Source organism: Agrobacterium sp. NPDC089420 (assembly GCF_044900305.1).
Lineage (GTDB): Bacteria > Pseudomonadota > Alphaproteobacteria > Rhizobiales > Rhizobiaceae > Agrobacterium.
In genome coordinates, this window is sequence record NZ_JBJDMY010000012.1 from 114,759 (window position 1) to 171,924 (window position 57,166).

Genomic DNA, 57,166 nt, shown 5'->3' on the forward strand with positions numbered 1-57,166 from the left:
CGCTCCACAAAACCCGGCGTGATGAAAATCGTATAGGGAACGCCATATTTGCGGAAGATGGGCGCGGCGTAGTCGGCATTGTTGCGATAGCCGTCATCAAGTGTGAAGGCACAAAAGGACCGTTTGTCGCGATCATCGGCTAGCAGCGCGGGGAGATCGTGCAGGTGAACGGGAACGAGGCCGGATTCGAGCGCTGCCTGTATGGCCTCCTCCAGAAATTGCGGCGTGACGGACAATTGCACATTGGGTGAAAAAACCGAGGCCGGCCGCCCCGGACGCACATGGTGAAGCGTGAAGATGACACCACGACCGGCAAGGGAGGGAAATGCCGAACGGAGTGCGGCGATAGAACTCACCTCCAGCCCTGCCCTTATGGCACCATATTTTATGAGACGTTTTAACGGCTGGAAAAACCCTTTTGCCGAATGCCGTGAGGTCAGACCGGGCAATACCCGCTTTTTCAGAACCCGCAGGACCGTCAGCGGCAGATCGATCAGGCCCGGCAGGGGATCGTTCGGCGCGAAAGCGGCCCAGGCGCGGATTTTGCCGAGGGAGGCAAGATAATCGCCGATGTTCGCCTGCCCCCTGCGGGCCAATGTAAAGGCGGCGACGGTATCGCGGACAAGGTAGGACCAGGAAGCGCCCTGCCGTGCACTGAAAGCCTGCCCGGCCGGCATGTCATTGGCAATCTGCCACAGCAACCCGCCGAGATCGATTTCGGCGGCCGCGCAAAGGCCGAACCACGACCATGGGCGCGGATTGACATCGAGGAGTTTCAGTGTCCCATCCCTGCCGTCGAGCTTGAACTCCACCTCGACCAGACCGCTGTGGCCGGCCGATTTCAATATTGTCCGGGCCGCATCGATCGCTTCCCGATTGTCGACAACTTCGACGCGCGTGCTGGTATAGCCGAAATCGACGGGATATTGCCGGGCGCGCCTCGCGGTGAATTCGGCAACCGGCTCGCCCTTCAGCCACAGGGCCGCATAGGAAAACTGACTTTCTCCGCCGCCTGGAATGCATTCCTGCACCACGACATTACCCGCGCCGATCTCTGCGCTCGCATCGGCAAAAGCGGCTTTAAGCGCCTGGCGGTCATCGGCACGGACGACCTTCGCCCGGGCGATCGCCGTATCGCCGCCACCCATATTTGGCTTCAGAACGACGGGAAACATCACATCCAGCGCGTCGATGTCGGCAGCCGACGCCAGCGCATAGGTTCTCGGAATGGCAACACCGAGCTCCGTCGCGCGTCTGTAAAGCAGTGGTTTTTCGCACAACCATTGCAGGGCCGACCAATCCGGCAGAATGATTTTGTAGAAGGCGGAAAGCTCTTCCCGATGCTGCGAGACGAACTGAACCTCGCCATCACCGGACGGCAGCAGCAGGCAGCCGTTCAGGCCCTGTTTTTCGGCCATTTGCCGCAGGAACGGCATCGCGCCGGCATCATGCGGCCCGGCCCAGCGGATCGTCTCGCGCACGAAACGCGACCAGCCGGGCAGAGGGGAATCATGGGTGAGATAATAGACAGGCACATTCAGAGCGCCAAGGCTGCGGGCAAGGGCAAGCGTGCCGTGAGCGCCGCCGACAATAACAACACCTGGAATGGTCAAAGTCTTATCCCCGTCCTATTCCATATCTTGATCGCAAAAATTGATAAATAAATTGGATATTTCTAAAGTATCGGGCGGGCGTATAGCGATTATGGGCCAGCCGAAGCGCCTGTGTTGCGTGAAGTTTCAACAAGCGCTTCGGAATTTGCGTTGGACGACAAGCCGGGATCGCCGGCTCATGCCTCCTTGCGGACGGCGCGCGGCTCGCCATTCTCATCCACGGCAACCATGATGAAAACGGCCTCCGTGACCTTTTCGCGCGAATCCTGATAGTGCCTGCGCGTCCAGGCCTCGATCTTGAGCGTGACGGAGGTGCGGCCGATCTTTTCGATCCGCGTATAGACACACAATGTATCGCCGATCTTGACCGGCTTCTTGAAGACGATCTCATGCACCGCCACGGTGACGGTGCGGCCGCCGGCCACGTCATTGGCGCGAACGAATGCGGCAAGGTCCATCTGCGACATGACCCAACCGCCGAAAATATCCCCGGCAGGGTTCGCATCGGCCGGCATTGCAAGCGTTCTGAGCGTGAGTTCCATGTCGGAAGGTGATTGCTGGTCCATGTCTCAAAATCCTTTCACAAACCTCCCGCCGCCGGGCTTAAACAACCGCGCTCTCTCCGCCAATAGCCGATTTGTCGCGGCAGCCCTTCCAAAACAGCAAGGAATCACAACGCCATCGTAAGCTTCGGTTAACCATGTTGGGGCACGATTCCAAAAAACGCGAGGGCGTGCAAATGGCCTATGACTGGAGTGGAAACAACGCGATACAACAGCGCTACGACCGCATCGTTCTGGCGGTCGCCAGCGTCGTCGCCATAAGCCTGGCGACCGGCACCCTGGCACTCCGCTCACAGATGGAGCCGGACGCCACCATAAGCCTTGCCAAACAGCAGCGGCTCGATTCGGACAAGTGGCACTTGCGGCTCTGATCCGCTTCGATACGGTCAGCCTCCCCTGAAGCCCCATGACCTATTGCGGGGCGGCATCCTGCCTGCCGATATCGTCCCTTTGCGCGGCGTGGTCGAGATGCGCCACAGCCGGACCGAGAACCGACAGGAAAGTTTCCGAGCGGCCGATATAGATGATAGCCGCACCATCGATGCCCTTCAAAACCTCCGCCAAAGTATCCTGCGTCTGTTTTTCCAGCCCTTCGAGCAAATCGTCGATAACAACGAATTTCGGCTTCAGCAGCAGGGCATTGGCGACCCGGATACTGGCCTGCTCGTCCGAATCCAGCTTTTTGTCCCATCGGATGTTCTCATCGAGACGCGAGGCCATCTCGCCGAGCCCGCATTGGGTGAGCGCCGAGAGATAATCCGCATCGGCAAAACGCTGGGGCGCACGCGGATAGGCCAAAATCTCACGCAGCGAACCCGCCGGCAGATAACCGTGCTGGGCAATGAACAGCGTGTCCGATTGTTCGGGCATCTCGATCCTGCCCTGCCCCCACGGCCACAGGCCCGCCATCGCCGCAAACAGCAGCCGCCGGTTCACTCCCTGCTCGCCATTGATCATCAGCCGTTCGCCAGGCCCGATTTCGACCTCGATTTCGCGCATCCGGAACCCGCGCTCCATATCCTGCCCGCCCGCATCACGGCAGATCGTGACCGATTGCAGGCGGATTTTTTCATTCTCCGGGCTACGGCGCAGGTCGATCGTCAAACCGTGCTGTTCGACACTGTCCATCTGGATAAGGGCGTTGCGGAACACCGAAACACGCTGCAACGTCGCCTTCCAGCTGGCGATAGGGCCGAAATTGTCGATATACCAGCGCAGGGCGGTATTGACCTGGTTGAAGGCGCCGACGGCCATCATCAAACCGCCGAAGGTGAGATTGCCGGAAAAATAGACCGGGGCGGCGATAAGGATCGGGGCCACCACCGCCAGCCAGCCATAACCTGCCGAAACCCATGTCAAATGGGTCAGCGCCATGGCGAGCCCGCGGATCACCCCCAGCACCGCATCGATATCGATGCCGATCCGCCGCCTTTCGTTCTTCTCGCCGCGCGCAAGCGCAATGGCAGCGAGATTTTCACTGGCGCGCATCAATGAAAACCGCAGTTCCGCCTCTTTGGAATAACGCTCGGCATTCAGTCCTACCAGCCGATAACCGACGAGGTTGCTGAGGAGAGAGGCCGAACCGGCATAAAAGATGGCAGCCCACACCATATATCCCGGGATCGCAAAGGTGCTGCCGTTGATGGTGATGGTAAAACCGGCAGACAGCGACCAGAGAACGCCGATGAAACTGACAAGCAATATCGTCGCATTGACCAGGCCGATGGAAAGCGCCGTGCTGCTTTCGGCAAGGTTGCGAACGTCGTCATGCAGGCGCTGGTCCGGATTGATCGCAATGCTGCCGAAGCTGGCAAGGCGGGCGGCGCGTCCCGGCTTCAGCCATTGATCCACCATATCCTTGGCCAGGCCTTCCCGCATGTTCAGCGCCGTCATCTGATTGAGCCAGGTCTGGATGACGTTAAGGAGAAGCAAGAGCCCCGCGATGATGGCGAAGACCTCAAGCTGGTGAATGAAGGCGGCAAGATCGCGACGTTCCAGCGCGTTGTAAAACGGCGCATTCCATTCATTGAGCCTGATCTGCCCGTAAGCGGTGAGCAATATCACCGTGAGCAGTGCTATCGACAGGAATATCAGCCGGTTGCGCACCGGCGACGTCCAGAAGGCACGCCCCATCATCCGCAGCTGCTCGGGAAAATCGAGGTCGAAACCCGAAAGGTTAGCCGCGCTCTTGCGCTGATCGTCGGTCACCGTTGTTGCCATTCATTCCATTCCGAAACGTCAGTCGGCAAGGAGAGCGGGTCGCGATCCCGCGCCTTTCGATGCCAAGCAATAACACGCCGTTTGACCTTGTCTACAATCCCGGCGAGATCTGAGCGGCGGCAGTTGAAAAGCCCCTTGCAATTCTTGGTGCGGGCAAAAGGCGCGGCCTTCACCAACAATGCGGTTGCCCCCGGAAATGATCCTTGCTTTCTTTTCCTGCATTGCACAAAATCCGAATAATTTCAGAGGGGCGGATATCCGCATAAGCCGGAAAAACCGGGCAAGGCAGATTAATGGCGATCAAAGCGAGCATCTATCATCTGACGCATTATAAATATGACAATCCGGTTCGCCTTGGACCACAGATCATCAGACTGAAGCCCGCCTCGCATTCCAGAACCCGCGTCATCAGCCACTCGCTCAAGGTTTCACCATCCAATCACTTCGTGAACCTGCAGCAGGATCCCTATGGAAACTACCTCGCCCGCTTCGTTTTCCCCGAACCGGTGACCGAGTTGAAGATCGAGGTCGATCTTGTCGCGGATATGACGGTTTACAATCCGTTCGATTTCTTCGTCGAGGAAGAGGCGACCAAGTGGCCTTTCGACTATCCGCGGGATCTGCGCGACGATCTGTCCATCTACATGCAGCCGGAACCCACCGGACCTCTGCTCGCCGCCTTCATGGCCACCGTCGACCGGACGCCTGGCCAACCGACGGTCGACATGGTCGTCGGCCTCAACGCGCGCCTGCAACAGGAAATCGGTTACGTCATCCGCATGGAACCCGGCGTCCAGGCTCCGGAAGAAACGCTGGCCTCCGGCAAGGGGTCGTGCCGCGACACGAGCTGGTTGCTCGTGCAGGTTCTGCGGCACCTCGGCCTTGCCGCCCGGTTCGTCTCCGGTTACCTCATCCAGTTGACACCCGATCTCAAGGCGCTGGACGGCCCTTCCGGCACCGAGGTGGATTTCACCGATCTGCACGCCTGGGCGGAAGTCTATATGCCGGGGGCCGGCTGGGTCGGTCTTGACCCCACTTCCGGACTGCTGACCGGCGAAAGCCACATTCCGCTTGCCGCGACACCGCATTACCGCAATGCCGCGCCGATTTCCGGCGGTTATTACGGCCAAGCCAATACGGAATTCGCCTTCGACATGCAGGTCCGGCGTGTCGCGGAAACCCCGCGCATCACCAAACCCTTTTCCGATGACAGCTGGGAAGACCTCAATGCGCTTGGCGAAGCGGTCGACGGGGTCCTGAAGGCCCATGACGTCCGGCTGACGATGGGCGGCGAGCCGACCTTCGTTTCCATCGATGATTTTGAATCCGACGAGTGGAATACCGGCGCTGTCGGACCGACGAAACGCGAAAAGGCGGATACGCTGATCCGCCGCCTGCGCGAACGTTTCGCCCCCGGCGGTTTTCTGCATTACGGGCAGGGCAAGTGGTATCCGGGCGAAAGCCTGCCGCGCTGGACCTTCTCGCTTTATTGGCGAAAGGACGGCCTGCCGATCTGGCAGAACCCGGCGCTGATCGCCGAGGAAGGCGCAAACACCAATGTCGTGGCCGAAGACGCGCAGAAGCTGCTCGGCGGTATCGCCGCCCAGCTCGGCATAGAACCGGAACTGGTGCTGCCGGCCTACGAGGACCCGGCCGAATGGATCATCAAGGAAGGCAGCCTGCCCGACAATGTCGACCCGTCCAATTCGAAACTCAAGGACCCGGAAGAGCGCAACCGCATTGCCCGCGTGTTCGAGCGCGGCCTGACAAGCCCGACCGGTTACATCCTGCCGGTGCAGGCCTGGAACGCCCGCGCGGCCGGCAGGCGCTGGATCAGCGAGAAATGGAAGACACGGCGCGGCAAAATATTCCTCGTCCCGGGGGACAGCCCGGTCGGTTATCGCTTGCCGCTCGGCACCCTGCCCTATGTGTCACCTTCCGCCTATCCCTATATTCACGAGGCGGATCCTTCCATTCCCCGCGGTCCGCTTCCCGAGGTCTCGACACCGCCGGGCCGCACCATGCCGGAAGCCTCGTTCCATGCCAGCGAGGGTTCCGGGCAGGAGCGCATCGAACAGACGCTTGGAGAAATCGGCGGCGCAGTGCGCACCGCGCTCTCCGTCGAGCCGCGCGACGGCCGGCTCTGCGTCTTCATGCCGCCGGTCGAACGCATTGAGGATTATCTCGAGCTGATTGCAGCGGCGGAGGCGGCTGCCGCCGATCTTGGACTGCCGGTTCATATCGAAGGATATGCCCCCCCGCATGACGAGCGCATCAACGTCATCCGCGTCGCGCCCGATCCCGGCGTCATCGAAGTCAACATCCACCCCGCCTCGAGCTGGAAGGATTGCGTCGACATTACCGCGGCGGTTTATGAGGAAGCGCGCCAGTCCCGTCTCGGTGCCGACAAATTCATGATCGACGGCCGTCATACCGGCACCGGCGGCGGCAATCATGTGGTGGTGGGTGGCGCCAACCCCAATGACAGCCCCTTCCTGCGGCGGCCCGATCTGCTCAAAAGCCTCGTTCTGCACTGGCAACGGCATCCCTCGCTGTCCTACCTGTTCTCCGGCCTGTTCATCGGCCCGACAAGCCAGGCGCCGCGTATCGACGAAGCGCGCCACGACAGCCTTTACGAACTGGAAATTGCCTTGGCACAGGTTCCCGCCCCCGGCGAGGGTGCTCCTCCGCTGCCGTGGCTGGTCGACCGATTGTTCCGCAACCTGCTGACCGATGTGACGGGCAACACCCACCGCGCCGAAATCTGTATCGACAAGCTGTTTTCCCCGGACGGGCCGACCGGCCGCCTCGGTCTCGTGGAATTCCGCGGTTTCGAAATGCCCCCCAACGCCCGCATGTCGCTCGCCCAGCAATTGCTGGTGCGTGCCCTCATCGCCCGTTTCTGGAAAAATCCGGCCGGCGGCAAATTCGTGCGCTGGGGCACGGCGCTCGCCGACCGTTTCATGCTGCCGCATTATATCTGGGCGGATTTCCTCGATGTGCTGGCCGATCTCAGGGAAAATGGCTTCGACCTGAAGCCCGAATGGTTCACCGCCCAGCAGGAATTCCGTTTCCCCTTCTTCGGCGAGGTGGAATATGAAGGCGCGAAGCTGGAGTTGCGTCAGGCGCTGGAGCCCTGGCACGTGATGGGCGAACAGGGCGCCATCGGCGGCACCGTTCGTTATGTCGATTCTTCCGTCGAGCGCCTGCAGGTGCGGCTGGAAACCTCCAATCCTACCCGCTATGCGGTGGCCTGCAATGGCCGCGCCGTTCCGCTGACGCCCACGGAAAACCGCAGCGTCGCGGTTGCTGGGGTGCGCTTCAAGGCCTGGCAGCCCGCCTCCGGCCTGCATCCCGTTCTGCCCGTCAATTCACCCTTGACCTTTGACATTTATGATACATGGTCGAGGCGATCGATCGGCGGATGCATCTACCATGTTGCTCATCCGGGCGGGCGCAATTACGAGACGTTTCCCGTCAACGGCAATGAGGCCGAGGCACGCCGCCTTGCCCGTTTCGAACCATGGGGGCATACGGCAGGGCAATATCCGCTTCGGGCGGAAACCCTGTCGCCAGAATTTCCGCTGACGCTCGATCTGCGTCGGCCTTACGGAGTGTAAATTGTCCAAAGCCCCGGCAACGGAACGCAAGACGGAAACGGGCGCGCAACCGCGCGGGCTTGAATATTCCCCCTTGCCGGGCGTGGCCGATGAAATGCTCGATACAAACGGCAAGGTCAGGCCGGTCTGGAAGACCCTGCTCGACGCCCTGTCGCGCATGTCCGAACGGGAACTGCACGAGCGTTTTGCCCGCACCGACCGCTATCTGCGCGATGCCGGCGTATTTTACCGCGACTACGGCAAGGGCAGCAGTGAACGAAACTGGCCGATCTCCCATATCCCGGTGCTGATCGACGACAGGGAATGGGCGGTTCTTTCGGAGGGGTTGAAACAGCGCGCCGATCTTCTGGAAGCCATGGTCGCCGATTTTTATGGCGAAAACCGGCTGGTGAAGGAAGGCCACGTACCACCGGCGCTGATTGCCTCCAATCCGGAATATCTGCGGCCGATGGTGGGTATAAAACCGGCAAGCGGCCACTATCTGCATTTCTGCTCGTTTGAAATCGGCCGCGGCCCCGACGGAAACTGGTGGGTGCTGGCGGACAGGACACAGGCGCCTTCCGGCGCCGGTTTTGCGCTGGAAAACCGGGTGGCGACGACCCGCGCGCTTTCCGACATCTATGCCGAAACCCATGTCCACCGCCTGGCTTCGTTTTTCGGCGCTTTCCGCGATACGCTGCAGGCGCAGAGAAAACATCCCGATGACCGGATCGCGGTGCTGACGCCGGGTCCCGCCAACGAAACCTATTTCGAACACGCCTATATCGCCCGCTATCTCGGCTTCATGCTGCTGGAGGGCGAGGACCTCACCGTCGTCAACGGCCGTGTCATGGTCAGGACGGTGGCCGGGCTGAAACCGATCGGCGTGCTCTGGCGGCGTCTCGACGCCTCCTATTCCGATCCGCTGGAACTCAACCAGCAATCCCATATCGGCACGCCGGGCATGGTGCAGGCGCTGCGCAATGAAGCGCTGACCATCGTCAACGCGCTTGGCAGCGGCATTCTCGAAACGCGGGCGCTGCTTGCCTTCATGCCCCGCATCTGCCGCCACCTTCTGGGCGAGGAACTGAAGCTGCCGTCCATCGCCACCTGGTGGTGCGGACAGGAGGCCGAACGCCGCCATGTTGCCGGCAATATCGAGGGCATGGTCATCGGCCCGGCCTATTCACGGCTCCCCTTCTTCGACGATAACGGCCAATCCGTCCTCGGCTCCTCCCTGCGTGAGACGGCGAAGGAATCGATCAGCGACTGGCTTGCCTCCGACGGCCACAAGCTGGTCGGTCAGGAAGTCGTAAAACTTTCAACCACCCCGGCCTATATCGACAACAAGCTTGTGCCGCGCCCGATGAGCCTTCGCGTTTTCGCCGCCCGCACCCAGGATGGCTGGCAGATCATGCCGGGCGGCTTCGCGCGGATCGGCAGCGGCGATGACGTATCCGCCATCGCCATGCAATCAGGCGGCAGTGCGGCGGACGTCTGGATCGTCAGCGACAGGCCGGTGGAGCGCACCACGCTTCTGCCGGCGGAAGAGAGCTTTACCCGCAACATGCCGGGCAGCCTGCCGAGCCGCGCAGCCGACAATCTCTTCTGGCTCGGGCGCTATATCGAACGTTCGGAAGGCGCCCTGCGCATCCTGCGCGCCTGGCACGGACGGTATGCCGAGTCAGCCGATCCGCGCCAGCCCCTGCTTGCCCATGTAACGCGCTACCTTGAGGCGCTGGATGTGGAGATGAACGATGCCGTACCGGAAAGCCTGCTCACCAACATCAACAGCGCGCTTTATTCCGCCAGCAATATCCGCGACCGCTTTTCACCCGATGGCTGGCTGGCGCTGAACGATCTTGCCAAGACCGCCCGCCGTTTCCACGCGAAAGTCGCTCCCGGCGACGACGCCACCCATGCCATGACGATCCTGCTGCGCAAGCTTGCCGGCTTTGCCGGTCTCGTGCACGAAAACATGTACCGCTTCACCGGCTGGCGGTTCCTGTCGATCGGCCGTTATCTCGAGCGCGGCCTGCATATGACGCGGCTTCTCGGTCACATGACCGGGCCGGATGCGCCGGATGGTTCCTATGACATGCTGCTTGAAATCGGCGACAGCGTCATGACCCATCGCCGCCGCTACAACGTCAACACAGCCGGTCTGACCGTGACCGATCTTCTGGCGCTCGACCCGCTCAATCCGCGCTCGATCCTGTTTCAGCTGAATGAAATCCGCACCGAGGTCGAACAGCTTCCCAATGCCTTCGTGAACGGCCAGATGTCGCCCTTTTTCCGCGAGACGATGCGCCTGCATTCCGGGCTTGCCGTCATGACACCCGAAAACATGAACGGTGCTATCTATCGCCAGCTCGAAACCGACATGGAACATCTCTCCGATGTTCTGGCCCGGACCTATCTCGGATAATCCTATGCTTTACGACCTTTCCCTGCATATGGGTTACACTTACGATACGCCGGCCCATGGCGCACGCCACATCATCCGCATCATGCCCCTGTCCATTCCGGGCCGGCAGCGGCTTGTCGCCGGTTCGATCGATGTGTCTCCCGCACCGGAAGAACGCGCCGTCTTCGACGATTTCTTCCATCAATCCGCCACCTCCGTGCATCTGCGCGCACCGCATGAGAAACTGGACATTCGCATGCAGGCGCGCGTGATGGTGGAAGCCCCGGCCCTGACGGCGGATTTTTCCCCCGAACTTTCCCGCCTGCCGCACGAGCTTGCCGATGTCTGGTCGCTCGATTACCAGTCGCCGCACCATTTCATCGGCACAAGCCCGAGGATCGGAATGGACGCGACGATATCCGCCTATGCCAGGGCGTTGCTGAAGCCGGGAATGACCATTCGCGAAATCGCGCTGGCGATGTGCAAACGCATCCACGCGGATTTTACCTATGACGGCGAGGCGACGACGGTGGATACGACACCATCGGAGGCCTTTAAGCTGAAGCGCGGCGTGTGCCAGGACTTTTCGCATATCATGATCATGGCGTTGCGCAGCCTCGGCATCCCCGCCGGTTATGTCAGCGGGTTCCTGCGCACCATTCCCCCGCCCGGCAAGGAACGGCTGGAGGGCGCCGATGCGATGCATGCCTGGGTCCGCATCTGGTGCGGCGAGGCTACCGGTTATCTGGAGCTCGATCCCACCAATGATATCGTCGCGGGAAGCGATCACATCGTCGTCGGTTACGGCCGCGATTATTCGGATGTCGCACCGGTGATCGGGGTCCTGAAGAGCTACGGCAACCAGCAGATAAAACAGGCCGTCGACGTCATACCCGCCCAATAGTGGCACAAGGTGTATTGTTTTCACTCTCCAGGTCATTAATTCTTGAAAATACTTGAAAAACTGCACCAATTTGGACGATTGATAAAATTATAATCTTGGTGTTAGCGGATTTTACATCCTTTGTGGGTTTCCTGTGATTAGTCGAATATTCTAATCGGTGAAGCCATCATGACCGCCTCCGCAGACCGCAAACTCACACGCCGTTTCCTTGCCGATGCGAGCGGCAATTTCGGCATCATGACGGCCATATTGCTGCCGATACTGCTGGGTGTCGCCGGGGCCGGCATGGAGCTGGCGAATGTGATGCAGGTCAAGGCCGATCTGCAGAACACGGCCGATTCCGCAGCCCTGGCCGCGGCCACCGAGGCGCGGCTGAAAAAAGGCGAATTGACCGACGCGCAAATCAAGGAAATCGCCAAGGCCTTCATTGCGGCGCAGATGGAAAAGAACCTGACCGCTGAAGAGAAAGAGCAACTGGAGAAGAATTCTCCGACCAATATCTCATCGACCGAGGATGCGCGGGGCAAGACCTACACGGTCGAGACCACGATCAATCATCAGCTGAAACTCAACCCCCTGATCGGCTTCTTTGGAGCCAAGACGCTCGACGTTTCAGCGACCGGCACCGCCAAAAGCACTGTCAACAAGGGCGCGCCGATCTCCATGTATCTGGTGCTCGACCGCTCGGGATCGATGTCTTTCAAGACGGATACGGTGGATACCAAAAAAACGTCGTGCCAGAATTACACCTCCGACAATTGGAGCAAATATCCCAACCTGGCCAAGACATCGCCCTGCTACGTCAACAAGGCGACCTCCCTGAAAACCGCGGTCAGTTTTCTTGTCGCGACGTTGAACAAGTCCGATCCGACCTATACCGCCAGTGGCGGTTCCCAACTCGTTAGAACAGGCGCGTCGGTCTACACACACGAGACCTATGCGGCCCAGGCCGTCAGCTGGGGTACAAGTGGCGTCGTCAGTTATGTCGACAAACAGATCCCGGAATTCCCCACCGGCGGCACGGATGCCCGCAGCAGCCTGAATGCAGCATATACCGCCCTTAAAAAAGCAAATACCGACGAAGCCAAAGCGCACAAGACGCAGGAAAACGAATCCTTCGAGCGCTACATCGTCCTCATGACGGACGGGGAAATGACGGGGAACAGTGCCTCGTGGAGTTCCAGCATCGACCAGGCAGTGCGCACAACCTGCGAGACCGCCAAAAAGGACGGGATCAAGATTTTCAGCGTCGCCTTCATGGCGCCGGACAAGGGCAAGTCGCTGCTCCAATATTGCGCATCGAGCCTGGACAATTATTACGCCCCCGAAAACATGGAGCAGATCGTCACCGCCTTCGGCGAAATCGCCCGCAAGGCGGCCGGCAGCATAGCCACGCTCACCAACTGACGAAAATCCGGCAGGCGCCAGCTGCAAAACCATCGCGCTTGCGGGGCAAATGCCCCGGGGCGATCTCCTCCCGTTGCGCATGGCTGACAAGACCTGCATGGCAGGTGACAGCGGCGGCAGCCCATGGCATAGGAGGGCCGCTCCCATTCACAGGCCCTGTCATGATCCGCATCGAAAATATCAGCAAGTCTAACAGCCACCGCATTCTCTATATCGAGGCTTCCGCCGCGCTCAATCGCGGTGAGAAGATCGGCCTTGTCGGCCCGAACGGCGCCGGAAAGACCACGCTGTTCCGGATGATAACCGGCGAGGACCAGCCCGATGAGGGCCAGGTGGTGGTCGAGAAAGGCATGACGGTCGGTTACTTCGATCAGGATGTCGGTGAAATGTCCGGACGCTCCGCCGTGGCCGAAGTCATGGAGGGCGCAGGCCCGGTCAGCGAAGTGGCGGCGGAACTCCGCGAACTCGAAGCCGCCATGTCCGATCCCGACCGGATGGACGAAATGGACGCCATCATCGAACGTTACGGCGAGGTGCAGGCGCGTTACGAGGAGCTGGATGGCTATGCGCTGGAAGGCCGCGCCCGTGAGGTGCTGGACGGGTTGAGTTTCAGCCAGGAGATGATGGACGGCGACGTTTCAAAACTGTCCGGCGGCTGGAAGATGCGCGTGGCGCTCGCCCGCATTCTTCTGATGCGCCCGGATGTGATGTTGCTTGACGAACCGTCGAACCATCTGGATCTTGAGAGCCTGATCTGGCTTGAGGATTTCCTCAAGAATTATGACGGCGCGCTGCTGATGACCTCGCATGACCGCGAATTCATGAACCGCATCGTCACCAAGATCATCGAAATCGATGCCGGCAATCTTACCACCTATTCCGGCGACTACGGCTTTTACGAACAGCAGCGCGCGCAGAACGAAAAGCAGCAGCAGGCGCAATTCGAACGCCAGCAGGCCATGCTCGCCAAGGAAATCAAGTTCATCGAACGCTTCAAGGCCCGCGCTTCGCACGCCTCGCAGGTGCAGAGTCGCGTGAAGAAACTCGAGAAGATCGACCGCGTCGAGCCGCCAAAACGGCGTCAGACGGTTGCTTTCGAATTTGCCCCCGCTCCCCGCTCGGGCGAGGATGTCGTCGCTCTAAAAAAGGTGAACAAAGCCTATGGCAGCCGCACGATCTATGGCGACCTCGATTTCATGGTGCGACGCAAGGAGCGCTGGTGCATCATGGGCGTCAACGGCGCCGGAAAATCGACACTGTTGAAACTTGTGACGGGCACGGCGGAGCCGGATTCCGGCAATGTCACCCTCGGCGCCAGTGTCAAGCTCGGTTATTTCGCCCAGCACGCCATGGATGTTCTGGATGGCGACAGCACTATTCTGGAATGGCTGGAGGAACGCTTTCCCAAGGCCGGACAGGCGCCGCTGCGTGCGCTTGCCGGCTGTTTCGGCTTTTCGGGCGACGATGTGGAAAAACGCTGCCGCGTTCTTTCCGGCGGTGAAAAGGCCCGTCTCGTCATGGCGGCCATGCTGTTCGATCCGCCGAATTTCCTGGTGCTCGACGAGCCGACCAACCATCTCGATCTCGACACCAAGGAAATGCTGATCAAGGCGCTGTCGGAGTATGAAGGCACGATGCTGTTCGTTTCCCACGACCGCCATTTCCTCGCCGCCCTTTCGAACCGGGTGCTGGAACTGACGCCGGATGGCATCCATCAATATGGCGGCGGATATACCGAATATGTCGAAAGCACCGGGCAGGAGGCGCCGGGCCTTCGCAGCTGAGACGCGCTGCCGGACAGATCGTCCCCTCAACGGCAGCTTTGCTTTCGAACACGGGAGAAGCAGATGCGGATCGTGGTCTACAGCGCCAAGCCCTATGACAGGCAGTTTCTTGACGGAGCGGCCAGGCCCGGCATGCGGATGCATTATTGCGAAGCGCGTCTGTCGCTTGAAACAGTTGCTTTGGCGAAGGGCGCAGATGTCGTCTGCGCTTTCGTCAACGACGACCTGTCACGGCCGGTGCTCGAAAAACTGGCGGAAACGGGAATACGGCTGGTCGCCCTGCGCTGCGCCGGCTTCAATCAGGTCGATCTCGCGAGTGCGGAAAAGCTGGGCCTGACCATCGCGCGCGTGCCAGCCTATTCCCCTTACGCGGTTGCCGAACATACCATGGCGCTCATCCTGTCGCTCAACCGCAAGATCCACCGCGCCTATAACCGCGTCCGCGAAGGCAATTTCGCCCTTGATGGCCTGCTTGGCTTCGATCTCCATGGCAAGACGGTCGGTATTGTCGGCACGGGCAAGATAGGGGCGATTTTTGCGCGTATCGCAACCGGTTTCGGCTGCCGCCTCATCGGCCATGATCTTCGTCCCAATCCCGATTGCGAGGCGCTCGGCATGGCCTATGTCACGCGGGAGGAACTGTTGCAGACATCGGACATTCTCGCACTGATGTGCCCGCTCACGCCAGAGACCAGGCATCTCATCCGCAATGAGACGTTGCCCCTTCTCAAGAGGGGCGTGATGCTCGTCAATACCAGCCGCGGCGCCATCATCGACACCCGGGCTGCCATCACCGGGCTTAAGGACGGCACGATCGGCTCTCTCGGCATCGACGTCTATGAGGAGGAGGCCGATCTGTTTTTTGAGGATCTTTCCAATGACGTATTGCGCGACGATGTCTTCGCGCGGCTGTTGACCTTCCCGAATGTTCTGGTGACCGGTCATCAGGGCTTCTTCACGCAGGAAGCCCTCAAGAACATTGCGGACACGACGATCGGCAATATCGAGCGGTTTTTCGATAGCGGCAAAGCCTTGCATGCGGTGTCCACGCAGCAGCTTGGCGGTCCCGCCTAGCGTCCGTCCGCCGTTTGGAAACATTTTCAACGGCGGATACCCCCCCTTTTGCATGAATATCTGGTAAAATTGGTATGATCATTGAGTTTTTATAAAATTCATCATACATATTTTGCAGGCTCCGCGCCTGGCCCGATTTTAATGCATGGTGATCCCCGTGGCTGAACAGCAAAAACAGCGCAGCAAATCTTCCGGTTCTCTGGTCAGCAAAGTCAGCCTGAGCCTTAGACATGCGATTGCCTCCGGGCAATATGGCCCTGGCGACCGCTTGCCCAGCGAGATCGAAATGACCGAAACCCACGGCGTCAGCCGCACGGTCGTGCGCGAGGCGGTCACGGCGCTACGCTGCGACGGGTTGGTGGAGGTTCGCCAGGGTGCGGGCATTTTCGTGCTGAAGCGTGAAAAGGAGGCGTCACCCACGCCCGGTATCGATCGCGCCCGGCTGTCGTCCGATCTGGAGGTTCTGGAAATCAGAACGCCGCTCGAAATCGAGGCCGCGGGGCTGGCCGCCCTTCGCCGGTCACCATCGCAGGAGGAAGCCATTTTCGACTGTCACGCCCGGCTTCTCAAATGTATCGACGAAAACCGCTCCATTCGCGAGGCCGATCTGGCGCTGCATCTGGCCATTGCGGCGGCCACCAACAATCCCCTCTTCACACAGTTCCTCGAGCTGCACGGCCAGGCCGTGATCCCGCAATCCCGCGTGGTATCCGAAAGCCGGGAAAACGACCAGACGGCCTATCGGCGGCTGATCCACAAGGAACACGAGGCGATCGTCATCGCCATATCGGACAGGAATGAACAGGACGCCAAACTGGCCATGCAGGCACATCTGCGCGGCAGCCAGAACCGCTATCGCGACATGATGCGTGACCTTCGCGGCATTTCGCACAGCTAGGGCATTTCCGATAAAGCTGCATCGCGGTTTGCGGCCAAGGGACCCGGCGGTCCGAAATCTACGATGCTTCGCGCAGATCCGCGCCCCAGACCTCGATTTGCGTCAATGCGGGAAAAGGCGAAGGATCATCCGCTTTTTTCAGGTCATGCAGGCGGATCCATTCCACCCGGCGCGGCGCGACCGGAAACGTCTGGGCGGCGCCGGTTTTCTGCAGTGTGAAACGCACGCTCTCGCCATCGGAAAACGTGACGCTCGCCTCTTCCCACCAGGCGTCGTGGGGAAAATCGGCCCTCAGATAAAATGTCAGCTGGTCAATCAGGACAGCGCGGCCGAAAACAAGCGTCAACGAGGCTTCGGGGTCGCGATTGATGCCCCAGCTGGTATAGGGCCAGAAGCCATGGCCGGCGCTGACCTTTTCGCCATCGATGACATTGCGGGCCGCAAATGCCGCCTCCCCGCGCGTTTCGGTACTGGCGTGGACATGCGGAAACAGCGAGGTGTTCTCGTGATCGTCGAACGGGTTCAGGGCCAGGTTCCGGCGAACGCCGATCTCGCCCACAAGCGCACAACGCGCCGCAATCCGATGAATGTTGCCGCTGAAAGCCTGCGGCGGATAGGATTTGCGCTTCGCTGCGAAAGGAACCGGCAGGACAAATTCGGCCGTCTGTAAAAAAACCAGCGTCGGCGGCATGCCGGCATCGAGGCCGAGCCAGATATGACCGGGCTGCGACGCTTCGACGACGAGCCTGTCGCCTTCGCAATATTCGGCACGGTAGACGAGGAATACCTCGTCCTCCGCCCCGGCCTCCGCCAGAATAGCACCGGCCGCATTGACGACCTTGAGTGTAAGCTTCATCGGCATTTCCTTAGCTGATCGTCAGGCACAGACGTTTGGCTTTGATGGGAATGAGAATGCGATAGATCATCGACGGCAAGGACTGGCGAAGCCTGATGTCGTCGATGGGAATGGTCTCGATGGCAGGCTCTCCTGCGCCTTCGCAGGCCACCTCTCCGAGGCCTGGAAAGATCAGGCTTCCCGGCGTGACGGCGGGCTTTTCGGCAACCATCAGCGACAGAACCGCGCTTCTCTCGCCCTGATAATCATCGGTGATCTCGACATGGCTGCCGCGCAGCAACCGGACGCGGCGGCGGTAATGTTCCACACCCGCTTCGGCTGGATAGGCCCCCGCTATGTCGAAAGCAATTTCCGCCTGTTTTTCCGAGAACGCCGCCGCAAAATCCCGTGCCGCAAACCCGGCCCCGGCGGCCTGCATCACGCCGCCGAAGGTCGGCAGATTGTGAAAGGCCGACTGCATCGTCCAGATGTCGTAGCGCTGCGGCGAAAAGGTTTTTGCCGTGTAGGTTTCCACCCCCACATCGATGATGAAGGGACGTCCATTCTTGTAGAGCGTGAAACTGCCGACATCATTGTGGTTGTGGCTCTCGCCATTATTGCCCGCCTTCACGGCAAGATCGAAAACCCCGTCGCGGGCAATCGCCAGCCCGATGCCGGCATAGACGATGTCCGTCCTGGCCGGCTCGGTCGGGACGACCGCAGACAGGTCCTGAACGGCGAGAACCGCCTGGAGGCGATACCAGAGGTTCCACTCCTTCCGCATCAACTTATCCGTTGAGCGGTTCCAGCAAGCCACGGCAAAAGCCTGAAGCGGCAGCGAAGAAACGGCTTTACCGAACAGATATTCCCGGACGCCGGATGTCTCGACCTTCGCCGGCGCATCGGCGAAGTTGAAAAAACTCTCTCCCGCCACATGCATGTTGAGGATGAATTCGGCCATGTTGCGCAGTTTCGGTGTCTGGAAAAGCGGCGCCATGGAGCCGGGAGCGACGGTATCGAGAATGCTCATCGCTCCGAACAGGCAAAGTGCCGCATGGCCGTAATAAAGGACGCCTTCTTCGCAGGCGCCGTCCTCCGCATAATCCTTCTGAAACGCGTCGAGACTTTTGAGCGCCCTTTCCACGACTGAGCGCCGCGTCGGCTGATCGGTGGGCAATAGCAGGGTGGAAAGGAGGACATTCTGGGTGATCCAGGCCGTCCAGTTGTTCATCTGCTCGTCACCATTCCCCATCCACCAGAAATGCCGCGCCAGATAGGGCCGCGTGATACGCCAATCGATCTCGGTCCGGACGCGGGAAACGACAGGCGCATTTGTCGCCTTCAGTTCCGGGCCAAGCAGATGCAGACCCAAAGCAAGACTGGCACCCGTTTCCGCGGCGAACAGGTCGATCACCGGGTCGTGCGGATCGGGAAGAGGATCGCGCGGGCCGCCGCGAATATGGGAATTATGGGCGGGCAATTGCCAGCCGCTCTCCTCACATATCAACCAGAGACCATCGATGATGGCATCGAGGAAGCGGCCACGCCCCTGCGCGCATTCACCAAGGATCAGCGCGTTGAGCTTCAGCCGGCGGGAAAAATAAAGACCTTCGAAACGGTCACGATTGCCGCTCCGGCCATATTCCCGGTAATCGCCCGCGAGAATGACCGACCAGGGTTCGCCAAGCGCCTGCTCCGCCGCCTCGACGAGACTGCCGCGAACCGCCGCCGGCGCTGAGGAGCGAATTTTTTCCGCCGTCAGTTCCGCCCCGAAATCGCCGAGCCGTTCAGGCAGGAGCCGCATCATTTCGACAAACACGCCCTCAAACCTCCCGCGCGTTCCGCAATCCGATACGGGCGTCCTATCATACGTATTTTTGAAAAACCAGAAAATTTGTCTGACTTTATGTAAAGTTGTTTGACCAATATCGATATTGTGTTATCCAGAGCGCGGGAGGCGGCGGGGCGAGGATCCAGGCCGCAATGGAAAATGCAGGCAGCCGACACCGATCAAGCGGTGAAACGGCAGCAATGGGAGATATGCTGTGGCAATCGCAACCGCGACCATGTCCGACAAGCAGGCGGCTCCGTATCGCAGAAAAAAGGTCCGCATCGTCTCCAAACGGCGGCGCAGGATCGAAAACGCACTCGTCGCCTATTCCTTCATTGCGCCCAATTTTTTGGGCTTTGCGATTTTCACGCTTGGACCGATCCTCTTTGCCTTCGCTTTGGCCTTCATGCATTGGGACGGCTCCAACGCGATGCGCTTTGCCGGTCTCGATAATTTCTGGCGGCTGTTCGAAGACAAGGCCTTCATCGCGGCCTTCTGGAACACGGTGATCTATACCGTCGCATCGGTTCCGGCCACGCTCGCCTGCGCGCTCGGGCTTGCGATCCTGCTCAACCAGAAAATCCGCGGCCGCAATTTCTTCCGCACGGCCATGTTCTTTCCCTATGTGGCATCGCTGGTGGCCGTGGCCGTCGTCTGGAACATGATTTTCAATCCGGAAATGGGTCCGGTCAACATGCTGCTCTATACGCTCGGCCTTGATCCCGCCGACATGCCGGGATGGGCGGCAGATCGGCACTGGGCCATGGTCACGGTCATCCTCTTCGGCGTGTGGAAGAGCATGGGATATTACATGGTCATCTATCTCGCCGGTTTGCAGGGGATCAATTCGGAGCTTTATGAAGCGGCGGGGCTGGATGGCGCCAATGCCTGGCAGAAATTCATCCACGTCACCCTGCCGCAGCTTGCGCCGACGACCTTCTTCGTCACCGTCATGCTGACGATCCAGTCCTTCAAGGTTTTCGATCAGGTCTACATGATCACGCAGGGCGGCCCGGGCACCTCGACGCTGGTTCTGGTCTACCACATCTACAATGAGGCCTTCATTTCCTGGGACCTCGGTTATTCCAGCATGATCGCGCTTGTCCTGTTCTTCCTGGTTCTGATGGTCACCATCGTCCAGTTCAAACGGCAGCGGGAGGATTGATCCATGCGCATCATGGGCCGGAAAATCCCCGCCGCCACGATCGGCATCTATCTGACGGTCATCGTCGTCACCATCGTCATGCTTCTGCCCTTCGCATGGATGCTGTCGGCGTCGCTGAAACTCAGCCGCGACGTTTTCGCCTTTCCGATCGAGTGGGTCCCCTCGCAGCCGCGCTGGGAGAACTACGTGGAAATCTGGACGAAAATCCCGCTGGCGCTGTTCATCTACAATACGTCGAAGCTGACGATCATCGTCACCCTGCTGCAATTGCTGACGTCGAGCTTTGCGGCCTATGCCTTCGCCAAGCTGCATTTTCCCTACAAGAACATGCTGTTCCTCGGCTATATCGCCACCATCGCCATGCCCTGGCAGGTCTATATGGTGCCGCAATTCCTGCTGATGCGCGAATTCGGGCTGAACAACACCCATCTCGCGCTGATTTTCCTGCAGGCCTTCACCGCCTTCGGCGTTTTCCTGATGCGGCAGTTCTACATGTCGATCCCGAACGAGCTTTGCGAGGCGGCGCGCATCGACGGCATGAACGAATACCAGATCTGGGCGAAGATCATGCTGCCGCTCTCCAAGCCGGCGCTCTCCACCCTGACGATCTTTACCTTCGTCACGACCTGGAACGACTTCATGGGTCCGATGATCTATCTCACCAAGACAGAACTGAAAACCATCCAGATCGGCCTTCGCATGTTCATTTCACAATATTCGGCGGAATACGGGCTGATCATGGCCGCTTCGGTGGTGGCGCTCATTCCGGTTCTCGTCGTTTTCCTGGCATTGCAGCGCTTCTTCGTCGAAGGCGTCGCCTCCACCGGCCTCAAGGGTTGATTTCATGCTCGATCTGATCACGTCCGTTCCAACCCCGATCACAGACGCCGAAATCGATGCGGCGCTGGCCGTGGCCGTCGCACAGGTCAGGCGCAACCTGCCGCAATTTACCTATGCGGCGCAGAACCATTCAAGCGTGAAGAATTTTTACCCCCCAGTCGCCAACGACCAATGGACCGCCGGTTTCTGGCCGGGCCAGATATGGCTTGCCTTCGAGCATACCGGCGACAGGACCTTTCAGCATGCGGCGCAAATCCAGGTACAGAGTTTCCTGCACCGTATCGAAAACCGCATCGAGACCGACCATCACGATATGGGCTTTCTCTATTCACCCTCCTGCATCGCTGCATGGAAACTGGTGGGGGATGAGGATGGCAGACGCGCGGCGCTGATGGCCGCAGACCAGCTGATGGAACGGTTCCAGCCGGTCGGGCAATTCATCCAGGCCTGGGGCCGCAGGGATAATCCCAACGAATATCGCTACATCATCGACTGCCTTTTGAACCTGCCGCTGCTTTATTGGGCAAGCCGCGAAACGGGCCGGGAAGACTACCGCACAGTGGCACTTGCCCATGCCCGCACCACGCTTGCCCATTCCGTCCGGCCGGATGATTCCACCTATCATACATTTTACATGGACCCGGAGACCGGTGCACCGGTGCGCGGCGTGACGAAGCAGGGTTACAGCGACGAGAGCTACTGGGCGCGCGGGCAGGCCTGGGGTATTGCCGGCATGGCCATTTCCTATCGCTACGAGCGCCTGCCCGCCTATCGCGACACCTTCGAGCGCCTTCTCGCCTTTTATCTCAAACGCCTGCCCGATGATCTCGTGCCCTATTGGGACCTGATTTTTGCGGATGGCGACGGCGAACCGCGCGACAGCTCGGCGGCGGCCATCGTCGCCTGCGGCCTTCTGGAAATGGCGGAGCTGGAGACGTCGGAAAAAGCCGAAGAATATCGCGACCTGGCACGGCGCATGGTGAAAAGTCTGGCCGATATCTATTCGGTTCGCGATCCCGCGATCTCCAACGGCCAGCTTCTGCACGGAACCTATTCCAAGAAGACGCCGCACAATACCTGCCGGGGCGAAGGCGTCGACGAATGCGTCTCCTGGGGCGATTATTATTATCTGGAAGCGCTGATCCGGCTTTCGCGCAACTGGTCTTCCTATTGGTGAGCGCGAGGCACAGATGGCAAGCATTTCCCTGAAAAAACTCAACAAGACCTTCGGCGCGCTCAAGGTCGTTCACGACATCGATCTGGATATTGCCGACAAGGAGTTCATCATTCTGGTCGGCCCTTCCGGATGCGGAAAATCCACGACGCTTCGGATGATCGCCGGGCTGGAGGAAATTTCCGGCGGCGAATTGCGCATCGGCGAGGACGTGATGAATGACGTGCCCTCCAAGGATCGCGACATCGCCATGGTGTTCCAGAATTATGCGCTTTATCCGCATATGACGGTCTATAAGAACATGGCCTTCGGCCTCGAACTCAGAAAGGCCCCGCGCGATCTCATCGACACCAAGGTCAAGGATGCGGCGAAAATTCTCGACATCACCCATCTCTTGAACCGCAAGCCGAAGGCGCTGTCCGGCGGCCAGCGCCAGCGTGTGGCCCTCGGCCGGGCCATGGTGCGCAATCCGGAGGTCTTCCTGCTCGATGAGCCGCTTTCCAATCTGGATGCCAAGCTGCGCGGCACGATGCGGTCGGAAATTTCCAAGCTGCACAAGCGGCTGGACGCCACCTTCATTTACGTCACCCATGATCAGGTGGAGGCCATGACCATGGCGGACCGCATCGTGGTGATGAAGGACGGCCATATCCAGCAGGTGGATACGCCGCAAAATCTCTATGACCGGCCGATCAACATGTTCGTCGCGGGCTTCATCGGCGCACCGCAGATGAACATGCTTCCCGTAACGCTGCGCCGTAGTGGCGACCGTTTCACCGCCCTCTTCGACGGCACTCCCCTGCCTCTTCCGGCGGATATCGATGCCGGACGCCTGCTCGCCTACGAGGGAAAGGACATTGTTCTGGGCATCCGCCCGGAAAATTTCCACGAATTCGCGCCGGCGGACATCGATGCCACCAATGTCGCGCCCTTCAGGGCGACGGTGGAACTGGCGGAACCGATGGGATCAGAAGTGCATCTCAATCTCGTCTCCGGCGGTAAAAACCTCGTCGCACGCGTTTCACCGCGTTTCAGGGCGAAGATCGGCGACCCCGTCGAGCTGGTGGCCGATCTGACGAATGCACAGCTTTTCGATCCCGCCACCGAACAATCGATCCTTTATTGAGGCGGCCAGGAGAAACGCGATGCAGTGGCTGGAAGGATTATGGACAAAGGAAGGAGCCGGGATCGACAAGAACGCCCCGCCGCTGACCGGCCTTGCCCTGTTCCTCGATATCCTTAGGCGTGAATGGTGGGAGATGGTGAAGCTCAATCTTCTCTTCATCATCGCCAGCCTGCCGGTGGTGACGATGCCGGCGGCGATGCTGGCCATGGCCCGCGTCTGCGTTTCCTTCGCAAGGGACGAAAATACCTATCTGCTGCGCGATTTCCTCGAGGCGTTCAAAAGGTTCGCGGCACGCGGCACCGCGCTCGCGGCTGTGAGCGGGCTGCTGGTCGCCGCCGGTATCTATGCGACCACCAGCTATGCCGGGGCTGCCCGGCTTCAACTCGTCTACAGCCTGCCGTTTGCGATCAGTCTGGCGGTGACGCTGTTCCTGATCCTCCTCAGCGCCTATGCCACCGTTCTCCTGGCGAGACAGGATCTGTCGCTTTGGGAAACGCTGCGGCAGGCGGCGTTCTTTGCGCTCGCCAAGCCGCTGCCCATGCTGGCGGCACTCGGTTTCGTCGCGGCGCTCTGGATCGCGCATATCCTGTTTTACCCCGTGTCGGTCTTCATGCCGGCAACCATGAATTTTTCGCTCGGCATGTTCGCACTGTGTTTCGCGGCAAGAAACGTCGCTGCGGAAAAGCGTCGGCGGTTGCCGGAACCGGCGGGGAGCGGCCTTTAAGGAAGACCAAGGATCGAACGACATCAGTCAGGGAAGGAGAAATGGGCTATGGAGTTTAAGACAACAAGACGTGCATTTGCTCTCGCAACCGCCGGTCTCGGCATTGCCATGGGCATGGGAGGAACGGCATACGCTGCGGGCGATGCGCCTGTCACCTTGAAATGGGCTCTTTGGGATCTCGACAAGGTCGCCTATTACAAACCGCTGATGGATGCCTATCAGAGTAAACATCCGAACGTGAAGTTCGAAGCGGTCGACCTCGGATCGCAGGACTATACACAGATGATATCCACGCAGCTGACCGGCGGCTCCAAGGATATCGATATCGTCACCATCAAGGACGTGCCCGGCTACGCCAATCTGGTGCGTGCCGGCAATATCACCGACCTTAGCGGCTTCATCAAGGACCAGAAGATCGAAACGGCTCCTTATGGCGGCCTTATCGAGGAACTGACCGTCGACGGCAAAATCTACGCACTGCCGTTCCGCTCGGATTTCTGGGTGGTCTATTACAACAAGGATATTTTCGACAAGGCGGGCGTGCCCTACCCCACCAATGACATGAGCTGGGCGCAATTCGATGAAATCGCCGGCAAGCTGAAGGGCGGCATGGGCGCCAACCGCATCTACGGCGCGCTGTTGCACACCTGGCGCTCGACGGTGCAGCTGCCCGGCATTCAGGATGGCAAGCACACGCTGGTGGATGGGAATTACGAATTCCTGAAACCCTGGTACGAGCGCGCGCTTGCCCTGCAGAAGAGCGGTGCAATACCGTCCTATGCCTCGCTGAAGACATCCAACACCCATTATTCGGCTCTGTTCTTCAACGGAACGATCGGCATGCTGCCGATGGGCACATGGTTCGTGGGCACCCAGATCGCCAAGGTGAAATCGGGCGAGTCGAAAAGCGTCAATTGGGGCATCGTGAAATTCCCGCATCCTGACGGCGTTGCCGCGGGTGCGACGGCCGCGCAGATTTCCGGACTGTCGGTCAACGCCAATTCCGGCCACAAGGACGCGGCGCTGGATTTCATCCATTTCGTGACCGGAGCCGAGGGCGCCGCCATCATCGCCTCTACCGGCACCTTCCCGGCGCTCAGAACCGATGACGTGGCCGAGAAGATCGCCGCGCTGCCGGGCTTCCCGCAGGATCAGGCCAGCAAGGACGCCCTGCAGGCGGGCAAGGCCTATCTGGAAATGGCGGTCAACCCGAATGCGGCCAAGATCGAAGTGGTCCTGAACCGGGTGCATGACGCATTGATGACCGACAATATCGCCATTGATGACGGCATCAAGGACATGAATGACGGCGTCAAGGCCATCAAATAATTGCCATGGGCCGCGGGCGATGAGCCCGCGGCCCTTTGATCTGATCATGACCGGAAATTGATAATCGTGCCTGACGACAGCACCGCGGCCAACCCGCTCTTTCACAACCCGCTTCGCAGGCGGGACGATCTCGCAAAGGCGGTGATCGACCTTTTCAACCCGCTGCTTGCCTGTTTTTCAGCCGGCGGCGCACGCGTCCGGCTTGGGGCAACGGGGGCAATCTTCGATTTTCCCGCGGCGGAACTGGAGGGTTTTGCCCGGCCCTTATGGGGCATCGTCCCGCTTGCCGCCGGGGGGTATGACTTTCCGCACTGGGATCTCTACCGGCGCGGGCTGGCCAACGGCACCAATCCTGCCCACCCGGAATATTGGGGTGATACCGCCGACCGGCACCAGCGGCTGGTCGAGCTGGCGGCCATAGGATTTGCACTTGCCATGGTTCCCGAACACATATGGGAGCCGCTTGCCGACGCCGACAGGCGGATTATCGCCGCTTATCTCCTGGCCGCGCGCGACCGGGAATTTGTCGACAATAACTGGAAATTCTTCCGCGTCCTGATCGATCTCGGGCTGGAGCGGGTGGGTGTGGAATTCGACCGCGCCAAGACCCAGACCTATCTCGACGAGCTTGAGGCTTTCGATATCGGCAACGGCTGGTATCGCGACGGGCCGGTGCGACGCGTCGATCATTATATCCCCTTCGCCATGCATTTTTACGGCCTGATCTACACGGTACTGGCGAAAGGCGACGGCGCACGCAAAGCGCGGTTCATCGAACGCTCGCGCATTTTCGCCCGCGACATGCGTCACTGGTTCGGGCCGGACGGGGCCTCGCTCGCCTTCGGGCGCAGCCAGACCTATCGTTTTGCGGCGGGCGGCTTCTGGGGCGCTCTTGCCTTTTCCGGTCTGGAGGCGCTGCCGTGGCCGGAGGTCAAGGGTTATTATATGCGCCATATCCGCTGGTGGTCGAAGCGGCCCATCGCCGATCGCGACGGCGTTCTGTCCGTCGGATATGGCTATCCGAACCTGCTGATGAGCGAGAGCTACAATTCTCCCTGCTCCCCCTATTGGGCACTCAAATTTTTCCTGCCGCTGGCGCTGCCGGCCGACCATCCTTTCTGGATGGCGCCGGAGGCGGAGCCGCAGCAATTTCCCGAGCCGATACCATTGCCGGAACCCGGCATGGTGGCCTTTCATACGCCGGGCAATGTCGTCGTCTTATCCTCCGGGCAGCAGCATGACAGGATGCGCGGCGCGCAGGAGAAATATTCGAAATTCGTCTATTCCACCCGTTATGCCTTCAATGTCGAGGCGGATGACCGGCACTTCGCCGCGGCAAGTTTCGACGGCATGCTGGGTCTCTCCGACGATGGCGTGCATTTCCGCACTCGCGAGACGATGGAAGAGGCATTGATCGTCAAAGACTGCCTCTATTCCCGTTGGCGACCATGGCCGGATGTGGAGATCGAGACCTGGCTCGTGCCGCAAAATCCCTGGCATATCAGGCTGCACCGCATCCGGACCCCGCGGCCTCTGCAAACGTCCGAAGGTGGTTTCGCCATAGAACGCGCCGACTTCAACCGCGACCGAACCCGGGCGGAAGAAGGCCGCGCCGTGTGTTACGGGCAAAGCGACACAAGCATTATTGTCGATCTTTCGGCCGGAATTCGTCGGGAGGGATTGTGCCATCAGGCCATCGCCAACACCAACCTCATCCACGCCAGAACCCTCATTCCGCAATTGCGCGGCACCGTTCCGTCCGGCGAAACGTTGCTGATGGCGGCCTCCATGGCGCTACCTGCCGGCAAGGTCGCGGAAACGGCATTGGCAACCGCGCCGGACGCTCCCGATCTCGCCGGGCTCGAAGAGGCGTTCAGGCGTGAAGGACGACGTGTTCCAGCCTTTGCGCTCGATGAAAACCACACGGGCCGACCATGACGACGGACGAACCCTCGACTGTTTCCCAGAGGCATGACCGACTGAACGTCCTGACCTGGGAGCGGAACCAGGAGGATATAAACAGTCTCGATCATCAGGCACGCTTGCGCGGCCTTGAACGCTCTGCCAACGCCGTTTTCGGGCAAGGCGTTTACATTGCCGCCAGGGCAGAGGTGCATACGGACAGGCTGCTGATGGGCGCACAGTCCTGGATTGCCGGCTACGCAATCGTGCGCGGCGATATCGGGCTTGGCGAAAATGTTTCGATCAATCCCTATGCCTGTCTTTCCGGCAAGGTGACCATCGGCAACGGGGTGCGCATCGCTTCCCACGTCAGCATCGTCGGCTTCAACCACGGTTTTGACGACACCGAAACCCCCATCTATCGCCAGCCGCTGACTTCGCTTGGCATAGAGATCGGCGACGATGTCTGGATCGGCGCCAATGCGGTGGTTCTGGATGGCGTGAAGATTGGACGCGGGGCGATTATCGCGGCCGGCGCGGTGGTGGCGAAGGATATTCCCGCCATGGCCATTGCCGGCGGCATTCCGGCCCGGGTCCTGCGATATCGCGGAGAGAAAACGGCTGCGTCAAGCCTCCCGGAAATAGAACCCGTGCTGCGGAAGCTCGGCGGGGAAATCGCCGGCGACTGGCTGGCAGCCATTCGTGCCTATGAGACAGAAGGCGCCTATCATTCAGCCGATGCATCCGGGCAAGTCGTTGGAAGCGCCAGACATCTGTGCGACGCTATCGAAATCGCCGCAGCCTTCGGGCAGGAAAGAACTGCCTTCGACGCCGAAAGGACCGTGACCGGCCTGCAGGCTATGCAGGATGCGCAAACGGGACTGTTTTTCGCCGCCGAAAAGCCTGCTGCGGATGCGCCGCCGGAGCACGATCCCGGCATCCTCTACAATATTCTCGCTATCGGATATGCGCTCGAATGTTTTGGCGCCGCCCCGAAACACGCCATCACCTTTGTCGAGCACATGCGCGCCGGGGAACTGACCCGTCTGCTGGAAGAACTGCCGTGGCAAAGCCGTGCGTGGCATTGCGGCGCCACCATCGACGCCCTCGCCACTGCGCTTTATTTCAACAGGCGCTATTTCACATCGGGTGACAATCTTGCCGTTCTCTTCGGCTGGCTCACGATGAATGCCAAAGGCACCACCGGGCTTTGGGGTGAACCGACGGCCGCACAGGGCCTGCTGCAACCGGTCAATGGCTTTTACCGTCTCACGCGCGGCTCCTACGCCCAGTTTGGTCTGCCCTTGCCCTATCCAGAGGCGGCAATCGACTCCATCATCGCCAATTATCACGCCTATCGCGGCTTTCATGGCGCGGAATTTAACGCCTGCAACCTGCTCGATACGATCCATCCTTTGCTTCTGTGCCTGAAACAGACGGATCACCGGCGAAACGAAGCAAAGGAGATCGCCCGCGAAATTCTGCGCCGCAACGAGGGGCGATGGCAAAAGGGCAGGGGATTTGCCTTCGCCGAGGGGCATCCGGCCGGGCTGCAGGGCACGGAAATGTGGATGTCGGTCCTCTGGCTTGCCGCGAAACTTCTCGGAGCGGAACAGTTCCTGCCGTTCCGACCCCGCGGTGTTCACCGCTTCGAGCCTGCGGAAATCGTCGGCGATACGATTGCCCGGCCCAAATCCCCGGTATAGGTTTCCGACATTCTTTTGGAGCCTTCAAACCGGACCGGTCGAGCGACAGATGCAACTCAAAGACTGCTATAATTTTCACGATTTTCGCCGCATGGCCAAGCAGCGTCTTCCCGGGCCGATCTTCAACTACATAGACGGCGCTGCCGACGACGAAGTGACGTATCGGCGAAATACGGCCGCCTTTGAAAATTGCGATCTCGTTCCGGATGTGCTGCGCGGCGTATCCGACGTAGATATGTCGGTGACCGTCATGGGCCAAAAGCTCTCCATGCCGGTCTATTGCTCCCCGACGGCGCTTCAACGCCTCTTCCACCATCAGGGAGAGCGGGCGGTGGCGGCAGCGGCGGGAAAATTCGGCACGATGTTCGGCGTCTCCTCGCTCGGCACCACGAGCCTTGAGGAAGCGCGCAGGATCAGCGGCGGTCCGCAGGTCTATCAGTTTTATTTTCACAAGGATCGTGGCCTCAATCGCGATATGATGGCGCGCGCCAAAAGCGCCGGCGTCGAGACGATGATGCTGACGGTGGACAGCATTACGGGCGGAAACCGCGAGCGCGACAAGCGCACCGGCTTTGCCATTCCCTTCAAGCTCAATCTCTCCGGCATCGCGCAATTTGCCATCAAACCGGCCTGGGGCATCAACTATCTGACGCATGAGCGCTTCAGCCTGCCACAACTCGACGGCCACATCAAAATGGATGGCGGTGCGCTGTCCATCAGCCGCTATTTCACCGAAATGCTCGATCCCTCGATGAATTGGGACGATGTGGCTGAGATGGTGCGCGAATGGGGCGGGCCGTTCTGCCTCAAGGGCGTCATGTCGGTGGATGACGCCCGCCGCGCCGTGGAGATCGGCTGCAGCGGCATCGTGCTCTCCAATCATGGCGGTCGCCAGCTGGATGGCTCCCGCAGTGCTTTCGACCAGCTGTCCGAAATCGTCGACGCGGTCGGCGACCGGATTGACGTGATGATGGATGGCGGCGTGCAGCGCGGCACCCATGTTCTGAAAGCCCTGTCCCTCGGAGCAAAGGCCGTGGGGCTCGGTCGTTATTACCTTTTCCCGCTCGCTGCCGCCGGCCAACCCGGGGTCGAAAGGGCGCTGGAACTGATGCGCATCGAAATCGAACGCGGCATGAAGCTGATGGGCTGCACGACTGTCGAGCAACTGACGCGACGAAACCTGCGGTTCCGTGACTAGCGCCGTATCCCGGATATCAGCGCGGGATCACAGCTTTCCGCTGGAAGCACAGGCCATTTCCACCGCATTTCGCCAATGTTCGTGAAGCGCCAGGCCGATGTTCCAGATAAGCGCCAGAGATATCAGCACGCAGATGCCGCCTGATACCAGGGAGCGTTGGCGCTTGACGCCGGACAGGAACAGCCAGCCGATAATGGCATAAGCGAGAAGCGCCGGAACGGCAGCGATCAGCACCGATATTGGCCCGTCGCAATCGACAGCCTCGATACCGATGGCGCGATATTCATTAGGTGTTCCCACAATACCGAGGACGGCGACGGGCAACATTGCGGCCATGACGGCATAACGGAAGAAGCGAGGCGTATCGGGCATATCGGCTCCATAGCCGGGTAATTAAATGTCAAAACCTCTCCGAAGACTTCTGTGGAAACGGCTTTGAGGACGGTCTTTCTTAATGGCGGTCGTTCAACCAAGCCATCTCGGCGTTGCTGAAGCGGAGCTTGCCCGATTTCGCGGAGAAATCCAGCACTTTAAGGAAATCCAAACTTGGCAGGACACGTCGACTGTGATTATGGTTGCACAATGCAACCATAATGGATTTGATATGTCCGAACAATTCATGCCCATCCATCACATCCGCTCCACCTCACGTCGGCTTGTCCGCGAACTCGGTTTTATGGGCGGGGATTTTGCCGGCACCGATCTGCCGCCTTCCGCCGTTCATGCCCTGATCGAGGTCGAGACATGTCCGGGCGTAACGGCACGCGATCTGGCGAAGCTTCTGCGCCTTGAAAAATCAAGTGTCAGCCGCATGCTGCGCAAATTGGTTCTCTCAGGAGATATTCTGGAGGAGACGGACCCGGAGGATAACCGTATCAAACGGCTTCATCTCGCCGAACGGGGACGAGAGCGGGTCAGAGCCATTCATGCCTTTGCCAACCGGCAGGTCTCGGACGCCCTTTCGCGGCTTGCCCCGGCGGATGGCCACACCATTCTGGACGGGCTTCGTCTTTACGCCGACGCGCTGGGAGACCGGGTGGATGCGACAATGCCTGCCATTCCAATCATCGAAGGTTACCGGCCCGGCATCATCGCCCGTATCACGCAGATGCATGCGCTTTATTACGCCCGGACATCCGGCTTCGGCCAGCGTTTCGAATCCGTTGTGGCCGAAGGCCTCGCCACCTTTTGCAACCGGCTTGAAAACCCGAAAAACGCCATTTGGGTCGCGATGCGCGGACAGGAAATCATCGGCTCCGTCGCCATCGACGGCGAGGACCTGGGATCAGACATCGCGCATCTGCGCTGGTTCATCGTCGATGACGGTGTGCGCGGTAGCGGTGTGGGCCGCAGGCTGCTTGCGACCGCTCTGGCCTTCGCCGATGAAAATGCCTTTGCCGAAACCCATCTATGGACATTCAACGGCCTCACGGCCGCCCGGCACCTTTATGAGACCCATGGTTTTGCCTGCGTCGAACAGCGTCCCGGCAGTCAATGGGGAAGCGAGGTTCTGGAACAGCGCTTCGTGCGGCCGCTGAACGCCTGATGTCACCGGAACCGCGCAGCCAAACCGATGGCTGCGCCTAGACGCTGCTCAGCAGAAGACTGGTTTCGCTGTTCGAGACACCGTCTATCATACGCACCTCGCGCAGCACCCGATCAAAATCCGAGAGGCTGCCGGCACGGATATTGGCCACCAGATCCCAGTTGCCGTTGGTGGTGTGGAGCGAGGAAATCTCGGCAATGCCACGCAGCTTGCGAATGACCTGCGTTGTCGATTTGCCCATGACCTCGATCATCATCACCGCATGCACGGCACGGTCATCATAATCCTCCCGCATCCGCACGGTAAAACCTAGCAGCGTGCCGGTTTCCGTCAGCCGGTCCAGCCGGTTCTGCACCGTGCCGCGCGCGACACCCAGCGCATCGGAAAGCTTGGCAAGCGACGCCCGGCCATCGACCCTGAGATGAGCGATGATCTGCCGGTCGAGTTCATCCGGTATGTATTTTGCGATGCTCATGAAAACTGACGAAATTGATAGTTGGACTGAACATATTGTTCAAAATGACGTCAGAAACAACAAGCTTCTGCGATTTCGGTTGAGCAGACGCAGACGGTATCTTCGCTCTTGCAAGTGAGGAGTCGACCCATGCCCCTGTCCCCGTCACCAAAAGCCCTTATCCCTTTCGTCAGCGTCGAGAACATGATGCGGCTGGTGCATCATATCGGTATAGAGCAGATGCTCGTTGAACTCACCGACACCATCGAGGCGGATTTTCGCCGGTGGCCATGTTTCGACAAGACACCGCGTGTCGCCTCGCATTCGCGCGAAGGCGTCATTGAGCTGATGCCGACCTCCGACGGAGAGATCTACGGCTTCAAATATGTGAACGGCCATCCGAAAAACATGGCGGAAGGGCTTCAGACGGTCACCGCCTTCGGTCTGCTCGCGGCCGTCTCCACCGGTTACCCCGTGCTCTTGACGGAAATGACCCTGTTGACGGCGCTGCGCACCGCCGCCACCTCGGCAATGGCCGCCCGGTATCTCGCTCCGAAGGGCGTCAAAGTCATGGCGATGATCGGCAACGGAGCGCAGGCGGAATTTCAGGCACTGGCGATGAAAGCGGTGCTCGGCATCGAAGAGGTGCACCTTTACGATATCGATCCCCGCGCGACGGAAAAGACAGCCACCAATCTGAAGGAAAGTGGGCTGACGGTGGTCCCGTGCAAATCGGCCCAGGCCGCAATTGAAGGGGCCGGTATCATCACCACCTGCACCGCCGACAAACAATATGCCACCATTCTGACCGACAATATGGTCGGCGCCGGCGTGCACATCAACGCCATAGGCGGTGACTGCCCCGGCAAGACGGAGCTGCATCGGGATATTCTGCTGCGCGCCGACACCTTCGTCGAATATCCGCCGCAGACACGTATCGAGGGTGAAATCCAGCAGATGGACGCGGATTATCCGGTGACGGAGCTGTGGAAAGTCATCACCGGCGAAGCCGAAGGCCGGCGGGACACACGCCAGATCACCCTGTTTGACAGCGTCGGTTTCGCCATAGAGGATTTTTCCGCCCTGCGTTACGTGCGCGGCAAACTCGAAGGCTCGAGCTTCTGTCAGGACATCGACATCATTGCCGATCCGGATGACCCGCGTGATCTCTTCGGCATGCTGCAACGCGCCCGGGCCTGAGGAGGACAAGGATGAAAAGAACCTATTCCGTTCAGGCTCCGGCCGCCGTCGTCATGGTGCGGCCGCACCATTTCACCATCAATACCGAAACCGCCGCCGACAACCGCTTTCAGGCGACGCCCGACAGCGGCGAGGACCTCAGCGCCATCGCCCATGCGGAAATTACCCGTGCGGCGCAGACGCTGGAGAGCCATGGCGTGACGGTGCATCTCTTTGAAGACGAAGGCACGAAAACACCCGATTCCGTCTTTCCCAACAACTGGTTTTCCACCCATGCCGGCGGCCATGTCGCCATCTACCCGATGAAGGCCGAAAGCCGCAGGCGGGAACGTCGTCAGGATGTCATCGAGATGTTGAAGAGCCGCTATCGCGTTCAGGACATCATCGATTATTCCGGCCTCGAACCGGACGGGCTTTTTCTGGAAGGCACCGGCGCCATGGTGCTCGATCATATCGACCGCGTCGCTTATGCCGTGCGCTCCGATCGCACTGATCCGATCGCGCTCGAGCGCTTCTCGACCCATTTCAATTTCGAGCCGATGGTATTCGACGCCCGCGACGAGGCGGGTGTGCCGATCTACCACACCAATGTCCTGATGTGCATCGGCACGGATTACGCCATGATCGGCCTCGACATGCTTGCAAACGAACGCCGGCGCACGGAAGTCGTCGCCCGGCTTGAGCGCTCGGGACGGCGGATCATCGCGCTCACCAATGCCCAGATCCGCCGCTTCGCCGGCAACGCGCTGGAACTGCAGGGACGGGACGGCCGCATCCTTGCCCTTTCGACCACTGCCTATGCCTCGCTGACGGCACAGCAGAAAGACACGATCCGCGAAAGCGCCGTTCCAGTCATACTCGACATACCGACCGTCGAAAAAGCTGGAGGTTCGGTGCGCTGCACGCTTGCCGGCATTCATCTGGCCCCGCGGTGAGATGTGATCCAAACGGGCGCAGGACCAGCTACGCCTTTATTCCCCGCCGCCCGATCAAAACGCGAGTTGAACCTTCATAGACCTGCTTCTGTCGCCTGCGGCTTCAAATGCCGTGACCGCCTCCTCCAAAGGGAAAGTACCGGTGAGCAGGGGTTTAAGGTCAACGCGACGCTGGTTGATGAAATCGACGGCCAGGCCGAATTCCTCATGGAACCGAAAGGTGCCCTTCATCTCGATTTCCTTCGCCACCACCATGTTCTGCGGAATGGAAACATCGCCGCCGAGACCGAGCTGAACCACGGTGGAGCGCGGTTTCAGCGCTTCGAGACCTGACCGGACTGCCCTTTCGTTTCCGGAGGCTTCGAATTGCACATCGAAATAGCCCTTGTTCGCCGAATAGGCTGATAACGCATCCGGGTCGCTGGCGACATTGATGACACGATCGGCGCCGATAGCGAGCGCCTTTCGCAGAACCGCATCCATGACATCGGTCGCGACGATTTCCCGGGCGCCATGGGCGCGGGCGGCGATGATGGCAAGCGCACCGATCGGCCCGCAGCCGGTGACCAGAACCCGCTTGTCGGTCAAGGCGCCGGCGCGGTTGACGCCATGCAGCGTGACCGCAAAAGGTTCGGCCATGGCCGCTTCATGGATGGAGACACCATCCCGCACCTTGTGGCACTGGTAGGCCTCGGCAACGAGGCGCTGGCGGAATGCGCCCTGAATATGCGGCATGGGCATGGCGGAGCCATAAAAACGCATGTTCAGGCACTGGTTCTGCTGGCCTTTCAGGCAGAATTCGCAATGCTTGCAGGGCCGGCTCGGCGATACGGCAACGCGGTCGCCGACGGCGAGACCGGCGACACCCTCCCCCAACGCCTTGATGGTGCCGGCTACCTCATGGCCGAGGATCATCGGCTCACGCACACGCACGGTGCCGAAGCCGCCATGATTGTAATAATGCAGGTCGGAGCCGCAGATGCCACCCGCCTCGATGGCGACCTCGACCTGCCCGGGACCGGGCTGTTCGGCCGGCCGTTCCTCGATCCGCAAATCCTTGGCCGCGTGGATGACAACTGCTTTCATATTCGCTCCTCCGATTGGGGCCTGGCCTGACGGCTGTTGCCGCCAGGCCGTTGCCCCGGATTTCTCAGATATCGACCACGAGGCCCTTGGCTTTCAGAACCGGCTCGAGTTTGCTGACCTCGATCACCGACTTGCCCTGCTTGTAGGCTTCGATGTAACCCGCCTCGGCATCTTCGCGGGCCTGCGAAAGCCTGGCTGCTTCCTGCGCTTCATCACGTCTGACGACGACGAGACCGTCGGCATCACCGACAATGATATCGCCCGGATTGATGATCTCGCCGCCGACGATCACCTGATCGTTGACCGCGGCAATGGTCTCCTTGACCGTGCCCTTGATGCAGACGCTGAGCGAAAAGACCGGAAAGCCGAGGTCTCGCAGCTGCAGCGTGTCGCGCACGCCGGTATCGGTCACCAGACCGCCGATGCCCTTTGCGAGGCAGGCATTGGCGAGCACGTCGCCGAAGGAACCCGCTTCTTCATATTCGCCGGCGGAAACGACGATGATGTCGCCCGGCTTGGCATAGTTGATGGCAAGCTGCAGCATGATGTTGTCGCGCGGCGCGCATTTGACCGTGAAGGCCGGGCCGCAGAGCTTCATGCGATAATCGACCGGCTTCAGCCGGGATGACAATGCGCCGCGGCGTCCCTGCGCCTCATGGATCGTGGCAGGAGAGAATTTGGCAAGGGCGTCGACATCCGCCTGGGTGGGGCGCTGTGCGATATCTTTAATGTGGATCATGAAAACCTCCCACGTTGAAACCGTCGGCGAGAACGTCTCGCCGACCGATGATGGTGTTGAATGGATGAAATGATGGCCGAGGCTGAGCCGAAGCTCAGGGGATCGGATCGAACTTCAGTTCGGACAGAGGCACGACCTTGTCGGTGCGCGTCATCTTGTATTCGGTGTTCGGGCCAAGCCACTTGTCCCAGATGCGATTGATCTCGCCATCCGTATCGAGCTTGCGGAGAATCTCGTTGATCTTCGCGGTCAGTGCCGGATTGTCCTTGGCCATGCCGATGCCGATAGGCTGGAAGAGCATCGGCTCTTCGATCATCCGCATCGGCTTGCCCTTGGTCTTGGATTCGTTAACGAACTTGGTCATCGTCATGGTGTTGCCGACGATGCCGCGCGCCTTGCCCTGCTGCACGGCGAGATAGGCGGACGCCGTGTCCTGGAAGGTCAGCGGCTCGGACTTGTTGAGCTTGACGGAGAGTTCCGACGTCGAGCCCTTGCTGGACGCGATGCGCTGGCCGACGAAATCGGACTTCTTGGTGCCGGGGTCGTCGACCGGAACGATCAGCATTTCCTTCGCCAGGTAATAGGGATCGCTGAACTGGATCTGTTCGGCGCGGCTCTGGGTATAGGCAAGGTTGGCAACCGAGAGATCGACGCGGCCGAGCTTGACTTCGGGAACGCGGGCTTCGACCGACACCGGCTTGATCTCGGCCTTGACGCCGAGTTCCTTGGCGATGGCGCCGCACAGATCAACGTCAAAGCCGGCCATTTCGCGCGTCTTCGGGTCCGGCGAGGCAAATGGCGGTACGTCTGCGAATGTCGCGCAACGCAGCGTCTTGTTCGCCATGATCGTGTCGAGCTGGTCGGCCTTGGCCGGCAGGACTGCAGCCGCGGTGGCGATTGCGGCGGTAAGAGTAATGCACTTCCAGTTCATTTCAGTTCTCCCTGTTATTATAGAGGTTTGGTCCTAGTGCCTGAGATCGGCGAGAAACCGCTGGGCACGCGGATGTTGCGGATTTTTGAAAAACTCGTCGGGTTTTGCCGTTTCGAGAATGCGCCCGGCATCGATGAACCAGATGCGGTCGGCCACTTCACGGGCAAAGCCCATTTCATGGGTGACGCAGAGCATGGTCATGCCTTCAGCGGCGAGGCTCTTCATGACCGCGAGCACCTCGCCGACCATTTCCGGATCAAGCGCTGAGGTCGGCTCGTCGAACAGCATGACGGGCGGCTCCATGGCGAGCGCCCGCGCGATGGCGACGCGCTGCTGCTGGCCGCCGGAAAGCTGGGCGGGATAGGAACCGGCCTTGTCGGCAAGGCCGACGCGATCAAGAAGCTTCAGCGCCTTGTCATGGGCGACGGCCGGAGCGACGCCCTTCACCCGGATCGGCGACATGGAGACATTCTCGACCACCGAAAGATGCGGAAAGAGGTTGAAGCTCTGGAAGACGAAACCCACCCGGCTGCGCAGCGCATTTAGCTCCTTTGCGCGCATCTGGGCATGGATGTTCCTGCCATCCAGCATGATTGCACCGCTGCTGATCTCCTCAAGGCGGTTGATCGTGCGGATGAGAGTGGACTTGCCGGAGCCCGACGGCCCGCAGATGACAACGACTTCGCCACGGGTGACGTTTTCATTGACATCCTTGAGCACCTGATAATCGCCATAGCTTTTGCAGACCTGCGAAAGCGTGATGGTGTAGTCCTGAGTGGCGGAAACTGGCGCGGTCATAGCTGCTCCGTAACGATATTGGCGGGGGCCGGCGCCGTGTCAGCGGCAAGCTTGCCACGCGGGCCGGCCCGCCGGCGGGCGATGCGCCGCTCGACAAGATTGGCGACATGGGTGAGCGACCAGCAGATGACGTAATAAACCAGCGCCAGAATGAGGAAGACCTGGAAGGGCTGGGTCAAAAGCTGGTTGTTCACCTGGTTTGCCGCGAAGGTCAGGTCCGGCACATTGATGACATAACCGAGCGTCGTATCCTTGATGGTGGACACGAAGGTCGAAATGAGGCTCGGGATCATGTTGTAGAGCGCCTGCGGCAGGATGATGTAACGCATCGCGCCGAAATAACCGTGGCCGAGCGCGCGTGCCGCATCCATCTGCCCCGTGCCCAGCGATACGATGCCGGCGCGGACGACTTCGCTCATGAAAGCGCCCTGATAGATGACGAGCGTGGTCAGCATCGTCACGAAACTCGGCACATCGGCGCCGGTCCAGAGCGGAACGAGAAAATAGCTCCAGAGGATGAGCATCAGAAGCGGCACGCCGCGGGTGAAATACACCACGGCGGTGACTGGCCAACGCAAGACCCGCCATTTCGACAGCCGCGCCAGCGCCATCAGGATGCTGACGGGAAAGGCGAGCGCGATGCTGAGCGCCGACAGGATGAGCGTGTTGGCAAGGCCGCCGAGCGGGCCGTTGGGATATTGGCCGATCAGGAGCAGCAGCCAATAATCCTGTATGATTGCGATCATGTCGTGGATCATGCCCGCGCCCTCCGCAGAGGATCGGCGCGCATGGAAATATAGGCTCCGAGACCCATGATCAGCAGCGAGAAGAACAGGTAAAGCACGGTGGCGACCAGATAGACCTCGAACGTCCGGAAGCTCAGATTCTCGACTTCCTTGACCGCATGGGTCAGTTCCGGTGCGCCGATCAGAACACCGAGACTGCTGTTCTTGAACAACGAGGTGCTGTGGTTGATCAGCGGTGGCAGCGCGTTGCGGACGCCCTGCGGCATGATGACGAAACGCATGGCCGAGACATAACTATGCCCGAGCGCACGTGCGGCCTCCATCTGGCCGGGATTGATGGAGCGAACGCCGGAACGCAGATCCTCGCTGAAATAGGCGGCCTGACAGAGGCCGAGGCCGATAATGGCGAAGATCGCCTCGGCATTGTGGCTGGAAAGCCAGCTGGCCAGCCCGCCCGGCAACAGCGTGAACACGCCGAAATACCAGAGCATCAGCTGTACGAGGGTCGGCACGTTGCGGTGATAGGAGACATAGGCCGCCACCAGCGGATCACCGAAGCGGAAAGGCGACAGGCGGATGGCAAGCAGCACAATGGCGAGCGACATGGCCAGAAGCCACGAACCGGCATAGATGATGAACGTCATCTGGATGCCATGCAAAAGCATCGAGACGTAGTCCGCATTGTTCAGAATTGCCCAGAGGTCAAAACCGCTCACGCGACTTTTCCTCCGGCTCCACCCGCCATCGCCTTATTTTCAGCCGGCCGATTTTCAACCGTCTGGGGCTTGGCCGTCTGCAGCCCGCCCATGACCTGAAGCGTCGGGGTAATTTCCATGTGGCCAATATTCATGGCCACGGGTGCGGCAATGGCAAAGGCGATCGCATCGGCGATATCGGATGCCTGCGGCAGCTCGAAACCGTCAATGAAACGTTCGCGAATGCTCGGATCGTCGCCGTGAACATGGTTGAAAATGTCGGTTGCGACGCGGCCGGGGCAGATTTCCGTCACCCGCACACGTTTGCCGAAGGCATCGATGCGCAGCTGGTTGGACAGCATCGCCACGCCGGCCTTGCTGGCATGATAGGTGGAGTTGCCGCCGAAATTGTAGTTGCCGGCGATGGAGGAAATGTTGATGACATGGCCGCGATCGCGCGACACCATGCCCGGCACCACCATGCGGCACAGATGCAGCACGGCACGCAGGTTGACGTCGATCAGCAGATCGATATCGCTCTCATCGGCTTCCAGAAATTTCTTCGGGCGGTCGACGCCGGCATTGTTCACGAGGACATCGAATGCAACCTCGCTGGTCAGTTTCGCGAGCGCCGGCCGGTCCGTCACATCGATGGCATGGGCGAAGCAGCCCGTGCGTTTCGCCAGCTGGTTCAGGGCATCCGCGCTTCTGGCAACCGCATGCACTTCCAGCCCCTCACGGCAAAGGCGCTCGACAACGGCGGCGCCAATTCCGGAAGATGCGCCGGTTACGAGTGCGGTCTTGTAGTCTGAGAATGGCATGTTTGTCCCCTATCGTTGAGCAAACATTAGTGAAGCTTTCATCGCTTGCCTAAGACCGATTTTTTTTGGAGTAATAAGCAACTTGTATGGATGGCGAATACGGACGACAGTTTCGGCAGCGCACCGTCCGGCCGGAGAAACGGACCATCGCTGCCGCCGCCGCCGGAACCGGCATAAGCGTCTAGACAACCGGCGTCGGCAAATCCTTCCCGGCAAAATGCGCGTCCAGATTGGCAAGAACCAGAGCGCCCATTTCCAGCCGCGTCTCCTGGGTCGCAGCGCCGATATGGGGCGCAAGAACCACGTTACGCATGCCGATCAGCGCCTCGGGAACATGCGGTTCGTTCTCGAAAACATCGAGTGCCGCCCCCTTCAACCCACCCGCGATGAGAATATCGACCAGGGCCTTTTCATCGACGAGCGACCCTCTGGCGATATTGACCAGAACCCCGTCCGGCCCGAGCGCCTCCAGCACCTCACGGTTGATGGCGTGTCTTGTCTCCGGCGTGGCCGCCGCCGCGACGATCAGGACGTCGCAGGCGCGCGCGAGCGACACGGCTGTGGGATGATATTCATAGGCCACATCCTGTTTCTGCCGGCTGAAATAGGAGATTTCCGCATTAAAAGCCTCCAGCCGCGCCGCGATGGCGCGACCGATGCGGCCAAGTCCGTAAATGCCGTAACGCCGCCGCGAGGCCTTGTTCCCGAGCGGCATCTCGGCTTTTTTCCACTCCCCCGACCGAACGTGATGATCGGCGCGCACGAGCTGGCGCAGCAGCATGACGGAGAGACCGATCGCCAAGTCGGCCACGTCCTCGGTCAGAACATCCGGCGTATTCGTCACCCGGAAGCCGCGTGCGCGGGCCTGATCGAGATCAACCTTGTCAAAGCCGACACCGTTGATGGCGACGATTTCAAGAGCGGGCAGGCAGGCGGCAAGGTCAGGCGCGACCCCGATGTGACCGCCGGTAACGACGGCCTTTATCGACGTCGCCTCGGCCTGCAGAAATGCCTGCTTGTCGGATATTTCATGCCAGCGATGGACCCGGAAGCGCTTTTGCAGTTCGGCTTCGATCTGCGGCTGAAGCGGGTAGGTTTGCAGAAGATCGGGCTTCATGCGCACTCCTTACCCGCGACCGACGAAAGGCATGCCGCTTGCCATCACGGTCATGGTCAGCACATTTGCTTCCAGCGGCAGCGAGGCCATATGCACGACGGCCTTGGCGACGATGCCGGCATCGATGGTCGGTTCGACGGCCGTGCTACCATCGGCCTGCAGCACGCCGGTCGCCATGGCCCGCGTCATCTCGGTACTGGCATTGCCGATATCGATCTGCCCGCAGGCAATGTTGAACGGCCGGCCATCCAGCGCGGACGATTTCGTAAGCCCGGTGATCGCGTGTTTGGTCGCGGTATAGGGCGCGGATCGCGGTCGCGGCGTGGTGGCCGAAATCGAGCCATTATTGATGATGCGCCCGCCCTGCGGCGACTGCGCCTTCATCTGGCGAAACGCCGCCTGGGTGCAGAGGAAAGCGCCCGTGAGATTGGCCCCGACCACCGCATTCCAGGTTTCGAACGGCACATCTTCGATGTGGACCGCCGGCGCCGACATGCCGGCATTGTTCACCAGAAGATCGAGACGGCCGAAACGCTCGATGACGCCCGCAAACAGCCGTTCGACATTGGCCGGAACGGAAACATCGGCCGCGACGGCCAGAACACGGTCTGCATGTTCGCGCCATTCGGCAACAGCAGCATCAAGAACCTCCCGCCGCCGCCCGGTGATCGCGACATTGTAACCATCCTCCAGAAGTGCTCTGGCAATCGCCTTGCCGACCCCTGTTCCTCCGCCCGTAACGAGCGCGATCTTTCCATCAGTCATGCTGCTTTTCCCTCCAACTCATCTTCCACATGCGCCTGAATGATTTTGGCGAAGGACGTTTCCGCCCTGAAGCCAAGCGACAGTGCGAGCTGTGGATCGTAATCTTCGGCCCAGCCGTCGACGATCCGGATGATCCGCTCGTCGGGAACGCGCTTGATAAGCGCCACCGCCTTTTCCCCGGCAAAGGCGCGCAGTGCCTCGATCTCGTCAGCCACCGTGGCCGAAAGCCCCGGCATGATGAGATTACGGCGGACGCCAAGCCCGGAGAGATCGACGGTCGCGGCGCGCAGCAGGAAGGCGACGGCCGAGCGTGGGCTGGCGAACCAGTGGCGCACGGTATCGGCAACCGGCAGCACCGCTTCCTGGCCCACCAGCGGTTCGCGCAGGATATTGGAAAAGAAGCCGGAAGCCGCCGCATTCGGCTTGCCGGGGCGGATGCAGATGGTGGGCAGACGGATGCTGACGCCATCGAAGAAACCACGACGGCTATAGTCCGCAAGCAACAGTTCCACGATCGCCTTCTGCGCGCCGTAGCTGGTCAGTGGCGCGGTCAGGAACTCGTCGCCGATGACCTTGGGGAATGGCGAACCGAACACGGCAAGCGACGAGCAGAAGACCACGCGCGGCCGGTATCCGTCCTTTTGATGTTCCAGACGAATGGCTTCGAACAGCGAACGCCCGCCATCGAGATTGATTCGATAACCTTTCTCGAAATCGGCCTCCGCCTCGCCCGAAACCACAGCGGCGAGGTTGAAGATCACATCCGGCCGTTTTGCGACCAGCTTTTCGGCCACGCCGGCATTCGACAGATCGCTGCGCTCGATGGTCACTGCGCCGCCGAAGCCCTTCGGTGCAATCGGCTCGAAAACATCCGTCAGCGTCATTTCGGTGATCTTCTCGCCGCCAAGCGTTCCGTCAGAAGCAAGACGTTGGGTCAATTTGCGGCCGATCATTCCGGCCGCGCCGATTATCAGAATATGCATTGTTTCACCTTTGTTTGGCCGGCCGCGCCGGCTCGATTGATTGTCAGTCGTCGTCACCCTGAAATACCACCTCGCGGCGGCGCATGATCGCCGGCATCGCCATCATGATGACGACCATGCCGGACAAGGCGAGCAGGGTGGCGCTGATCGGATGGGTGACGAATGTCGAAAAATTGCCCTGCGAAATCAGCAGTCCGAGGCGCATGTTCTGTTCCAGAAGCGGACCGAGGACGAAGCCCAGCACCAGCGGTGCCGGCTCGCAACCGATCTTGCGCAGGAAGAACCCGACAATGCCGAAGATCGCGCAAAACAGAACATCCACGACGCTATAGGAGAGCCCGTAAGCGCCGATGGCGCAGAACATCAGGATGGCGGGGCACAAAAAGCGGTAGGGAATGCCGAGAAGACGGACCCAGATGCCGATTAGCGGCAGGTTGAGCACCAGGAGCAGAAGATTGCCCACCCACATGCTGGCGATCAGCCCCCAGAAAAGATCGGGCCGCGACTGCATGACCTCCGGGCCGGGCGTAATGCCCTGGATCATCATTGCACCGACCATCAGCGCCATCAGGCCATTGGCGGGAATGCCGAGCGTCAGAAGCGGAATGAACGAGGTCTGCGCGCCGGCATTATTGGCGCTTTCCGGCCCCGCCAGCCCTTCGATCGCGCCCTTGCCGAAACGGGACGGATCCTTGGCGATCTTGCGCTCCAAAGCATAGCTGGCGAAAGAACTCATGATCGCACCGCCACCGGGCAGCACGCCAAGGAAAGAGCCGAGCGCGGTGCCGCGCAGCACGGCCGGAAAGGCCTGCTTGAAATCTTCTTTCGTGGGCATCAGCGATCCGGTCTTTGCCGCACCCGCATCACGCTCCACGCCCTGCTGCAGGTTGAAGAGAATTTCGCTGACGCCGAGAAGCCCGATGGCCAGCACCACGAAGTCGATGCCGTCGAACAGTTCGGCCATGCCGAAGGTGAAACGCTGCTCCCCGGATGTCGGATCGATACCGACGAGGCTGAGCGCGATACCGAAGGCGACCATGCCGACCGCCTTGACCGGCGATCCGCTTGACAGGAACACGGCAAACAGAAGCCCGAAGATCACCAGACTGAAATAATCGGCCGGACCGAAGGCCAGTGCCACGGCGGAAAGCGGCTTTGCGACAACAACGATCAGGACAGTCGCCACCGTGCCGGCAAAAAACGACCCGAGCGCCGCCGTGGCCAGCGCCACACCCGCCCTTCCCTGGCGGGCCATGGCATAACCATCGATGCAGGTGACGACGGAAGAGGATTCGCCCGGCAGATTGACGAGGATCGCCGTGGTCGAACCGCCATATTGCGCACCATAGAAAATGCCCGCCAGCATGATCAGTGCGGCCGTATCCGGCATCGTATAGGTGATGGGCAGAAGCAGCGCCACGGTGGCGGAAGGGCCGATGCCCGGCAGGATGCCGATCATCGTGCCGAGCGTGACACCCAGCAGGCAATAAAAGAGGTTTACCGGCGTGGCGGCCACACCGAAACCGAGGACGATATTGGAAAGAAGATCGGTCATGGCAGCAGCGGTATCCTCTGTCCGAGACCCACAACGAAAATGAGGATACAGGCAAGGATGAGCACCGCTGAAAGCAGCAGCACCTCAACCGGCCGGATCCTGCCATAGGCGATGCAGGCGAGCACGATCAGCACGAAAGCCGCGGCGATGAAGCCCAATGGCTCGATCAGCAGCGCAAATCCGGCAATGCCAGCCACCGCCAAGAACGGGCGCATTTTCGGCGCCACCCAGGCTTCGGACGGTGTGTTTCCCAGCAAATCCTGCAAAAGCAGCGCGATGCCGAGCACGAACATCAATGCCGCAATGACCGTCGGCATGTAACCCGGGCCGGGCTGGAAATTGGTGCCCATGCTCAGCGGTCGCGCGCCGTAATAAAGCCCGGCGGCGGCCAGCAGAAAAAAGGCCCCGGACAGAATATTCGCCGTCAATTTCGAGCCGTGTCCGGCCATGATTATCTCCCCTCCTCATTGCGGAATACGCCGCGCCTCCCGACACGGCGTATTCAGATTGCCGAATTGCTGGCTCAATCGGCCCAGACGCATCCCTTCGAGCGCATCATGTCGTAACGATCCTCGATATCCATCTTGCCCTGGCGGTGCAGGTCCATCATGTGGTTCTCGTGGTCGTCGCGCTCCTGGCAGGCCTTGACGAGTTTGGCGATATCCTTCTCACGAACCACGACGACGCCGTCATCGTCGCCGCAGACGATATCACCGGGGCTGATCAGTTCACCGCCCACCACGACCGGATGATTGATGGTGCCGAGCGTGTCCTTGGAGGTGCCCTTCATGCAAAGCCCGAGCGAGAATACCGGGAAACCGATCTCGCGCAGCCCCTTGCCGTCACGCACGGCGGCGCTGACCACGAAACCGACGATGCCCTTGCCGATGCAGGCGGCGGCCAGCACATCACCAAAGCCGCCCTGATTGGGATTGTCGCCGCCATCGATGACCAGTACATCGCCGGGCTTTGCCAGATTGATGGCTTCGAAAATCATCAGATTGTCGCCGATGTGGCATTTCGCGGTAATTGCCGGGCCGCAGATTTTCAGGCCGGGCTTGATCGGCTTGATACGATAATCGAGCGCGCCGAGCTTGCCCTGCGCCTCGTGAATGGTGGCGGGGCTGAACTTGCCGATCGCCTCGATATCGGCCCTGGAGGGGCGCTGGAAATTGCGGATGACATGGGCCATTGGCCGGATTCCTTTCAACAGTGGGGCATGCCGGGCCAGACACAGGCCCGAGCGGCATTTGGGTTAGGGTGAGAGAAGCGACCGTTACCGGCCGCTTATTTTGTCCAGGGCTTGCTTTTCCAGAGCTCGGCCAGATTGGCGTTGCCCTTCTTGAGCGCCTCGGCAAATTCGGCCTGGGTCAACGGCAATGTCGTCAGTTCGCGCTTTTTCGCATCGGCAAGATAATCCGGATCTTTCAAGGCCTTCTGGAAGGCCTCGACCAGTTTGGCTTCGACATCCGCAGGCAGGCCTTTCGGCGCGCCAAAACCCGCAAGCAGGCTGAACTGAACATCATAGCCGGCTTCCTTGAACGTCGGTACGTCTGGCGAGAGCGGCGAACGCTCGGCACCTGATGTGGCCAGTACACGAAGCGCGCCCGAGCGATGATCGGCAAAGACTTCGTTGAGATTCATGAAACCGAGCGTGACGTGGTTGCCCAGCATGGCGAGCCTTGCCGGGCCGCCGCCATTGAAGGGAACGAAATTGAGCTTCACACCCGCCGCCTCTTCGAACAGCAAGGCGGTGATCTGGCTCGGATGGCCGATGCCGGTCACGCCGACGACGACCGGGTTCGCCTTGGCCGCCTCCACGAATTCCCTGGCGGTCTTGATCGGCGACACCTTGTTGACCGTCAGCGCCAGATCGCCGCCGATCTGGTTGGCGAGCGGCGTGAATGCATCTTCCTTATAACTGGCATTGCCCTGGACGATCGGCGAATACATCGACGGGAAATTCAACGCGCCGATGGTGTAGCCGTCAGGCTTGGCATTGGCGATGTAGGTCGCGCCGATCAGCCCGCCGGCGCCTTCGCGGTTTTCCACCACGACGGATGTGCCGAGATATTTTTCGAGATAGGGCACCAGCGCCCGAGACTGGATATCGGTGCCGCCACCGGCCGGATAACCGATGACGAGCGTCACCGGCCGCTCCGGATATTCCGCCGCCGCCCCTCCCGCAGCCAGCATTCCCGCCGCTGCCAGCATGCCAAACAGAGATGTCTTCAAACGCATATCTTTTCCTCCCCGATACGCTTTCACCGGGGAGGCTAGGAAGAAGCCATCAACAATACAAATACCGAGTTTTCAATTTACCCATACATATTGTTTATGGGTTGGATGCCGCCGGCTCTCGTCTTGCGACGGCCCGCAACAGGTCGCGGAAGAGCCTGAACGTTCGCTCATCCACCTCCCTGCCCTTCAGCAGATGGATGGAGCGATAAATGACGGGATCGGTGATATGGGCGGCCTGAAGCTGGCCGGCTTCCTGTTCCTGCTGCACCGAATTCCATGACAGGATCGTCGCACCGATACCGGCGCTGACGGCGCGTTTGATCGTGTCCTGTCCGTCGATCTCCATTGTCACGTTGAGTGTGATGCCGGCGCGGACGGCGGCTTCGTCGATCGATACGCGCAGCGGATTGTCCTTTGGCGGCAGGATCAGGTTGAGCCCTGCCACAACCTCAAGCGGCATCGACCGGTCGATGGGTCGGGAAGACACCGCAAACAGGCTCTCCTTGACGATAAGATCGTCGGCCCCCTCCCCAGTCCCCACCAGCGCAACGGCCATATCCACCTTGCCGAGACGGATTAGACGCAGCGATTCGTCGTTGCGCGCCTCTATCAGCCGCAGCGAGACCTTCGGCATCGAGGCGACGACCTCGCTGATGATGCTCGGCGCAAAAGCGGTCGCCCAGGAGGGGATGAGGCTCAGCCGGATCACCCGCTCATCCAGATAGGCCATGGCGCGGATTTCCGCCTCCGCCTGCCGCACCTTCTCAGTGATCTCCCGTGCATGGGAAAGCAGAACTTCACCCTTTTCCGTCGCCTTCACGCCGCGCGCCAGCCTGTGCAGCACGGGAAAACCCACCAGCCGTTCCAGTTCAGTGATGTGGTGGCTGAGCGCCGGCTGGGCTATACCCAATTGTCGCGCCGCCGCCGACATGGAGCCGCAATCGGCAATCGCGACCAGATATCGCAACCTGCGCAAATCCAACATGTCTGCCTAAACCTCCCGCCGGTTCGAGATGCGATGATGACATCAAACCGCCGCGATGGCCTAGGGCAAAAGCGTCGTGCGGTGGTTCTGCCGGTCTTCAAAGGAGTGATGGGGTAAGACAAGATTCTTATGACAGCCGGCTAAGGCTTTTCTCAATGTCTTCCCCATGACACGGTCTTGGCTGCGATGGGGAGCGGGATGGATCCTAAAACAGGTATTTTGCTCAAGTTGGCGGCCATGCTGGCATTCACAGTCATGTCCGCCTGCGTGAAGGGTTTGGACGGGGCGATACCCGTCGGCGAAGTCGTCTTCTGCCGGGGATTTTTTGCCCTTATCCCGCTTTTTTTATGGTTCATCGCCTCATCCGAGCCGATAACCGTGCCGGCCAGGCAGAATATGGGCCGCCTGCTTGCCGGAAGCTCGGCCGGGCTGGGCGGCATGTTCTTCGGCTTTCTGGCGCTCGCCTATCTGCCGCTGGTGAATGTGACGGTGCTGAGCTACACGACACCGCTTTTCACCATCATGCTGGCGGCGCTGCTGCTTGGCGAAAAAGTGCGGCTATATCGCTGGTCCGCCGTGCTGACCGGTTTCATCGGCGTCTTCATGACACTCTCGCCGAACTTGGTCTTCGACACGACGTCAGGTCCCGTCCAAATAGACAGCATTGCCATGATCGGAACCGCACTGGCGCTGACCGGCGCGCTGTGCGCCGCCTTTTCCTCCATCGCAGTCCGTCACCTGAACAGCATCGAAAGGCCGTCGCGCATCGTGCTCATCTATACGTTGACGGGTGTTGTTGCCGGTTTCGCCACGCTTGGATTTGGATGGAAAATGCCGGATTTCAACCAGTTCATGCTGCTCGCCGGCGGCGGCCTTGCCGGCGGCATCGGCCAGATCGCCATGACACTCAGCCTGCGCCATGCCCAGGCCTCGCTGCTCGCGCCCTTCGATTACACCACGATGATCTGGGCGATTGCCCTCGGTTATCTCTTCATGGCTGAAGTGCCGACGGGCGCCACCATCGTCGGTGCACTGACGGTCATCGCCGCCGGGCTGTTTGCCATGTGGCGCGAAAACCGGCTGGCGAAACAGGCCGTCAGGGAGCTGACAAAGTAAGCTCATCGGTGACGCGCTTCTTGTGCAGCCGCCTTTCCCGCCACAGGGTGAACAGGCCGGCGGCGACCACGATCGAGGCTCCGAGAAGGGTCGTCAGGGCCGGAATCTGATCCATGAAGGCGTAACCGATCAGCAGCGCCCAGATCATCGTGGTGTAATCGAAGGGCGCGAGCAGTGAGGCCTCCGCATATCGCAGGCTGAGCGTCACCAATATCTGCGCAGTTCCGCCGATGAGACCGGTGCCGATCAGCAGGCTCCATTGCCACGCGGTCGGCATTGTCCAGCCCAGGCCGATGCTCGCGAAACCAATGACCGTTGTAAGCAATGTAAAATAGAAGATGATCGCGCCGGTATTTTCCGTCTGCGTCAGATGCCGGATCTGGATCATCGATATGGCGGAGAAAAACGCAGCCGCCAGACCGAACAGGCCGCCGAGCATGGCGACGCCGGAACCGGAGGCGACATCCGAAACATCGAAGGAAAAATGCGGCGACAGGATCAGCACGATGCCACAGAGCCCGACAACCACCGCCGTCCAGCGATAGATCCTGACGATTTCCTTGAGAAGAAGGACCGCCAGAATGACGGTGAAGAGCGGCGTCGCGTAGCTGATGGCCGTCGCATCGGCCAGCGGAATATAGGCGAGCGCCAGATAGCTGAAGACCATGCCGCCGGTGCCGGAAAAACTCCGCACCAGATGGCCGCCAATATGACGTGTGGCCACCTGTCTTTTAAAACCGCCCTGCGCCGCCATCCACAGGCAGAGCGGCAGCATGGCCACCGCCGATCTGAAGAAGACCACCTGCCCGATGGGTATTTCTCCCTTGAGGCCGCTGATGCAGGCGCCCATCAGCACCAGAGCGAGCGCTGCGGAGATTTTGAGGAGAATGCCTTTGCGGGAATCCATGGTTCGTTCCTTCGGACGTCTTCGAACCGTTTCACCACGCGGCGGCGGGATATCAAACCGCAAACCCGTGTCCATAGGAACTTCGTCTGACCCCATCAATCCCGCCTCCATGGTAGCAATTGCTGATGGACAGGGTGCGAATTCCGCTCCGCTTGCCCGCCGCCTTGGGGACAAAAAAGACGTTGGAAAGCAATATGGATCTGGAAAAGATCAAGAAACTGATCGAGTTTGTCGGCTCTTCGCGCGTATCCGAATTGACCGTGAGCCAAGAGGGAACCACGGTCCGGATCATTCGCGACAACAACACCGTTTCGTCAAACTCTCCGTCATCGCAGCCTCACGCCGTTCCGCTGACGGAAACCGCATCCAAGCCCCCCCGCGCCGAAGAACAGGCGCCGGCGCCATCCGGCATCGTCCCAGCACCGTCATTCGGTCTTTTCCATCGCGCTCCGAGCCCGGGTGCGGCCCCCTTCGCAGAGGCCGGCGACGAGGTCGAGGAAGGGCAGGAACTCTTCATCATCGAAGCGATGAAAGTGTTCAACACCGTGAGAGCCGAACGAAGCGGCAGGATCGCCAGATTTATTGCCAATGATGGCGAGGATGTCGAACTCGGTCAGCCGGTGCTGGAGTTCGAATGATGGATGCGTCACTTCCACTGGCAGCGGCCGGACCGAGAGCATTCGACAGCGTCCTGATCGCCAATCGCGGCGAGATCGCACTCAGGGTGCAGCGTGCCTGCCGTGAACTCGGTCTGAAGACCGTCATGGTCTATTCGGAAGCCGATAAGGACGCCGACTACCTGAAGGCGGCCGATACCGCCATCTGCATCGGGCCGGCCTCTCCCGGCCAGAGCTATCTCAACGCGCCGGCCATATTGCTCGCGCTGGAGCTGACCGGCGCCGGCGCGGTTCATCCCGGTTACGGTTTTCTGTCCGAAAGAGCGTCTTTTTCAGAAGCCGTGGAGGCCGCGGGAGCGGTCTTCATCGGCCCGCGCGCCGACGCCATCCGCACCATGGGAGACAAGATCGCGGCGAAACGGGCGATGATGGCGGCCGGCGTGCCCTGTGTGCCCGGCCCCGATTCCGCCCTGCCGGATGATGCCGTGGAAATTGCGAAAATCGCCGCCGAAATCGGTTATCCCGTCATCGTCAAGGCGGCCGGCGGCGGCGGCGGGCGCGGCATGCGCGTCGTGCGCGAGGCTTCCGCCCTTCAGGATGCCGTACTCGTCACGCGTGAAGAGGCAAGCCGGGCCTTCGGCAAGCCGGAACTTTACATCGAGAAATTCCTCGAACATCCGCGCCACGTCGAAATTCAGGTTCTCTGCGATGGTCGGGGCGGCGGCGTCTGGGTGGGTCTGCGCGACTGCTCCATGCAGCGCCGGCATCAGAAGGTCGTCGAAGAAGGCCCGGCCATCGGCATCCCGCCCGATGTCGCGGCCTTTGTCGGCAATCGCTGCGTCGAGGCCTGCCGCCAGATCGGTTATCGCGGCGTCGGCACCTTCGAGTTTCTCTATGAAAACGGCGAGTTCTACTTCATCGAGATGAATACCCGCCTGCAGGTCGAACATCCGGTCACGGAAATGACCTCCGGCGTGGATCTGGTGCGCCAGCAGCTTCTCGTCGCCCTCGGCCATCCGCTCGAGATTTCGCAGGAGGTCATCGTCTGCCAAGGCCATTCGATCGAGTGCCGCATCAATGCCGAAGACCCGTACAGCTTCATTCCCTGCCCCGGCCTGATCACGGCTCTTCACCTGCCGGGCGGCCCGGGTGTGCGCGTCGATACCCATGTGACGGCAGGTTATCGGGTTTCCGCCCATTACGATTCGCTGATCGCCAAGCTCATCGTCCATGCGCCGACCCGCGAACAGGCGATCCTGCGCATGCGGCGCGCGCTTGGCGAAATGCGCATCGACGGCGTTTCCACCAACCTGCCGCTGCACCGGGACATATTGCAGGACCCGGCCTTCTCCGAGGGCGGCACGGATATTCATTACCTCGAACATTGGCTTGCAGCGCGGAGTGCAAAGTGAAACGACAGCCTGTTTCCATATCCCGCTACAGCGAGCCCGGCACGATTGCCGATCTTGCCGCTCACCTTGCGCGCAACAACGTCTCCGCCATCGAGATAGAGACCCCCGATGGGTCGTTGAAGATCGTTGCCATGGCGGGTGGCCAGGCCGCTGCCGCACGGCGGCCCATTGAAACGGCCAAAGTGCCGGTAAAGGCAGGGGATATTCTCGCCCGCGCACCGATGGCCGGCATCTTTATACCCGCCCATCCGCAGCACCCCGACCGGGCGGTTCAGACAGGACAATCCGTAACAAAAGGCGAGGTCGTCGCCTTCGTGGCGGCAGGGCTCGTGATCGTTCCGGTCATCGCCGAAAAAGCCGGCACCGTCGGCGAAATCGTGGCGGAAGCCGGCGCGCTGGTCGGCTATGGCTCCACCCTTCTCAAGACCGAAACATGATGGTGACGTCGATGAGCAACCTCCCGCTGAAAACGCCCCACCTCACCCCCGCCCATCTGGACCTGCCGAAAATCTCGATGATCGGCAACAAGACCTTCCTGATCGAAGCGCCCGGCGAGCTGGACCTGCCCGCCCAGCGGCGCATCTGGGCGCTGACGCGCGCGCTCAAGGACCGCCCCGAGGTGCTGGAACTGATACCCGGCATGACCAACCTGCTGATCGTGCTGCACAGCACGCCGGAAGATGCCGGGCGCCTGCAGGACGAGCTTCTCGACATCTGGCAAAGAACGGCGGAACTCGATCTTCTCGGCAAGACCATCGAGGTGCCGACCACCTATGGCGGCGAACACGCCATCGACCTTGCCGCAATCTGCGATTATTCCGGCCTGCCGGATAGGGAAGTCGTGCGCCTTCATTTTGAGAGGACCTATACGGTTTTTGCCGTCGGCAGCGCGCCCGGCTTCGGTTATCTCGGCGGTCTAGATCCGCGCATCTTCATGCCGCGCAAGAAAGTCCCGTCGCTTCGCATGCTGAAGGGCATGGTGACGATCGGCGGCATGCAGTCCGGTATCTCGGTTCTGACCGGGCCGAATGGCTGGAACTCGCTGGGTTTCACCGAAATCACGATGTTTGACGCCACAGCCGAACAGCCGGCGGTGCTTGCTCCCGGCGACCGGGTTCGCTTCCTTCCCGAAAGGATCGAACTATGATCCATATTCTTGCCTGCGGACCGCTGAACACCGTGCAGGATCTCGGCCGCGCGGGTTATCGCAATATCGGCATCACCGCCACCGGCGCGATGGACCCGATTGCACTCAGGGTCGGCAATATTCTCGTCGGCAACCGCGAAGATGCAGCCGCGATTGAAATCCAGACCTTTCCTTTCCGCATCGAATTCGAAGAGGCGCTGACCTTCGCGGTTACCGGTGCGGATTGCACTGCACGGCTCGATGGCGCGGATCTGCCGCCCTACTGGTGTGTGCGGGCCGAGAAGGGTCAAACCCTCGAGCTTTCGACGCCCAAGAAAAATGCGCGGGCCTATCTCTGCCTTCAGGGCGGCATCGATGTTCCGGTGGTGATGGGATCGCGCAGCACCTCGCTTCGCGGCTCGTTCGGCGGCCATGAAGGCCGTCATCTCGCCACGGACGACAGGCTGCCCGTTTTGCCATCGGAGGTTCCGCCACCTCCGGCAAGCGGTCTCGGCGTCATACCGCTTGCCGAAGCGATGCCCGACATATTTCCCGTAACCGGCGATGGTGAATTGCTGCTGAGGGCCATTCCGGCCGCCGAGCACGATCTTTTCGGCGAAGGTGCGGAACGTTTCTGGTCTGAGCCCTGGAAAATCACCTCGCAGAGCGACCGCACCGGTTACCGGCTGGCCGGAACGCCGCTGACGCTCTCGGCCCCGGTGGAACTACGCTCCTACGGCGTCATCCCGGGTGTCGTTCAGGTGCCGCCAAGCGGCGAGCCGATCATCCAGATGAGCGACGCCAACACGGCCGGCGGTTATCCCAAGATGGCCGGCATCATCGATAGCGATCTATGGCGGCTCGGCCAGGCCCGCATCGGCAGCCGCATCCGCTTCGTACAGGCGACAGTTCAGGAAGCGTTGGAGGTCGAACGGGCAATCGACGCCTATTTTGCGGATATCCGCAAAACCCTGCCGCTGGTTACCGCCGCACTCGGCACGCTGACAAAACGATAATCCGGAAGAACAAGGAGAGGACCATGAAGATCGATGTTAATTCCGATATGGGCGAAGGTTTCGGCGTCTATAAGGTCTGCGACGACGAGAAGCTTATGGAAGTCGTCTCTTCGGCGAATATTGCCTGCGGCTTCCATGCCGGCGACCCGGAAATGATGGCGCGCATGGTGCGTCTGGCCAAACAGAACGGCGTCGGCGTCGGCGCCCATCCGGGCCTTGCCGACCGTCTCGGCTTCGGCCGCCGCGAAATTCCCGTCGATGCGGAAGAGATGGAACAGCAGGTTCTCTACCAGCTCGGCGCGCTCTCGGCGATTGCGAAGGCGCAGGATGTCGCGCTCTCCCATATCAGCTTCCATGCCGCCATGGGCAACATGATCAACCGCGATGCGGCGCTCGCCGAACGGATCATGAGAAAGATCAAGGCGGTCGATCCCGATCTCATCGTCTTTTCGATGCCGGACATGCTGATCGAAAAGGCCGCGCTGGATTGCGGTCTGAAAGTGCTGAACCTTTTCCTCGCCGACCGCGCCTATGATGTGAAGGGCCAGCTCGTGCCGCGCAAACTGCCCAATTCCGTCATCAAGGAAGAGGCGAAAGTGCGCGCGCGGGTGCGTCAGTTTCTCGAGAAGGGTACCGTCACGACGATCGAGGGCGAGATCATCGCCGTTCGCGCCAGATCGATCCTCGTTCACAGCGACACACCCGGCTCGCTGGAGCTTGCCCGCACGGTGCGCAGCGAAGTGGAAGCCTGTGGCGGCAGCGTCGTGCCGGCACGTGAAGTGGTCGCCTGAAGCGGGGCGCGCTGTCATATCCTGAAACAAAAAAGCACGGCACCGCACTCCACATCAGGAGCGCGGTGCCGAAATTTTGCCGGCTATGGAATACACACGGATTTCGATCCGTCGCCAGCCGGGCCGCCTGAGCGACCCGGCTGCGGAAGCGTCAATTCAGCTGGATCACGTGATTGCTGTCGCTCGTCCAGCTCAGTCTCACCCGGTCACCGGCGGCGCTGACAGCATTGGTGAAACCTTCCGTCTGGGTCTGCCGGTAGGCGATCATCGGCTCACCATTGTCCAGCCGCAGATAATAATGCAGCATGAAACCGCGATAGACGACCTGCTCGACCCGCGCTGTAGTGGAATTGCTGGCGTTTTCATCTGCGCCCACCGTAAGCGGTGAGACCGAAACGGCCTCGGGACGGACCGTAACGACAACCTTGCCGCCCTGGACCGCACCCATGTCATCCACATCGAGCCGAACGCCGGAACCGGTCACCAGCCGCGCGGAGCGGCCCCGACGTTCCTCCACCGTCGCCTCGAAGAAGTTCGAGGCGCCGATGAAACCCGCGACGAAGCGTGTCAGTGGCTTCTGGTAAATTTCACCGGCCGGAGCGATCTGCTCGAGATTGCCATCCCGCATCACGGCAATCTGGTCCGCCATGGTCAATGCCTCGTCCTGGTCATGGGTCACCATGATGGTGGTGAGGCCAAGCCGCTGCTGCAGGCTGCGGATTTCGACCTGCATGCTTTCCCTCAGGCCCTTGTCGAGCGCGCCGAGCGGCTCGTCGAGAAGCAGCATCGAAGGCTCGATTACCAGCGCCCGCGCCAGCGCCACCCGCTGCTGCTGGCCGCCGGAAAGCTGCACCGGCAGCCGGTCACCGAAGGCGTGCAGCTGAACGAGATCGAGCGCCTGCCTCACACGCCCTTCCCGGTCGGCCTTGGAAATACCCCGCATCTCAAGGCCGAAGGCGACGTTTTCGGCAACCGTCATATGGGGAAACAGGGCGTAGTTCTGGAAAAGCATGCCGACATTGCGGCGGTGAACCGGGGTGCGCGTGGTCGGCTTGCCGCCGACCACGATTTCACCGGAGGTGGGATCGACAAGCCCCGCAATCATACGCAGGCAGGTGGTTTTCCCACATCCGCTCGGACCGAGAAGCGCGAGAATCTCCCCTGCCTTGACAGTAAGCGAAACATCATCGACGGCAACGACCTGACCACTGTAGTGCTTGGTCAGTCTTTCCAGGCGGACTTCGACGGATTTCATCTCTATTCCTCAGCCGTTAAAGGTCTGGTTGTATTTTTCGAGCCACTGCGCGCGACGCGGAATGATGTATTTCCAGTCCGGCGTGAAGAGGTTCAGCGATTCCATCTTCGCTTCCGGATAGGCAAGGAACTTCGCCGTCTCTTCGCTGAACTCGATGCCCTTGACAGAAGGGGCGCTCAGCGTCGCTTCCGAAAGCATTTTCTGCACGCCGGGATCGAGGATGCGGTTGATATAGGCAAGCGCAAGATCGCGATGCGGCCCGCCTTTCACCAGTGCGATGGAATTGATGCCGGTGAATGCGCCCTCCTTCGGGAAGGTCATGTCCAGCGGCACGCCTTTTCTGGTGTGCGGGTAAACGGCTTTGGAATATTCGATGCCGCCGAAATCCGCCTGGCCCTGCGCCACCATCATCGTCTGCGCTTCCGCGTCATAGATCGACAGGACGTTCGGCTTCAGCTCGGCAAGTTTCGCCCAGCCTGCATCAGTCTCATATTGCGCTTCCTTCAGCGGCTTGCCGGTCGCAAGTGCGGCCGCCACCATCAGCATCAAAACGCTCTGGGTGTTCTTGGGCGTATTCAGAAGCATACGGCGGGCATATTTCTTGTCGAACATCTGTTCGTAGCTTTCGAATGGCTTGCCCGTCGTCGGATTATAGAACAGGCCGGCAATCGAAATCGCAAAACCGACGCCGAAATTGTCTTCGAATAGATAACGGGAATAGACATTCTTGAGATTGGGGATTTCGCCCATCGGCAATTGCTCGATCAGGCCTTCCTCCTTGGCCTGGGGAACGCCGACATCATCCATCGACATGACGCTATATTGCGGATTTTCGCGGGTGGCGCGCAGCGTCGCGATATTGGCGAGCGTCGCACCTTCGGTCGTCAGCACCCGGCACTTATATTCCTCTTCGAAGGCCGGGATCACTTCCTTCTTGATCAGCCCGCCCTGCGCCGAATTATAGACGCCGACATACATGGTGCGGTCCTGTGCGGAAGCCGCGGTGTAGAAATAGGGTGTGGCGAGCGCG

At 60.3% G+C, this 57,166-nt stretch carries 52 protein-coding genes (2 of these 52 only partly in view); 27 read left to right on the top strand and 25 right to left on the bottom strand.

The features are described 5' to 3' along the window. Positions 1-1,613, bottom strand: partial view of a polysaccharide deacetylase family protein gene (locus ACI2KA_RS18565; RefSeq protein ID WP_404503924.1) — the 5' portion only. The gene continues 631 nt to the left of window position 1, outside the view; 1,613 of the gene's 2,244 nt are visible here — the first part of the coding sequence; its start codon is at positions 1,611-1,613; its stop codon lies beyond the left edge, outside the window. A 176-nt stretch (positions 1,614-1,789) separates the two neighbouring features. After that, positions 1,790-2,179, bottom strand: coding sequence for an acyl-CoA thioesterase (locus tag ACI2KA_RS18570; protein WP_404503925.1), 390 nt, complete (start codon positions 2,177-2,179; stop codon positions 1,790-1,792). A gap of 173 nt (positions 2,180-2,352) precedes the next feature. Between ACI2KA_RS18570 and ACI2KA_RS18575 the strand changes: the two genes are divergently transcribed. After that, positions 2,353-2,547, top strand: a complete 195-nt coding sequence (locus tag ACI2KA_RS18575) for a hypothetical protein (RefSeq protein ID WP_404503926.1) — start codon at positions 2,353-2,355, stop codon at positions 2,545-2,547. 40 nt (positions 2,548-2,587) lie between these two features. Here the strand turns inward: ACI2KA_RS18575 and ACI2KA_RS18580 are convergent, their stop codons facing one another. Beyond that, positions 2,588-4,396, bottom strand: coding sequence for an ABC transporter ATP-binding protein/permease (locus ACI2KA_RS18580; protein WP_404503927.1), 1,809 nt, complete (start codon positions 4,394-4,396; stop codon positions 2,588-2,590). Positions 4,397-4,689: 293 nt separating this feature from the next. Here ACI2KA_RS18580 and ACI2KA_RS18585 point away from each other — a divergent pair, with 293 nt between their 5' ends. From ACI2KA_RS18585 to ACI2KA_RS18615, 7 genes are all read left to right on the top strand, one after another. Then, a complete protein-coding gene (locus ACI2KA_RS18585) occupies positions 4,690-8,016 on the top strand; it encodes a DUF2126 domain-containing protein (RefSeq protein WP_404503928.1) in 3,327 nt (1,108 codons plus the stop codon). 1 nt (position 8,017) lies between these two features. Next, positions 8,018-10,423: a circularly permuted type 2 ATP-grasp protein gene (locus tag ACI2KA_RS18590; protein WP_404503929.1), complete on the top strand. Its 2,406-nt coding sequence runs from the start codon at positions 8,018-8,020 to the stop codon at positions 10,421-10,423. A gap of 4 nt (positions 10,424-10,427) precedes the next feature. Beyond that, on the top strand, positions 10,428-11,306 hold the full coding sequence (locus tag ACI2KA_RS18595; protein ID WP_404503930.1) for a transglutaminase domain-containing protein: 879 nt from the start codon (positions 10,428-10,430) through the stop codon (positions 11,304-11,306). A 168-nt stretch (positions 11,307-11,474) separates the two neighbouring features. After that, complete coding sequence (locus tag ACI2KA_RS18600) at positions 11,475-12,713, top strand: pilus assembly protein TadG-related protein (protein ID WP_404503931.1); 1,239 nt, start codon at positions 11,475-11,477, stop codon at positions 12,711-12,713. A gap of 161 nt (positions 12,714-12,874) precedes the next feature. Beyond that, positions 12,875-14,497 (top strand): ABC-F family ATP-binding cassette domain-containing protein, encoded by a 1,623-nt coding sequence (locus tag ACI2KA_RS18605; RefSeq protein WP_404503932.1) that lies wholly within the window; start codon positions 12,875-12,877, stop codon positions 14,495-14,497. Between the two features lie 63 nt (positions 14,498-14,560). Continuing rightward, positions 14,561-15,571: a 2-hydroxyacid dehydrogenase gene (locus ACI2KA_RS18610; RefSeq protein WP_404503933.1), complete on the top strand. Its 1,011-nt coding sequence runs from the start codon at positions 14,561-14,563 to the stop codon at positions 15,569-15,571. A gap of 145 nt (positions 15,572-15,716) precedes the next feature. Then, positions 15,717-16,469, top strand: coding sequence for a FadR/GntR family transcriptional regulator (locus tag ACI2KA_RS18615; protein ID WP_404503934.1), 753 nt, complete (start codon positions 15,717-15,719; stop codon positions 16,467-16,469). Positions 16,470-16,527: 58 nt separating this feature from the next. Here the strand turns inward: ACI2KA_RS18615 and ACI2KA_RS18620 are convergent, their stop codons facing one another. Together ACI2KA_RS18620 and ACI2KA_RS18625 are read right to left on the bottom strand one after the other, a co-directional pair. After that, the gene (locus tag ACI2KA_RS18620) at positions 16,528-17,325 is read right to left on the bottom strand and encodes a carbohydrate-binding protein (RefSeq protein ID WP_404503935.1); all 798 of its coding nucleotides are present in this window, start codon (positions 17,323-17,325) and stop codon (positions 16,528-16,530) included. Between the two features lie 10 nt (positions 17,326-17,335). Continuing rightward, on the bottom strand, positions 17,336-19,123 hold the full coding sequence (locus tag ACI2KA_RS18625; RefSeq protein WP_404503936.1) for a heparinase II/III family protein: 1,788 nt from the start codon (positions 19,121-19,123) through the stop codon (positions 17,336-17,338). Positions 19,124-19,370: 247 nt separating this feature from the next. On the opposite strand from ACI2KA_RS18625, the gene ACI2KA_RS18630 reads away from it, so the two are divergent. The 9 genes from ACI2KA_RS18630 to ACI2KA_RS18670 all read left to right on the top strand — a co-directional run bounded on the left by ACI2KA_RS18630 (position 19,371) and on the right by ACI2KA_RS18670 (position 30,299). Beyond that, positions 19,371-20,300, top strand: coding sequence for a carbohydrate ABC transporter permease (locus tag ACI2KA_RS18630; RefSeq protein WP_404503993.1), 930 nt, complete (start codon positions 19,371-19,373; stop codon positions 20,298-20,300). Positions 20,301-20,303: 3 nt separating this feature from the next. Next, a complete protein-coding gene (locus tag ACI2KA_RS18635; RefSeq protein ID WP_404503937.1) occupies positions 20,304-21,140 on the top strand; it encodes a carbohydrate ABC transporter permease in 837 nt (278 codons plus the stop codon). 4 nt (positions 21,141-21,144) lie between these two features. Beyond that, positions 21,145-22,317, top strand: a complete 1,173-nt coding sequence (locus tag ACI2KA_RS18640) for a glycoside hydrolase family 88 protein (RefSeq protein WP_404503938.1) — start codon at positions 21,145-21,147, stop codon at positions 22,315-22,317. A gap of 13 nt (positions 22,318-22,330) precedes the next feature. Next, positions 22,331-23,440, top strand: a complete 1,110-nt coding sequence (locus tag ACI2KA_RS18645) for an ABC transporter ATP-binding protein (RefSeq protein ID WP_404503939.1) — start codon at positions 22,331-22,333, stop codon at positions 23,438-23,440. A 19-nt stretch (positions 23,441-23,459) separates the two neighbouring features. Then, complete coding sequence (locus ACI2KA_RS18650; protein ID WP_404503940.1) at positions 23,460-24,164, top strand: DUF624 domain-containing protein; 705 nt, start codon at positions 23,460-23,462, stop codon at positions 24,162-24,164. 48 nt (positions 24,165-24,212) lie between these two features. Continuing rightward, positions 24,213-25,493 (top strand): ABC transporter substrate-binding protein, encoded by a 1,281-nt coding sequence (locus ACI2KA_RS18655; RefSeq protein ID WP_404503941.1) that lies wholly within the window; start codon positions 24,213-24,215, stop codon positions 25,491-25,493. A gap of 66 nt (positions 25,494-25,559) precedes the next feature. Beyond that, on the top strand, positions 25,560-27,431 hold the full coding sequence (locus tag ACI2KA_RS18660) for a DUF2264 domain-containing protein (protein ID WP_404503943.1): 1,872 nt from the start codon (positions 25,560-25,562) through the stop codon (positions 27,429-27,431). Beyond that, positions 27,428-29,101 (top strand): acyltransferase, encoded by a 1,674-nt coding sequence (locus tag ACI2KA_RS18665; RefSeq protein WP_404503944.1) that lies wholly within the window; start codon positions 27,428-27,430, stop codon positions 29,099-29,101. The genes ACI2KA_RS18660 and ACI2KA_RS18665 overlap by 4 nt, the downstream gene beginning before the upstream one ends. Positions 29,102-29,150: 49 nt before the next feature. After that, positions 29,151-30,299, top strand: coding sequence for an alpha-hydroxy acid oxidase (locus ACI2KA_RS18670; RefSeq protein ID WP_404503945.1), 1,149 nt, complete (start codon positions 29,151-29,153; stop codon positions 30,297-30,299). Between the two features lie 27 nt (positions 30,300-30,326). Here the strand turns inward: ACI2KA_RS18670 and ACI2KA_RS18675 are convergent, their stop codons facing one another. Beyond that, positions 30,327-30,671 (bottom strand): hypothetical protein, encoded by a 345-nt coding sequence (locus ACI2KA_RS18675; protein WP_404503946.1) that lies wholly within the window; start codon positions 30,669-30,671, stop codon positions 30,327-30,329. 232 nt (positions 30,672-30,903) lie between these two features. On the opposite strand from ACI2KA_RS18675, the gene ACI2KA_RS18680 reads away from it, so the two are divergent. After that, complete coding sequence (locus tag ACI2KA_RS18680; RefSeq protein ID WP_404503947.1) at positions 30,904-31,845, top strand: GNAT family N-acetyltransferase; 942 nt, start codon at positions 30,904-30,906, stop codon at positions 31,843-31,845. 37 nt (positions 31,846-31,882) lie between these two features. On the opposite strand, the gene ACI2KA_RS18685 is transcribed toward ACI2KA_RS18680, so the two are convergent. Beyond that, positions 31,883-32,320, bottom strand: coding sequence for an Lrp/AsnC family transcriptional regulator (locus ACI2KA_RS18685; protein ID WP_404503948.1), 438 nt, complete (start codon positions 32,318-32,320; stop codon positions 31,883-31,885). Between the two features lie 129 nt (positions 32,321-32,449). Here ACI2KA_RS18685 and ACI2KA_RS18690 point away from each other — a divergent pair, with 129 nt between their 5' ends. Both ACI2KA_RS18690 and ctlX read left to right on the top strand, forming a co-directional pair. Beyond that, on the top strand, positions 32,450-33,499 hold the full coding sequence (locus ACI2KA_RS18690; protein ID WP_404503949.1) for an ornithine cyclodeaminase: 1,050 nt from the start codon (positions 32,450-32,452) through the stop codon (positions 33,497-33,499). A gap of 11 nt (positions 33,500-33,510) precedes the next feature. Then, positions 33,511-34,434, top strand: a complete 924-nt coding sequence (gene ctlX / locus ACI2KA_RS18695) for a citrulline utilization hydrolase CtlX (protein ID WP_404503950.1) — start codon at positions 33,511-33,513, stop codon at positions 34,432-34,434. Between the two features lie 54 nt (positions 34,435-34,488). Here the strand turns inward: ctlX and ACI2KA_RS18700 are convergent, their stop codons facing one another. From ACI2KA_RS18700 to ACI2KA_RS18770, 15 genes are all read right to left on the bottom strand, one after another. Beyond that, positions 34,489-35,520, bottom strand: a complete 1,032-nt coding sequence (locus tag ACI2KA_RS18700) for an L-idonate 5-dehydrogenase (protein WP_404503951.1) — start codon at positions 35,518-35,520, stop codon at positions 34,489-34,491. A 64-nt stretch (positions 35,521-35,584) separates the two neighbouring features. Next, on the bottom strand, positions 35,585-36,259 hold the full coding sequence (locus ACI2KA_RS18705) for a 4-carboxy-4-hydroxy-2-oxoadipate aldolase/oxaloacetate decarboxylase (RefSeq protein WP_404503952.1): 675 nt from the start codon (positions 36,257-36,259) through the stop codon (positions 35,585-35,587). A gap of 94 nt (positions 36,260-36,353) precedes the next feature. After that, positions 36,354-37,190 carry an ABC transporter substrate-binding protein gene (locus ACI2KA_RS18710; RefSeq protein ID WP_404503953.1) on the bottom strand — a complete coding sequence of 279 codons (837 nt, stop codon included), beginning with the start codon at positions 37,188-37,190 and terminating at the stop codon, positions 36,354-36,356. Positions 37,191-37,223: 33 nt separating this feature from the next. Then, complete coding sequence (locus ACI2KA_RS18715; RefSeq protein WP_404503954.1) at positions 37,224-37,988, bottom strand: amino acid ABC transporter ATP-binding protein; 765 nt, start codon at positions 37,986-37,988, stop codon at positions 37,224-37,226. Next, positions 37,985-38,746 carry an amino acid ABC transporter permease gene (locus ACI2KA_RS18720; protein WP_404503955.1) on the bottom strand — a complete coding sequence of 254 codons (762 nt, stop codon included), beginning with the start codon at positions 38,744-38,746 and terminating at the stop codon, positions 37,985-37,987. Before ACI2KA_RS18720 ends, ACI2KA_RS18715 begins: the two co-directional genes overlap by 4 nt. After that, positions 38,743-39,450, bottom strand: coding sequence for an amino acid ABC transporter permease (locus ACI2KA_RS18725; protein WP_404503956.1), 708 nt, complete (start codon positions 39,448-39,450; stop codon positions 38,743-38,745). The genes ACI2KA_RS18720 and ACI2KA_RS18725 overlap by 4 nt, the downstream gene beginning before the upstream one ends. Next, on the bottom strand, positions 39,447-40,250 hold the full coding sequence (locus ACI2KA_RS18730; protein ID WP_404503957.1) for an SDR family oxidoreductase: 804 nt from the start codon (positions 40,248-40,250) through the stop codon (positions 39,447-39,449). Before ACI2KA_RS18730 ends, ACI2KA_RS18725 begins: the two co-directional genes overlap by 4 nt. A 181-nt stretch (positions 40,251-40,431) precedes the next feature. Then, entirely contained in the window at positions 40,432-41,367 is a 936-nt protein-coding gene (locus ACI2KA_RS18735) for a 2-hydroxyacid dehydrogenase (protein ID WP_404503958.1), read from the bottom strand. Between the two features lie 9 nt (positions 41,368-41,376). Then, entirely contained in the window at positions 41,377-42,132 is a 756-nt protein-coding gene (locus tag ACI2KA_RS18740; protein ID WP_404503959.1) for an SDR family oxidoreductase, read from the bottom strand. Further along, a complete protein-coding gene (gene denD / locus ACI2KA_RS18745) occupies positions 42,129-43,115 on the bottom strand; it encodes a D-erythronate dehydrogenase (RefSeq protein ID WP_404503960.1) in 987 nt (328 codons plus the stop codon). Before denD ends, ACI2KA_RS18740 begins: the two co-directional genes overlap by 4 nt. A 43-nt stretch (positions 43,116-43,158) precedes the next feature. Further along, positions 43,159-44,670 carry a tripartite tricarboxylate transporter permease gene (locus ACI2KA_RS18750; protein ID WP_404503961.1) on the bottom strand — a complete coding sequence of 504 codons (1,512 nt, stop codon included), beginning with the start codon at positions 44,668-44,670 and terminating at the stop codon, positions 43,159-43,161. After that, complete coding sequence (locus ACI2KA_RS18755) at positions 44,667-45,119, bottom strand: tripartite tricarboxylate transporter TctB family protein (RefSeq protein WP_404503962.1); 453 nt, start codon at positions 45,117-45,119, stop codon at positions 44,667-44,669. The genes ACI2KA_RS18750 and ACI2KA_RS18755 overlap by 4 nt, the downstream gene beginning before the upstream one ends. Before the next feature lie 74 nt (positions 45,120-45,193). Beyond that, entirely contained in the window at positions 45,194-45,862 is a 669-nt protein-coding gene (locus ACI2KA_RS18760; protein WP_404503963.1) for a 4-carboxy-4-hydroxy-2-oxoadipate aldolase/oxaloacetate decarboxylase, read from the bottom strand. Positions 45,863-45,957: 95 nt separating this feature from the next. Further along, complete coding sequence (locus ACI2KA_RS18765; RefSeq protein ID WP_404503964.1) at positions 45,958-46,911, bottom strand: tripartite tricarboxylate transporter substrate binding protein; 954 nt, start codon at positions 46,909-46,911, stop codon at positions 45,958-45,960. A gap of 94 nt (positions 46,912-47,005) precedes the next feature. Next, complete coding sequence (locus tag ACI2KA_RS18770) at positions 47,006-47,896, bottom strand: LysR family transcriptional regulator (RefSeq protein ID WP_404503965.1); 891 nt, start codon at positions 47,894-47,896, stop codon at positions 47,006-47,008. Positions 47,897-48,094: 198 nt separating this feature from the next. Here ACI2KA_RS18770 and ACI2KA_RS18775 point away from each other — a divergent pair, with 198 nt between their 5' ends. Continuing rightward, on the top strand, positions 48,095-49,012 hold the full coding sequence (locus tag ACI2KA_RS18775) for a DMT family transporter (RefSeq protein ID WP_404503966.1): 918 nt from the start codon (positions 48,095-48,097) through the stop codon (positions 49,010-49,012). Here the strand turns inward: ACI2KA_RS18775 and ACI2KA_RS18780 are convergent. Next, entirely contained in the window at positions 48,993-49,919 is a 927-nt protein-coding gene (locus ACI2KA_RS18780) for a DMT family transporter (protein WP_404503967.1), read from the bottom strand. The genes ACI2KA_RS18775 and ACI2KA_RS18780 overlap by 20 nt on opposite strands. A gap of 194 nt (positions 49,920-50,113) precedes the next feature. Here ACI2KA_RS18780 and ACI2KA_RS18785 point away from each other — a divergent pair, with 194 nt between their 5' ends. From ACI2KA_RS18785 to ACI2KA_RS18810, 6 genes are read left to right on the top strand one after another with little or no spacing between them, the layout of a single operon-like run. Further along, positions 50,114-50,557, top strand: a complete 444-nt coding sequence (locus tag ACI2KA_RS18785) for an acetyl-CoA carboxylase biotin carboxyl carrier protein (protein WP_404503994.1) — start codon at positions 50,114-50,116, stop codon at positions 50,555-50,557. Further along, positions 50,554-51,948, top strand: a complete 1,395-nt coding sequence (accC, locus tag ACI2KA_RS18790) for an acetyl-CoA carboxylase biotin carboxylase subunit (RefSeq protein ID WP_404503968.1) — start codon at positions 50,554-50,556, stop codon at positions 51,946-51,948. Before ACI2KA_RS18785 ends, accC begins: the two co-directional genes overlap by 4 nt. Further along, positions 51,945-52,385 (top strand): acetyl-CoA carboxylase biotin carboxyl carrier protein, encoded by a 441-nt coding sequence (locus ACI2KA_RS18795; RefSeq protein ID WP_404503969.1) that lies wholly within the window; start codon positions 51,945-51,947, stop codon positions 52,383-52,385. The genes accC and ACI2KA_RS18795 overlap by 4 nt, the downstream gene beginning before the upstream one ends. Continuing rightward, positions 52,382-53,095, top strand: coding sequence for a 5-oxoprolinase subunit PxpB (pxpB, locus tag ACI2KA_RS18800; protein WP_404503970.1), 714 nt, complete (start codon positions 52,382-52,384; stop codon positions 53,093-53,095). Before ACI2KA_RS18795 ends, pxpB begins: the two co-directional genes overlap by 4 nt. Further along, positions 53,092-54,090: a biotin-dependent carboxyltransferase family protein gene (locus ACI2KA_RS18805; protein WP_404503971.1), complete on the top strand. Its 999-nt coding sequence runs from the start codon at positions 53,092-53,094 to the stop codon at positions 54,088-54,090. The genes pxpB and ACI2KA_RS18805 overlap by 4 nt, the downstream gene beginning before the upstream one ends. Positions 54,091-54,113: 23 nt before the next feature. Then, positions 54,114-54,881, top strand: a complete 768-nt coding sequence (locus ACI2KA_RS18810; RefSeq protein WP_404503972.1) for a 5-oxoprolinase subunit PxpA — start codon at positions 54,114-54,116, stop codon at positions 54,879-54,881. A 151-nt stretch (positions 54,882-55,032) separates the two neighbouring features. Here the strand turns inward: ACI2KA_RS18810 and ACI2KA_RS18815 are convergent, their stop codons facing one another. Together ACI2KA_RS18815 and ACI2KA_RS18820 are read right to left on the bottom strand one after the other, a co-directional pair. Further along, on the bottom strand, positions 55,033-56,136 hold the full coding sequence (locus tag ACI2KA_RS18815) for an ABC transporter ATP-binding protein (protein WP_404503973.1): 1,104 nt from the start codon (positions 56,134-56,136) through the stop codon (positions 55,033-55,035). Between the two features lie 9 nt (positions 56,137-56,145). Next, positions 56,146-57,166, bottom strand: the 3' portion of a protein-coding gene (locus tag ACI2KA_RS18820; protein WP_404503974.1) for an ABC transporter substrate-binding protein. The gene runs 56 nt beyond the window's last position; the window shows 1,021 of its 1,077 coding nt (coding positions 57-1,077); its start codon lies off the right edge, out of view; the stop codon is at positions 56,146-56,148.

What these genes read in the sequence shown, in the direction of transcription:
- ACI2KA_RS18645 (WP_404503939.1), top strand. Translation starts at nt 22,331, where the DNA reads ATGGCAAGCATTTCCCTGAAAAAACTCAACAAGACCTTCGGCGCGCTC.
- ACI2KA_RS18785 (WP_404503994.1), top strand. Translation starts at nt 50,114, where the DNA reads ATGGATCTGGAAAAGATCAAGAAACTGATCGAGTTTGTCGGCTCTTCG.
- ACI2KA_RS18575 (WP_404503926.1), top strand. Translation starts at nt 2,353, where the DNA reads ATGGCCTATGACTGGAGTGGAAACAACGCGATACAACAGCGCTACGAC.
- ACI2KA_RS18595 (WP_404503930.1), top strand. Translation starts at nt 10,428, where the DNA reads ATGCTTTACGACCTTTCCCTGCATATGGGTTACACTTACGATACGCCG.
- ACI2KA_RS18810 (WP_404503972.1), top strand. Translation starts at nt 54,114, where the DNA reads ATGAAGATCGATGTTAATTCCGATATGGGCGAAGGTTTCGGCGTCTAT.
- ctlX (WP_404503950.1), top strand. Translation starts at nt 33,511, where the DNA reads ATGAAAAGAACCTATTCCGTTCAGGCTCCGGCCGCCGTCGTCATGGTG.
- ACI2KA_RS18760 (WP_404503963.1), bottom strand. Translation starts at nt 45,862, where the DNA reads ATGGCCCATGTCATCCGCAATTTCCAGCGCCCCTCCAGGGCCGATATC.
- ACI2KA_RS18650 (WP_404503940.1), top strand. Translation starts at nt 23,460, where the DNA reads ATGCAGTGGCTGGAAGGATTATGGACAAAGGAAGGAGCCGGGATCGAC.
- ACI2KA_RS18730 (WP_404503957.1), bottom strand. Translation starts at nt 40,250, where the DNA reads ATGCCATTCTCAGACTACAAGACCGCACTCGTAACCGGCGCATCTTCC.
- ACI2KA_RS18765 (WP_404503964.1), bottom strand. Translation starts at nt 46,911, where the DNA reads ATGCGTTTGAAGACATCTCTGTTTGGCATGCTGGCAGCGGCGGGAATG.
- ACI2KA_RS18655 (WP_404503941.1), top strand. Translation starts at nt 24,213, where the DNA reads ATGGAGTTTAAGACAACAAGACGTGCATTTGCTCTCGCAACCGCCGGT.
- ACI2KA_RS18670 (WP_404503945.1), top strand. Translation starts at nt 29,151, where the DNA reads ATGCAACTCAAAGACTGCTATAATTTTCACGATTTTCGCCGCATGGCC.
- ACI2KA_RS18680 (WP_404503947.1), top strand. Translation starts at nt 30,904, where the DNA reads ATGTCCGAACAATTCATGCCCATCCATCACATCCGCTCCACCTCACGT.
- ACI2KA_RS18665 (WP_404503944.1), top strand. Translation starts at nt 27,428, where the DNA reads ATGACGACGGACGAACCCTCGACTGTTTCCCAGAGGCATGACCGACTG.
- ACI2KA_RS18780 (WP_404503967.1), bottom strand. Translation starts at nt 49,919, where the DNA reads ATGGATTCCCGCAAAGGCATTCTCCTCAAAATCTCCGCAGCGCTCGCT.
- ACI2KA_RS18600 (WP_404503931.1), top strand. Translation starts at nt 11,475, where the DNA reads ATGACCGCCTCCGCAGACCGCAAACTCACACGCCGTTTCCTTGCCGAT.
- pxpB (WP_404503970.1), top strand. Translation starts at nt 52,382, where the DNA reads ATGATGGTGACGTCGATGAGCAACCTCCCGCTGAAAACGCCCCACCTC.
- ACI2KA_RS18755 (WP_404503962.1), bottom strand. Translation starts at nt 45,119, where the DNA reads ATGGCCGGACACGGCTCGAAATTGACGGCGAATATTCTGTCCGGGGCC.
- ACI2KA_RS18580 (WP_404503927.1), bottom strand. Translation starts at nt 4,396, where the DNA reads ATGGCAACAACGGTGACCGACGATCAGCGCAAGAGCGCGGCTAACCTT.
- ACI2KA_RS18610 (WP_404503933.1), top strand. Translation starts at nt 14,561, where the DNA reads ATGCGGATCGTGGTCTACAGCGCCAAGCCCTATGACAGGCAGTTTCTT.
- ACI2KA_RS18640 (WP_404503938.1), top strand. Translation starts at nt 21,145, where the DNA reads ATGCTCGATCTGATCACGTCCGTTCCAACCCCGATCACAGACGCCGAA.
- ACI2KA_RS18720 (WP_404503955.1), bottom strand. Translation starts at nt 38,746, where the DNA reads ATGATCCACGACATGATCGCAATCATACAGGATTATTGGCTGCTGCTC.
- ACI2KA_RS18815 (WP_404503973.1), bottom strand. Translation starts at nt 56,136, where the DNA reads ATGAAATCCGTCGAAGTCCGCCTGGAAAGACTGACCAAGCACTACAGT.
- ACI2KA_RS18605 (WP_404503932.1), top strand. Translation starts at nt 12,875, where the DNA reads ATGATCCGCATCGAAAATATCAGCAAGTCTAACAGCCACCGCATTCTC.
- ACI2KA_RS18715 (WP_404503954.1), bottom strand. Translation starts at nt 37,988, where the DNA reads ATGACCGCGCCAGTTTCCGCCACTCAGGACTACACCATCACGCTTTCG.
- ACI2KA_RS18735 (WP_404503958.1), bottom strand. Translation starts at nt 41,367, where the DNA reads ATGAAGCCCGATCTTCTGCAAACCTACCCGCTTCAGCCGCAGATCGAA.
- ACI2KA_RS18585 (WP_404503928.1), top strand. Translation starts at nt 4,690, where the DNA reads ATGGCGATCAAAGCGAGCATCTATCATCTGACGCATTATAAATATGAC.
- ACI2KA_RS18690 (WP_404503949.1), top strand. Translation starts at nt 32,450, where the DNA reads ATGCCCCTGTCCCCGTCACCAAAAGCCCTTATCCCTTTCGTCAGCGTC.
- ACI2KA_RS18740 (WP_404503959.1), bottom strand. Translation starts at nt 42,132, where the DNA reads ATGACTGATGGAAAGATCGCGCTCGTTACGGGCGGAGGAACAGGGGTC.
- ACI2KA_RS18700 (WP_404503951.1), bottom strand. Translation starts at nt 35,520, where the DNA reads ATGAAAGCAGTTGTCATCCACGCGGCCAAGGATTTGCGGATCGAGGAA.
- ACI2KA_RS18805 (WP_404503971.1), top strand. Translation starts at nt 53,092, where the DNA reads ATGATCCATATTCTTGCCTGCGGACCGCTGAACACCGTGCAGGATCTC.
- ACI2KA_RS18705 (WP_404503952.1), bottom strand. Translation starts at nt 36,259, where the DNA reads ATGATCCACATTAAAGATATCGCACAGCGCCCCACCCAGGCGGATGTC.
- ACI2KA_RS18570 (WP_404503925.1), bottom strand. Translation starts at nt 2,179, where the DNA reads ATGGACCAGCAATCACCTTCCGACATGGAACTCACGCTCAGAACGCTT.
- accC (WP_404503968.1), top strand. Translation starts at nt 50,554, where the DNA reads ATGATGGATGCGTCACTTCCACTGGCAGCGGCCGGACCGAGAGCATTC.
- ACI2KA_RS18615 (WP_404503934.1), top strand. Translation starts at nt 15,717, where the DNA reads ATGGTGATCCCCGTGGCTGAACAGCAAAAACAGCGCAGCAAATCTTCC.
- ACI2KA_RS18675 (WP_404503946.1), bottom strand. Translation starts at nt 30,671, where the DNA reads ATGCCCGATACGCCTCGCTTCTTCCGTTATGCCGTCATGGCCGCAATG.
- ACI2KA_RS18770 (WP_404503965.1), bottom strand. Translation starts at nt 47,896, where the DNA reads ATGTTGGATTTGCGCAGGTTGCGATATCTGGTCGCGATTGCCGATTGC.
- ACI2KA_RS18620 (WP_404503935.1), bottom strand. Translation starts at nt 17,325, where the DNA reads ATGAAGCTTACACTCAAGGTCGTCAATGCGGCCGGTGCTATTCTGGCG.
- ACI2KA_RS18775 (WP_404503966.1), top strand. Translation starts at nt 48,095, where the DNA reads ATGGATCCTAAAACAGGTATTTTGCTCAAGTTGGCGGCCATGCTGGCA.
- ACI2KA_RS18685 (WP_404503948.1), bottom strand. Translation starts at nt 32,320, where the DNA reads ATGAGCATCGCAAAATACATACCGGATGAACTCGACCGGCAGATCATC.
- ACI2KA_RS18635 (WP_404503937.1), top strand. Translation starts at nt 20,304, where the DNA reads ATGCGCATCATGGGCCGGAAAATCCCCGCCGCCACGATCGGCATCTAT.
- ACI2KA_RS18630 (WP_404503993.1), top strand. Translation starts at nt 19,371, where the DNA reads ATGTCCGACAAGCAGGCGGCTCCGTATCGCAGAAAAAAGGTCCGCATC.
- ACI2KA_RS18710 (WP_404503953.1), bottom strand. Translation starts at nt 37,190, where the DNA reads ATGAACTGGAAGTGCATTACTCTTACCGCCGCAATCGCCACCGCGGCT.
- denD (WP_404503960.1), bottom strand. Translation starts at nt 43,115, where the DNA reads ATGCATATTCTGATAATCGGCGCGGCCGGAATGATCGGCCGCAAATTG.
- ACI2KA_RS18750 (WP_404503961.1), bottom strand. Translation starts at nt 44,670, where the DNA reads ATGACCGATCTTCTTTCCAATATCGTCCTCGGTTTCGGTGTGGCCGCC.